General features: G+C 43.4%; 46 protein-coding genes and 2 pseudogenes (2 of these 48 only partly in view). 24 read left to right on the forward strand and 24 right to left on the reverse strand.

Going from position 1 to position 57,671, the window contains the following annotated elements; translation table 11 throughout:
• From EYR97_RS06225 to EYR97_RS06235, 3 genes and pseudogenes are all read left to right on the forward strand, one after another.
• Positions 1 to 355: the 3' portion of a response regulator gene (locus EYR97_RS06225; RefSeq protein ID WP_131092947.1), read on the forward strand. 98 nt of this gene lie to the left of the window's left edge; the window shows 355 of its 453 coding nt (coding positions 99–453); its start codon lies beyond the left edge, outside the window; the stop codon is at positions 353 to 355.
• Positions 356 to 366: 11 nt separating this feature from the next.
• Positions 367 to 2,414: pseudogene (locus tag EYR97_RS06230) on the forward strand (response regulator).
• Positions 2,415 to 2,455: 41 nt separating this feature from the next.
• Positions 2,456 to 3,037: a CC0125/CC1285 family lipoprotein gene (locus EYR97_RS06235; protein WP_131092948.1), complete on the forward strand. Its 582-nt coding sequence runs from the start codon at positions 2,456 to 2,458 to the stop codon at positions 3,035 to 3,037.
• Positions 3,038 to 3,108: 71 nt separating this feature from the next.
• Here EYR97_RS06235 and EYR97_RS22235 read toward each other — a convergent pair whose 3' ends face one another.
• Both EYR97_RS22235 and EYR97_RS22240 read right to left on the reverse strand, forming a co-directional pair.
• Positions 3,109 to 3,447 (reverse strand): YfbR-like 5'-deoxynucleotidase, encoded by a 339-nt coding sequence (locus tag EYR97_RS22235; protein WP_242634923.1) that lies wholly within the window; start codon positions 3,445 to 3,447, stop codon positions 3,109 to 3,111.
• Complete coding sequence (locus EYR97_RS22240) at positions 3,425 to 3,763, reverse strand: YfbR-like 5'-deoxynucleotidase (RefSeq protein WP_242634924.1); 339 nt, start codon at positions 3,761 to 3,763, stop codon at positions 3,425 to 3,427. Before EYR97_RS22240 ends, EYR97_RS22235 begins: the two co-directional genes overlap by 23 nt.
• 286 nt (positions 3,764 to 4,049) lie before the next feature.
• Between EYR97_RS22240 and EYR97_RS06245 the strand changes: the two genes are divergently transcribed.
• Together EYR97_RS06245 and EYR97_RS06250 are read left to right on the forward strand one after the other, a co-directional pair.
• Entirely contained in the window at positions 4,050 to 4,226 is a 177-nt protein-coding gene (locus EYR97_RS06245) for a DUF1328 domain-containing protein (RefSeq protein WP_131092949.1), read from the forward strand.
• A gap of 37 nt (positions 4,227 to 4,263) precedes the next feature.
• Complete coding sequence (locus EYR97_RS06250) at positions 4,264 to 4,458, forward strand: hypothetical protein (protein WP_131092950.1); 195 nt, start codon at positions 4,264 to 4,266, stop codon at positions 4,456 to 4,458.
• An 86-nt stretch (positions 4,459 to 4,544) separates the two neighbouring features.
• Here the strand turns inward: EYR97_RS06250 and EYR97_RS06255 are convergent, their stop codons facing one another.
• The 7 genes from EYR97_RS06255 to EYR97_RS06285 form a co-directional block, all read right to left on the reverse strand.
• Positions 4,545 to 4,760: a hypothetical protein gene (locus EYR97_RS06255; RefSeq protein WP_131092951.1), complete on the reverse strand. Its 216-nt coding sequence runs from the start codon at positions 4,758 to 4,760 to the stop codon at positions 4,545 to 4,547.
• The gene (locus tag EYR97_RS06260; RefSeq protein WP_131092952.1) at positions 4,761 to 7,583 is read right to left on the reverse strand and encodes a DUF349 domain-containing protein; all 2,823 of its coding nucleotides are present in this window, start codon (positions 7,581 to 7,583) and stop codon (positions 4,761 to 4,763) included. It abuts the gene before it with no gap.
• The gene (locus EYR97_RS06265; RefSeq protein WP_131092953.1) at positions 7,573 to 7,866 is read right to left on the reverse strand and encodes a YeaC family protein; all 294 of its coding nucleotides are present in this window, start codon (positions 7,864 to 7,866) and stop codon (positions 7,573 to 7,575) included. Before EYR97_RS06265 ends, EYR97_RS06260 begins: the two co-directional genes overlap by 11 nt.
• Positions 7,867 to 8,193 (reverse strand): hypothetical protein, encoded by a 327-nt coding sequence (locus EYR97_RS06270; protein ID WP_131092954.1) that lies wholly within the window; start codon positions 8,191 to 8,193, stop codon positions 7,867 to 7,869.
• 239 nt (positions 8,194 to 8,432) lie between these two features.
• Complete coding sequence (locus EYR97_RS06275; protein ID WP_131092955.1) at positions 8,433 to 10,097, reverse strand: sodium:alanine symporter family protein; 1,665 nt, start codon at positions 10,095 to 10,097, stop codon at positions 8,433 to 8,435.
• A gap of 114 nt (positions 10,098 to 10,211) precedes the next feature.
• A complete protein-coding gene (locus EYR97_RS06280; RefSeq protein WP_131092956.1) occupies positions 10,212 to 11,342 on the reverse strand; it encodes a M14-type cytosolic carboxypeptidase in 1,131 nt (376 codons plus the stop codon).
• 284 nt (positions 11,343 to 11,626) lie between these two features.
• On the reverse strand, positions 11,627 to 13,072 hold the full coding sequence (locus EYR97_RS06285; protein ID WP_131093169.1) for a glyceraldehyde-3-phosphate dehydrogenase: 1,446 nt from the start codon (positions 13,070 to 13,072) through the stop codon (positions 11,627 to 11,629).
• A gap of 293 nt (positions 13,073 to 13,365) precedes the next feature.
• Between EYR97_RS06285 and EYR97_RS06290 the strand changes: the two genes are divergently transcribed.
• Entirely contained in the window at positions 13,366 to 14,163 is a 798-nt protein-coding gene (locus EYR97_RS06290; protein ID WP_242634925.1) for a DUF2989 domain-containing protein, read from the forward strand.
• A gap of 149 nt (positions 14,164 to 14,312) precedes the next feature.
• On the opposite strand, the gene msrB is transcribed toward EYR97_RS06290, so the two are convergent.
• The 5 genes from msrB to malQ all read right to left on the reverse strand — a co-directional run bounded on the left by msrB (position 14,313) and on the right by malQ (position 23,223).
• Positions 14,313 to 14,726, reverse strand: coding sequence for a peptide-methionine (R)-S-oxide reductase MsrB (msrB, locus tag EYR97_RS06295; protein ID WP_131092957.1), 414 nt, complete (start codon positions 14,724 to 14,726; stop codon positions 14,313 to 14,315).
• Positions 14,727 to 14,861: 135 nt separating this feature from the next.
• Positions 14,862 to 16,415, reverse strand: a complete 1,554-nt coding sequence (gene gndA / locus EYR97_RS06300; protein WP_131092958.1) for an NADP-dependent phosphogluconate dehydrogenase — start codon at positions 16,413 to 16,415, stop codon at positions 14,862 to 14,864.
• 124 nt (positions 16,416 to 16,539) lie between these two features.
• The gene (gene glgX, locus EYR97_RS06305) at positions 16,540 to 18,648 is read right to left on the reverse strand and encodes a glycogen debranching protein GlgX (protein ID WP_131092959.1); all 2,109 of its coding nucleotides are present in this window, start codon (positions 18,646 to 18,648) and stop codon (positions 16,540 to 16,542) included.
• Positions 18,649 to 18,712: 64 nt separating this feature from the next.
• On the reverse strand, positions 18,713 to 20,902 hold the full coding sequence (glgB, locus tag EYR97_RS06310; RefSeq protein WP_131092960.1) for a 1,4-alpha-glucan branching protein GlgB: 2,190 nt from the start codon (positions 20,900 to 20,902) through the stop codon (positions 18,713 to 18,715).
• 122 nt (positions 20,903 to 21,024) lie between these two features.
• Positions 21,025 to 23,223: a 4-alpha-glucanotransferase gene (gene malQ, locus EYR97_RS06315; RefSeq protein ID WP_131092961.1), complete on the reverse strand. Its 2,199-nt coding sequence runs from the start codon at positions 23,221 to 23,223 to the stop codon at positions 21,025 to 21,027.
• A 235-nt stretch (positions 23,224 to 23,458) separates the two neighbouring features.
• On the opposite strand from malQ, the gene gap reads away from it, so the two are divergent.
• Positions 23,459 to 24,454, forward strand: coding sequence for a type I glyceraldehyde-3-phosphate dehydrogenase (gene gap, locus EYR97_RS06320; RefSeq protein WP_131092962.1), 996 nt, complete (start codon positions 23,459 to 23,461; stop codon positions 24,452 to 24,454).
• A gap of 235 nt (positions 24,455 to 24,689) precedes the next feature.
• Complete coding sequence (locus EYR97_RS06325; RefSeq protein WP_131092963.1) at positions 24,690 to 25,541, forward strand: D-hexose-6-phosphate mutarotase; 852 nt, start codon at positions 24,690 to 24,692, stop codon at positions 25,539 to 25,541.
• Between the two features lie 190 nt (positions 25,542 to 25,731).
• On the opposite strand, the gene EYR97_RS06330 is transcribed toward EYR97_RS06325, so the two are convergent.
• From EYR97_RS06330 to zwf, 5 genes are read right to left on the reverse strand one after another with little or no spacing between them, the layout of a single operon-like run.
• Positions 25,732 to 26,376: a bifunctional 4-hydroxy-2-oxoglutarate aldolase/2-dehydro-3-deoxy-phosphogluconate aldolase gene (locus EYR97_RS06330; protein ID WP_015067462.1), complete on the reverse strand. Its 645-nt coding sequence runs from the start codon at positions 26,374 to 26,376 to the stop codon at positions 25,732 to 25,734.
• Positions 26,377 to 26,379: 3 nt separating this feature from the next.
• A complete protein-coding gene (gene glk, locus EYR97_RS06335; protein ID WP_131092964.1) occupies positions 26,380 to 27,333 on the reverse strand; it encodes a glucokinase in 954 nt (317 codons plus the stop codon).
• Positions 27,333 to 29,159, reverse strand: coding sequence for a phosphogluconate dehydratase (gene edd, locus EYR97_RS06340; RefSeq protein WP_015067464.1), 1,827 nt, complete (start codon positions 29,157 to 29,159; stop codon positions 27,333 to 27,335). The genes glk and edd overlap by 1 nt, the downstream gene beginning before the upstream one ends.
• 9 nt (positions 29,160 to 29,168) lie before the next feature.
• On the reverse strand, positions 29,169 to 29,861 hold the full coding sequence (gene pgl, locus EYR97_RS06345) for a 6-phosphogluconolactonase (RefSeq protein WP_131092965.1): 693 nt from the start codon (positions 29,859 to 29,861) through the stop codon (positions 29,169 to 29,171).
• 1 nt (position 29,862) lies between these two features.
• Positions 29,863 to 31,356: a glucose-6-phosphate dehydrogenase gene (gene zwf, locus EYR97_RS06350; protein ID WP_131092966.1), complete on the reverse strand. Its 1,494-nt coding sequence runs from the start codon at positions 31,354 to 31,356 to the stop codon at positions 29,863 to 29,865.
• 283 nt (positions 31,357 to 31,639) lie between these two features.
• Between zwf and EYR97_RS06355 the strand changes: the two genes are divergently transcribed.
• Both EYR97_RS06355 and pyk read left to right on the forward strand, forming a co-directional pair.
• On the forward strand, positions 31,640 to 32,491 hold the full coding sequence (locus EYR97_RS06355; RefSeq protein WP_015067458.1) for a MurR/RpiR family transcriptional regulator: 852 nt from the start codon (positions 31,640 to 31,642) through the stop codon (positions 32,489 to 32,491).
• 452 nt (positions 32,492 to 32,943) lie between these two features.
• Positions 32,944 to 34,380, forward strand: a complete 1,437-nt coding sequence (gene pyk, locus EYR97_RS06360; protein WP_131092967.1) for a pyruvate kinase — start codon at positions 32,944 to 32,946, stop codon at positions 34,378 to 34,380.
• 159 nt (positions 34,381 to 34,539) lie between these two features.
• Here the strand turns inward: pyk and EYR97_RS06365 are convergent, their stop codons facing one another.
• Together EYR97_RS06365 and EYR97_RS06370 are read right to left on the reverse strand one after the other, a co-directional pair.
• Positions 34,540 to 35,145 carry a BON domain-containing protein gene (locus tag EYR97_RS06365; protein ID WP_131092968.1) on the reverse strand — a complete coding sequence of 202 codons (606 nt, stop codon included), beginning with the start codon at positions 35,143 to 35,145 and terminating at the stop codon, positions 34,540 to 34,542.
• Positions 35,146 to 35,322: 177 nt separating this feature from the next.
• Complete coding sequence (locus tag EYR97_RS06370; protein ID WP_242634926.1) at positions 35,323 to 35,886, reverse strand: hypothetical protein; 564 nt, start codon at positions 35,884 to 35,886, stop codon at positions 35,323 to 35,325.
• A gap of 485 nt (positions 35,887 to 36,371) precedes the next feature.
• Between EYR97_RS06370 and EYR97_RS06375 the strand changes: the two genes are divergently transcribed.
• A complete protein-coding gene (locus EYR97_RS06375) occupies positions 36,372 to 37,352 on the forward strand; it encodes a hypothetical protein (protein WP_131092970.1) in 981 nt (326 codons plus the stop codon).
• 20 nt (positions 37,353 to 37,372) lie between these two features.
• Here EYR97_RS06375 and EYR97_RS06380 read toward each other — a convergent pair whose 3' ends face one another.
• Positions 37,373 to 38,578, reverse strand: a complete 1,206-nt coding sequence (locus tag EYR97_RS06380; RefSeq protein WP_131092971.1) for a DUF4861 family protein — start codon at positions 38,576 to 38,578, stop codon at positions 37,373 to 37,375.
• A 183-nt stretch (positions 38,579 to 38,761) separates the two neighbouring features.
• On the opposite strand from EYR97_RS06380, the gene kduD reads away from it, so the two are divergent.
• From kduD to EYR97_RS06440, 12 genes are all read left to right on the forward strand, one after another.
• Positions 38,762 to 39,520: a 2-dehydro-3-deoxy-D-gluconate 5-dehydrogenase KduD gene (kduD, locus tag EYR97_RS06385; protein WP_131092972.1), complete on the forward strand. Its 759-nt coding sequence runs from the start codon at positions 38,762 to 38,764 to the stop codon at positions 39,518 to 39,520.
• A 22-nt stretch (positions 39,521 to 39,542) separates the two neighbouring features.
• Positions 39,543 to 40,388 carry a 5-dehydro-4-deoxy-D-glucuronate isomerase gene (gene kduI / locus EYR97_RS06390; RefSeq protein ID WP_131092973.1) on the forward strand — a complete coding sequence of 282 codons (846 nt, stop codon included), beginning with the start codon at positions 39,543 to 39,545 and terminating at the stop codon, positions 40,386 to 40,388.
• An 18-nt stretch (positions 40,389 to 40,406) separates the two neighbouring features.
• Positions 40,407 to 41,390 carry a TRAP transporter substrate-binding protein gene (locus tag EYR97_RS06395; protein ID WP_131092974.1) on the forward strand — a complete coding sequence of 328 codons (984 nt, stop codon included), beginning with the start codon at positions 40,407 to 40,409 and terminating at the stop codon, positions 41,388 to 41,390.
• A gap of 2 nt (positions 41,391 to 41,392) precedes the next feature.
• Positions 41,393 to 41,878, forward strand: a complete 486-nt coding sequence (locus tag EYR97_RS06400; RefSeq protein ID WP_131092975.1) for a TRAP transporter small permease — start codon at positions 41,393 to 41,395, stop codon at positions 41,876 to 41,878.
• Complete coding sequence (locus tag EYR97_RS06405; protein WP_131092976.1) at positions 41,878 to 43,173, forward strand: TRAP transporter large permease; 1,296 nt, start codon at positions 41,878 to 41,880, stop codon at positions 43,171 to 43,173. The genes EYR97_RS06400 and EYR97_RS06405 overlap by 1 nt, the downstream gene beginning before the upstream one ends.
• Before the next feature lie 204 nt (positions 43,174 to 43,377).
• Complete coding sequence (locus EYR97_RS06410) at positions 43,378 to 44,394, forward strand: LacI family DNA-binding transcriptional regulator (protein ID WP_131092977.1); 1,017 nt, start codon at positions 43,378 to 43,380, stop codon at positions 44,392 to 44,394.
• Positions 44,395 to 44,565: 171 nt separating this feature from the next.
• On the forward strand, positions 44,566 to 46,050 hold the full coding sequence (locus EYR97_RS06415) for a UxaA family hydrolase (protein ID WP_131092978.1): 1,485 nt from the start codon (positions 44,566 to 44,568) through the stop codon (positions 46,048 to 46,050).
• Between the two features lie 11 nt (positions 46,051 to 46,061).
• Positions 46,062 to 47,477, forward strand: a complete 1,416-nt coding sequence (uxaC, locus tag EYR97_RS06420) for a glucuronate isomerase (protein ID WP_131092979.1) — start codon at positions 46,062 to 46,064, stop codon at positions 47,475 to 47,477.
• Positions 47,478 to 47,479: 2 nt separating this feature from the next.
• Positions 47,480 to 48,979 carry a mannitol dehydrogenase family protein gene (locus tag EYR97_RS06425; protein ID WP_131092980.1) on the forward strand — a complete coding sequence of 500 codons (1,500 nt, stop codon included), beginning with the start codon at positions 47,480 to 47,482 and terminating at the stop codon, positions 48,977 to 48,979.
• On the forward strand, positions 48,979 to 49,617 hold the full coding sequence (eda, locus tag EYR97_RS06430) for a bifunctional 4-hydroxy-2-oxoglutarate aldolase/2-dehydro-3-deoxy-phosphogluconate aldolase (RefSeq protein WP_131092981.1): 639 nt from the start codon (positions 48,979 to 48,981) through the stop codon (positions 49,615 to 49,617). Before EYR97_RS06425 ends, eda begins: the two co-directional genes overlap by 1 nt.
• On the forward strand, positions 49,614 to 50,528 hold the full coding sequence (locus tag EYR97_RS06435; RefSeq protein WP_131092982.1) for a sugar kinase: 915 nt from the start codon (positions 49,614 to 49,616) through the stop codon (positions 50,526 to 50,528). Before eda ends, EYR97_RS06435 begins: the two co-directional genes overlap by 4 nt.
• 286 nt (positions 50,529 to 50,814) lie before the next feature.
• The gene (locus EYR97_RS06440; RefSeq protein ID WP_131092983.1) at positions 50,815 to 51,456 is read left to right on the forward strand and encodes a DUF2799 domain-containing protein; all 642 of its coding nucleotides are present in this window, start codon (positions 50,815 to 50,817) and stop codon (positions 51,454 to 51,456) included.
• Between the two features lie 140 nt (positions 51,457 to 51,596).
• Here the strand turns inward: EYR97_RS06440 and EYR97_RS06445 are convergent, their stop codons facing one another.
• Both EYR97_RS06445 and EYR97_RS06450 read right to left on the reverse strand, forming a co-directional pair.
• On the reverse strand, positions 51,597 to 53,681 hold the full coding sequence (locus EYR97_RS06445) for a serine hydrolase (RefSeq protein WP_131092984.1): 2,085 nt from the start codon (positions 53,679 to 53,681) through the stop codon (positions 51,597 to 51,599).
• 341 nt (positions 53,682 to 54,022) lie between these two features.
• A pseudogene (locus EYR97_RS06450) lies at positions 54,023 to 56,723 on the reverse strand (TonB-dependent receptor).
• A gap of 640 nt (positions 56,724 to 57,363) precedes the next feature.
• On the opposite strand from EYR97_RS06450, the gene EYR97_RS06455 reads away from it, so the two are divergent.
• Positions 57,364 to 57,671: the start of a glycoside hydrolase family 105 protein gene (locus EYR97_RS06455; protein ID WP_131092985.1), read on the forward strand. It continues 889 nt past the right edge of the window; 308 of the gene's 1,197 nt are visible here — the first part of the coding sequence; the start codon lies at positions 57,364 to 57,366; the stop codon falls past the right edge of the window.

The raw sequence follows: 57,671 nt of genomic DNA on the forward strand, positions 1-57,671 counted from the left end.
ACTAAATAATTTATTTTGCGTTGAAGATGGGGTTGAGCTTTTAGAGTATCTTCGCCATGAAGGTAAGTATACCGATCCTGAGAGTGCACCCCGTCCTAGCTTGATTTTGTTAGATTTAAATATGCCAAGAAAGGACGGCCGTGAAGCCCTACAAGAGCTAAAAGCCGACCCTAAATTACGCAGTATTCCCGTTGTTATTCTAACCACGTCGAAAGAAGAAGAAGACATGTTGCGAGGATACGATTTAGGCTGCGCTTCCTATATTACCAAGCCGGTTAACTTTGAGGGGTTAGTTGAGCTAATGCGGGCATTGGGACGTTACTGGATTGAGTTTGTCGAATTGCCTCAGGAATAGCGGAGTATTGGATGACAGAAGTTATTAAAATATTATTGGTTGAAGATGATGAAGATGATTACTTCTTAACTTCTGATTATCTAGCTCAATGTGAGTCACCGACATTTGAACTGACGTGGGTTACTAACAGTGGGAGCGCTGTAGAAGCGTTAAAAGCAAACCGTTTCGATTTGTGCCTGCTCGACTACCTGCTAGGTTCAGAGAACGCTATCGATGTCTTAGGCGTACTCAAAGCAAATCAAATTAACTTACCCGTTGTTATATTAACGGGTCAATCCGATGCTAGGGTTGATGAGTTGGTCATGCGTGCCGGTGCGGCAGATTACTTGCAAAAATCTGAAATTGAAACGCCTCGTTTCATGCGTACCATCCGTTACGCTATGGTTAGGCGTGACATAGAGAACGAAAAGCTAGAACGCAGCAAGGTCGAACAAAAAATAAGGCGAAAGACAAATTCTTAGCCCATCTTGGTCATGAGCTTAGAACGCCGTTAACCTCTATTCTTGGTTATACCGAACTTCTGCTAGATGATGTGCAAAGTAACCCTTACCAGCAAGAGCTTTCAATTATCCATTCCAATGGAAAACACTTATTGAGCTTACTGAATGATTTGCTGGATATGTCGCGGATAATGGCTGAAAAACTTGAGCTTAATATAAAAGAAGTCAACCTATCAGCTTTCTTAATAGATATTAATTCGTTAATGCGCCTGGATGTAAAGGACAAAGGTCTTAGCCTTCACCTTGTCGCTCGAACGCCCATTCCTGAATTTATTCAAACCGACCCAACACGCTTACGACAGGTTCTACTCAACTTAATCTCAAATGCAATAAAATTTACTGACACCGGCAGCATTACGCTGTTCGTTGAGCAATTTGAACGTAAAAACCATTCTCCTGCCTTGCGCTTTACCGTAGAAGACACAGGTATAGGCATGCCCGCAGACAAGTTGAAAAATATCTTTAAACCTTTCGAACAAATTGAAGATGTAATGCGCGCTAATCACGGCGGCGCAGGCCTTGGCTTGGCTATTTGTAAGGAGTTAGTGGGAAAATTAGGTGGTGACATTAACGTAACATCAACCCTTGGCGCTGGTAGTACTTTTACTTTTGATATCAACCCTGGAGACATTACCAAACAGCACTACGTTGAGCTATCGCTAAACCAAACGATGTCTATTGAATCTAGAAGCACAAAAATTGATGTAGGTGGAAAAGTACTGGTTGTAGATGATTTACGGGAAATTCGACGATTAACTGGTCATTTAGTTAGTCAGTCCGGTGCTGAAGTAAGCTATGCAGAGAACGGTGTAAAGGCACTTGAGGCAGCACTTGAATCTGAAGAGCGTCACCAACCATTCGACTTGATTTTAATGGATATTCACATGCCCGTAATGAATGGGTTAGAAGCGTTACAAGGTATACGCCGACATGGCAGTAAAATACCGGTCGTCGCAGTTACTGCCGCAAGCAGGAAGGGACTGAAAGCATCGCTATTGCGTGATGGCTTTAACGATGTCATTGAAAAACCCATCGACCGCCTTGCCCTCGCAAAAGTGTTAACGCGCTTTCTAGCAAGCCACTCCTCTTCATCAGAGAAGCTTCCCCAAGGTATCACCACCCGAGTAAGTCACTCAGGCAGTGAATTAGGCGAGCACTATTCAAAGGTTAACGATAGAAAAAGCGATAGCCATAAAGAATCGAATAACACGACGAAAAAACATATTTTAGTCGTTGAAGACGATGAGGATTCAGCACAGTTATTACAGCTTTTTTTATGTCACTTTGGACATACGGTTCATATTGAACATTGTGGTGAAGATGCAATAAAGGCTACCGAACTCGATGAATTCAATCATATTTTGATGGATCTCACCTTACCTGATTACAAGGGATATGATTTAGCGAAAGCGTTAAAAGCAAGACAACCACGTGCAGAAATCACTATTGTAAGCGGGCATGAAGCAAACCCTGACTTAATGCGAACAATTGGCATTGACCATGCGCTTCTAAAACCTGTCAGCAAAGAAGATCTCGCTGCTGTATTAGATGCTAACTAGCGCGTTTTTCACAAGCACGGCTATGAATCAAGGAAACTACTATGACTAAAAACCCATGTGCAAAATTGTTAACCAAGTGGATAAAGGCGACGTGTTTAGTGTTTGTAACAAGTTTAATACTGAGTGCGTGTTCATCGACCCCTGTTGCGGCGCCAACAAACTATAAAGCTGCAGTAAAAGACGGCTATGGGTATTCAAGTAAAAAACTGGATACAAACCGCTATCAGGTGCTTTTTAAGGCGACCGATAAGACACCGGCCGATACTATCCAGCAATACGCTGTGTACCATGCGGCCGAAATTGCCAGTAATAACAATTTCACTTTTCTTGAGATAGAAAAAACTGATGTGGAAAGAAAAGCAGTAATGGCCCGTGAGGTTGTTGTCAGTAACGATAAACCGCCAACGTTCAAAACAGACCAGCAGTGCACAATGTCAGGTTGTGAGGAAGTGGCGCAGCCTATGGCGGTCCCCGCAAGCAATGATATTGTTAAAACTCAAATTAATGACATTTATCTCACTATTACGGTAAAAATGGCGAAAGAGAAAGTTGCACTGGGTAAAAACGCACTTTCAGTGACAGAAATATTATCCCAGTCTCCAACATCTGAGAAAGCGAACTAAACGTCTAACTTTATACCAATCCGCATAGGAGTCTCCCCTCTCACAGTGAGCCAAACTCCTACGTGGATTGTTTATTGGTCGCTACTCTCTAAGTGCAGTGTATTGGCGCGCTCAATCCACTCCAAATCCTTAGTTTGCTCATCGAGGGTTCCTTTCGCATCCTCTAAAAATACCAAGCAAAAATAATCTACAGCAGGGATTTTTTCTCGATAGCGCTTGAGTTGTATTTCCATTTCCTGCATAGCATTTGAAAATTCAGAATTTGATTTAGACAGCTCGTAGTCGCACTTCAAATAGGCACACAGCACATCGGCGGCTTTTGCTAGCGTAACATGGTCGTCATCTTTATTTTGCTCAATTAGAGGGGTATACCTTGCCTGTAATGCTTCAGGCAGGGTTTTTATAAGCATGGTTTCGAAGCGCCGTTCCAAGTTTTTTTATGGCAGCAGTGGTTTCGGGATCATGATATTTAACCGGGCTAGGGATATCACTCATACCGGCGATTTCACTGCCTTCGTGAAAGATGGCCATGGCGGCTACGCGGTCGGGATCAATAGCCTCGCCATACACATCACAGGCAATCGCACCAAGCATATGGGCAACAAAAGACGCTTCATAAATATGTGTCGATAACATTTCTTCTTGGAATTGTGCCATCAAAGGCCAGCGTTTTACGTTTCTTGCTCTTTGCATTAAACCTATAAATGCAGAATGAGTGTTTGCCATAAGACATACTCCTTATACTTCTTATATGTCGTCTCATCAAAACACTATTTAGTGGTAATTGCCAGCCTCTAGCGCTTTACAATTGAAGGTATTGAGCCACTTCGATAACGCGGTGTGTAAAAAATGCAAAAACGCGTGTAACACTGCTAGTGATTAACGCTCATCCCCTACCTTAAAAAACTAACAAAAACATAAATTAACCATTATTAACAATAACTTAAAAAATTAGGCATAGTGCTCGCATAAGTATATGTGAAAGTAACGGAAGCAATATGAGGAGTTAGTTATGTTAGGTTGGGCAGTAACATTTTTCATTATAGCCATTATTGCTGCAGTTTTTGGTTTTGGTGGCATTGCCGGTGCAGCGACAGGAATTGCGCAGTTTTTGTTTTTTGTATTTATAGCACTACTGGTTATTTCTCTCATTGCTAACGCGCTGAGAGGTCGAGCGCCAAGAGCATAAGCAATAGTTTAATTTATTAGAGAAAAGGAGTAAGGATATGTTTTCATTTAAAAATTTAGCAAAGGTAGTATTAGCGTCAGCATTTGCCCTATCACTTGCCGCGTGTGGTGACGGTGAAGCGGAAGATGCAGGTGAAGAGCTTGACGAAATCATTACAGATGCAGGTAATGCAGTTGAAGATGCCTGTGAGGATGTTAAAGAAGGCGTTGATGCTAAAGATCAAGATTGCTAGTCAATCGACAAACAAAAGCCAGTCAAATTTGACTGGCTTTTGTGTTTTAGCCAATTCAGCTTCAGTTGATCATGCACTAATGAGCATTACACCTCTTCGCCACCTAAATCGCGGGCAAGGTCGTCAAGCGTAGCCAAAGTGGAATCAAAAGCCCCTAATATGTAACGATATTTCACACTTACGTGGTGATCGCTTCGGCCAAACTTTACTTTTAATGCTTCCGCATCTAAGTGCTTAACTGTGTTTAAAAAGCGATATGCAGCCATCTCTGACTCGAACCGAAATTCTACGCTATTTTCCATTTACGCCAGTACCTCTGGATGGGTATCCAGCACACTAACTACACGTTGCATCAAGCCTTTTTCTGCTTCATCCACTTCACCAAGTGCTAGCCAATCAGACAATATTTCTGCAGCAGAAGTAGACTCACCTTGTTCTAGTTTTGCTGTCATCATTTGAAGTTGAACACTTGAACGTATTGAAGCATCGGCGTCAGGACTTGGCATGTCCAAACTTACTTCTAACGCTACGGTTAACCATTGTCTGTCACGGGTTTGTGCACCATTATCCTTTTGCGCTTCCAGCACACTCACCCAGCGTCTGCCTAATGCCTCTTTCAGCTCTGCATTATCTTCACTAGACGCACTGTTTTGTGACTGGAGTAATGTTATGAGTGCTTGCGCACGACTACGCATATTTTGTACTCTCACATCTCGCTGTTTGGCGTGACGTTTATTTTCCAAAGCAGTCAATTGACGTTCTACTTTACCTTTCAAACTCTTAGGTAAGCTTTGCAAGCGTTCTGTAACCTCTCCAGTTAACGATGCAAGTTCACTGTCACTCGCATTCTCGTCAAGCTTTGCTATCTTGGCGAGCAGCGTATCGACCTCTTGATTTAGTGCATTATTCTGGGCTTTGCGATCAGCTTTTAGTTTCTCAAACACCGTATCATTCGCAGCCTTAAACTCAGCCCACAACTTACTTTCTTCTCGCTTTCCGGCGTGTCCTATGAGCTTCCACTTTGCTTGTAACGCCTGCGCACTATCTGCAGCACCTGTGGTATCGTCTAATTCAGCAAGTGCTTTGGCACTTTGTACAAGAGCACGTTTTTGCACTTGGTTTTCATTTTGCCAATGCGTCACTTTTTGTTGAAGTGGTGTTAATGCCTGTTTCCACTCATCTCTCAGCGCTTCGTAGATTTCTCGTTCTACTTGACCTGCACCGTGCCATTGCTTAGACAACTTATCACAGGCCTTCGCAAGTTCAGCTTCAGGCATTGCATCATCAAGCGCTTTAACTGATTCGATAAGCGCTTCACGTACTTTACGCGCTTCCAAACGTTTAGTATCTAGCTCGGCATAATATGCACGACAAGGCTCGAACGCCCGCTCTAAAGCTTCGTCAAACGCAGATTGTAACGCAGTATCTTCACCTGCTTCAGAAGTTACAGATGAAAGGGATATCCACTGCTTACGTAAATACTTAATCGCTTCACTGCGTGCTTTGATATTGTCCACGTCACTGTCAGCTAGTTTCTGCGCTTCCTCAATAAGAGCAGGTTTACGCGGCGCAGCTAAATAGCTTTGCCAACCTTCAAGCCTAGAAACATCCTCTTTCGTCTTCTGATAGCGTCTCTCAACACCACGCTGCGCGTCTTCACTTAGCGATTCATAGTTTTCTTGTAGCTTCTGGAATTTACTCATTGCCGCGCGAAATTTACCTTGAGCAATTAAGTTATCCACTACAGTCATCTGCTTTCTAAATTGCTTCAGTTCTTCGTTGCGCTGAGCGCTAATATTGCGCTCAAAAGCACTGACCTTTTTTACCGCAGATTTTTGTCTGGCGGCAAAATCTTTAGGCAAGCGTACAAGTTCAGAACTCAAGCCAAAATAAGTGTGCTTGGCTTGTTCAAATTGTTCGCGTACATCAGACATATCTTCAGGTGTACATTGAACATACTTGTCAGCAAGCTCTTCTAAGCTTTGTAGATGTATAGAAAGTTTTTGACCATATTGCTGCTGCAGTGAAAATCGTTCCAATTTATCATTGAGCGTTGAAACAAGATGCTTGATTTCACCTAACCGTTTGTCGCCTTTACTGTCAACGCCTAAGCGTTCAATTTGCTCAATGGTGGCTTCTACACCTCTAACACTTTCATTGACTGTTGCTACATCCGCTAACGTTGCATCGCAAAGCTTGTTATTAAATAGCCAATCAACCTGCCCAGACGCATGGGAAAGTTGTTGCTCACACAAGGCTTTGGTATTGGTCAACTCAGCTTCTTTTTGCTTCGCTTCCCACGCGGGTTTTATACGGGATACATATCGAGCAACTTGCTCTGATATACGGTTATATTTTTCTTCGAATGCCAGCTTCTCGTCACCGCCTAGACATGCAGACTCAGCAAACAGTGCTGACAGCTCGTTCTCAAGTTTTACCTGACGTTCTACAACCTCTTCAACATCCCCTTTTTCCAGCAAGGCTTGGTATTTAGAAAGGCTTAACGTAAGTTGTTTCTTCAGTTCAAGTGGCTTTTGTGCGGCAAGGTTAAGTGCGTCAATACGTGTCTCAATTGCGCTTTTCAACGCTACATCGTCAACTTTTTTCGCCAATTTCTGCAATGCATTGATGTCTGACTCGTCAGCTATCAGCTTTTGTTTCAACGCGTTGCTCTCACTGTTGTTAAAAACAAATTGAGTGAAAGAAGGCTTATCGACTTTGCCAATTAGTGTTTGCGCTAACCCGTCGTCATTGAGCAAACTTGTATCTTGCTCTACAATTTGCGTAATCAACTCTGCATTAGCCGTTTCTGTCAAGAATGCGGCTTTTTCACTATTACTTAGCACAACCCCATTTCGAGAAAGTAGAGCGTCGTTAACTTTTTTGTCAGCAATTTTCTTAATTTTAGGTGACTTAGCAATTTGTGACATTTTGAGCCACAGTGCAAAAATATTGAGCTTTTCAAGCGCTGCAATACTCACATTCACGTCATCATCATTAAATGCAAGTTCGTGAAGAATAGATTTCTCTTGTGCCTTTTCGGGTGACAAGCTTTCAATTGCCTGTAAACGTTTTTCTGGCTTTTGACTCGTGTGTGAAGGCGAAAATAATCGACTAAATATCATCCTGTTTAAACCGCGCTATAGTATTTTTATCATCGGGGGTATCTTGTAAAGCGCGTTTGAAGTCAGCTTTACTCTTGTGAACAATTTCACCACTCTCGCCTACTGTCATATGTTCTGATGACTTGGCAACTTTGGCTTGATAAAGCATCACAGCCTGCATACAGCTAGCTTTTTGCTCTTCATTTAATGGCGTCCCGTCAGGCCATTTTCCCGTTTCTACGGCATCGCTAAGACGCGCATAAATCTCTGGCGTCATGCTGGATAGAAGTGCTTCTATATTCATTTAGGAAAAACGCTTTATATAAACAATTCGCGCACGGTTGACTAAGTACCAAACAAAACCAGCCACTGCGCCTAATATTGCTAAATTGTGTTGTAGATCACCTGGGCGTGTTCCGCCCCAGTACATAAACCCAAAACTCGCTACAAAGATCAACATGGCCACCAACGACTGATTTTGGATACTTTGTAATTTTTGGAAACGTTGCAAACTTTGCTTGCGCTCAATGTCTTCTGATGTTGCATCACCAATTCTAAATTCACAATGAGGACACGTTTTCGCCTTGTCAGACGTTTTCTTATTACACGAAGGACAGTCAACTAATGCCATACGTTGCTCCTGTTTTTTTGGGTGCGAATGATTAACGACAAACACGCAATGTGTTCGACGCTTTTACGCGGAGAGGTATCATACTGAAGTTCATTACAACAATGAAGTCGAACTCGATAATTGCAATAAAAAATGCGTGAAAGGTATGTTCTCTCGATACACCTTCACACGCATCCTTGACGGTAAATACATTTAACTAAAATAGAAAGTTGCATTTACCTATTTATCAATATAAACGCTTATTTACCGTTTTTCTGACGAGACCAGTAATCGTTAACCGTCTCTTTCATTTCTTTACTAAGCATCATAATACCGAACAAGTTAGGTAGGGTCATAACGACAATAGCTACCGCAGACAATGCCCATACTAGCGTGGTATCTGAAAACGCAGCCCATACAAAACCAGCGACATAAATAACGCGATATGGCATTACCGAACGGGGACCAAGCAGATATGTCATGGCGCGATCACCATAATACGACCAGGCGATGGCCGTTGAGAATGCGAACAACATAAGACCAATGGACACTATATACTGACCAAAATCGCCAAAGAAGCCGCGTGTAAACGCAATAGTTGTCAACGCTGCTGAGTGAACCAATGACTTTCCGCTCACCTCTAGATTGTCTTTAATTGGCTTACCATTTTCAATTTTTAGGGTACCCGTAAATAAATCTTCACTACCCACAGAGTACTTAACATCTTCAGCAACAGAGCGAGCGTTTAGTAGCGTGAACCCGTCGCTTACCGCAGTACCATTTACCACTGTAATAGAACCGGTATAAGGTTCAACCTCATTACCTTCTATGTCATTTAAATAACCGTATAGTTTATTTACATCGTCTTGTTTAGCATCATCATACTGTCCTGCAACGAAAAACATATCCGAACGGTCGAAGACATTTTGATGCTTTTCTTTCCACACACCAGATGACAAGATCACCAAACCAGTCACGGTACAAATCAAAATGGTGTCGATGAACGGTTCAAGTAAAGACACCATACCTTCTGAAGCAGGCTCTTTGGTTTTCGCTGCTGCGTGAGCAATAGGCGCTGAACCCTGCCCCGCTTCATTTGAGAACAAACCGCGGTTTACGCCTCGGTTAAAGGCATAAGCTAATGATGCACCCAAGAAGCCTCCAGCCGCAGCAGAGCCAGTAAATGCATCGCCAATAACAGCGGTAAATGACGGACCTATGTTTTCTAAATTGGCAAAAATTACCGCCAATGCACCAATTAAGTATATTACCGCCATAACGGGAACAACACGCGCAGTAAACGCAGCGATACGTTGAATTCCGCCCAATATTACCAAGGCAAGTAAAATACCTAGCACACTGCCTACCATCCAAGGTTCAAAACCAAACGTGGCCTCGATGCTTTGTGCAATACCGTTACTTTGTGGCAGGTTACCCGTACCGAACGAACTCACAACAGTTGCAATAGCAAAGGCTACTGCTAACCATTTCATGTTTAGTCGACGATCCATGTAATACATAGGTCCACCGGCCATGGTGCCGTCTTCCGTTTTAACACGGTATTTATGCGATAAGGTCACTTCAACAAATTTTGTTGTCATACCTAAGAATGCTGTAACCCACATCCAGAAAAGCGCCGCAGGACCACCTAAGAATATTGCGAATGCAACACCTGATATGTTACCTGTACCTACCGTGCCCGACAGTGCCGTTGTTAACGCGCGAAAATGAGTGGTATCACCAGGGTCGCTTTCTTTGTCAAACTTACCGGTTACTACTTGCCACGCATGCTTGAAAAAGCGAATTTGTGGAAACTTGAGATAAATAGTGAAAAACAAGCCTACGCCCAACAGCACATAAGGAAACCAAAACGCGCCTCCTAGAAAGCTGTCTAACATCGTTAGAAAACCGTATAACCCTTCCAAGGTACTTCCCCTTTTTTATTATGATTAATTATTTATTGTGATTGTATTGTTTACAAAAAGGCCTCAATACTTCGAGGCCTTTTTTCGGAAGTTAAACACTTCCTATTTCTGTTGTTAGCCGTGTAGCTTCTTCACTACAGCGTTGACGGCAATCAATAAATCTTCACCTAATTGACGACTGCGCTGCACTGACCAACCATAAATATCATCAGGCACGTCAGCATTGTCTTTGAACGGCATTTCTACCGTGTAAGCCATACATTTGAATTTCTCACCAACGGCGTTTGACGCAACAGTAAGGTTTGCTTTGCCTGGCTCGTCTTTATCGTAGCCATAGGTATCTTGAAATTCAGGTGTAGCATTTAACAGTGCATTTTTAAACGTATCTTCAAGTGCTTTCATGTTGGCATCGTAACTAGGAATACCTTCACTTCCTGCAACAAAGTTGTACGGCAATGCCTCATCACCGTGCAAATCCAAGTACATATCTACACCAATCTCAGTCATTGCGTTTAATACATAGAGCACTTCTGGGCTCTTTTCTGCACTAGGTGTTGCCCATTCACGGTTTAAGTTAGTGCCTACAGCGTTTGTTCTCAGGTGACCACGTGCACTGCCATCTGGGTTCATGTTTGGTACAACATAGAACACCGCGTTATCAAGCAACTGTCGCGCCAAGCCATCTTGTTCATCTAACAAGCGATAAATTAGGCCTTCTGCACACCACTCAGCCATGGTTTCACCAGGATGCTGGCGAGCTGTAATCCATACCTTTTTCTTTTCCGGTGTTTCTTCACCAATTACAAGCAAAGACATATCGCGACCATCTAACGTCAAACCTAAGAAGCGATGTTCGCAAAGCAATGACATTTGCGCGTCGTGAACAAGGTCAAGATGACGCTCGTAGCTATAAGGAATGAAATAAGCAAAAAACACACTTGGCTGTTCTAAGGTTAGTGAGAACGTCAGGTTGTCACCGTCAAATTCACTGGGGATCCTAAACCATGTTTGGCGGTCGTATGACGCTAACACGTTATAGCCTTTCCACCCTTCTGGGTATGCTGATTTCGCAAGATTTTCAATTGTCATGCTGTGTGTGACAAATGCCTCGCCCACTAGGCGGAAATGAAACCACTGAGCAAATTCAGATTGATTGTCTTTTGGGATAACTAGACGTATATCGTCTGGTGATTCTGCGCTAACAACTTCAATGTTGCCGCTGTCAAATTGACTGGAAATATGCATAGACTGTCGTTTTCCTCATTATTTGTGCGCTAATTTAGCATAGACACTATTATAAATACCATGCGCGGTAAGCGGTTTATTAAGGATATTAGTGTCTATTGGCACTTAGTGAACAAATTTTACCCGCACTAAGTTAGAGCGTGCTGACCTTTCTCACTAACTTACTCAGTGCGGTTGGGTTAAAATAACCCCCGTAGGGCACTCAAGTAGAAGCAAAAAACCGACCTCACGGGTCGGTTTTTAAACAAGTAGATGATGGTTTACATCGACCTTATTTCGCTTTTCTACAACGGAAGTGTAGGAAAACTTAGACCAGCCATATCTCTTACTACGCGAAGTACCTGACAGCTGTAACCAAACTCATTGTCGTACCATACGTAAAGAGTAAGGCGATTATCTGCAGCAATAGTCGCTTGTGAGTCAACCACTGACGCAGCGCGAGAGCCTACTAGATCTGTTGACACAATCTCTTTACTTGCTGTGTAATCAATTTGGTGTTGTAACTTTGAGAACAGCGCCGTATCACGCAAAAACTCATTAACAGCAAGGCGATCAACTGAGGTTTTCAAGTTCAAGTTTAAAATAGCTAAAGACACGTTCGGTGTAGGTACACGAATGGCATTACCGGTTAACTTACCGGCTAATTTAGGATACGCTTTGGCTACCGCTTTAGCTGCACCAGTTTCGGTAATAACCATGTTCAATGGCGCACTGCGACCGCGGCGATCGCCTTTGTGATAGTTATCGATTAGGTTTTGATCGTTGGTGTAAGAATGCACGGTCTCTACGTGACCGTTTTCAATGCCATACTCTTCGTCTAGTGCTTTAAGTACAGGTGTAATAGCATTGGTTGTACAACTCGCCGCCGACACTATGGTATCTTCTGGCGTTACCTCATCATCGTTTACACCGTGTACAATGTTTTTGATATCACCTTTACCAGGGGCCGTAAGAATCGCTTTTGCCGCCCCCTTAGCTTTAAGGTGTAAACCTAGTCCATCGCGATCACGCCAAATACCTGTATTGTCGATAATAATTGCGTTATCAATACCATAGTGAGTGTAATCAACTTCGTCAGGGCTGTTTGCATAAATCACTTGAATGTACGAACCATTCGCTTTAAGCGCGTTGCGCTCGTGGTCAATAGTGATGCTACCGTTAAATGGGCCGTGAACAGAGTCGCGACGTAACAAGCTTGCGCGCTTCTCTAAGTCACCGTCGCGCCCACCGCGCACAACAATTGCGCGTAAACGTAGTTTGTTGTTTTTTCCTTGGCGTTCAATTAGCAAACGCGCAAGAAGTCGACCTATGCGGCCAAAACCATAGAGTACAACGTCCTGAGGTTTCTGATCGTCCTCTTTGTTGGCAACGTCATTTAGTTTTTCGTTGAGGTAGGCCGCAAGGTCTGTGTTGTCAACCGCAGAGCCGTAGTGAAAATCGAACGCGAGTTTACCAATATCAATTTGCGCTGGAGCAAGCTGCATGTTGCTCAAGACCTCTAAAATTGGGTAACTCTCACGTAAACGCAATTTAATCCCTTCGTGCAGGCGCACTTTGCGATGCGCTTTAATCACATCGATAGCACTGGCATTAAGTAGTGAGCGGCCATAGACTGAAATTTCAACTGCCTTATTGCGGTATAGTTTACCAATAAGGGGCAACATCATTTCTGCATATTCTTGACGCTCTTGCCAGCTACTTTGTAATTCCTGCTCAAACTGTTGATTCATGCTTCTGCCTTCATCGATATAGGTTAACTGCTGGGTTAATGACGCTTTGACTAGTCGCCACAAATAAAACGCCCAACAAAATTAATTACGCTTTAGTTTCACGTCAGCTTTTTATTATTTTTAGGGTACACTAGGTGAGGTTTCGCCTGACGGTGACGTGCAATATCTTAAATAAATGCGAGAGGATGACCAAATTGTTGATAAGTTTCATAATGCCCGTAAAAAACGCAGTCAGCGGCGTATTATTTAGTAAGTTTCCAACAAATTGGAGGTACGTCTGGCGTGGAACTTCATTGGGTTTTGTATCCCTTTTCGCCATAGTGGGATGCGGTGATTTATTCGAACCCACGATCAGCGAAATCTGCGAAGCTCATAGTGCAATGTGTTCGGATTTGAATTTGGATGCTCGCTGCCGCTTTCAACGCGCCGAAATTATACGCCTTCGTTACTACAACCAAGACAACCAAGACGATGCATATAAATATCCCCTGCTATTGGAATTTGAAGAGTATTTAACGTGCATTGAAGAGGCGCAGCACATTGAACACATCAAGCGCAAAGGTAAAGAAGCCACTCGCTTGAAAGGCGTTATTACCGCCCAACGAGAAATACAGCGCCTAAGTCGCGAAACCAAACAATCATCAGACCCCTATCTTACCTATTATCACTGGACGCGATTCAACGACGAGGCAGCATTTAAACGTTTTGAACAATACGCTCAGAGCAATCAGGTAAAAGATCCTGAACTGTTGGTATCACTTGCTTCTGTGCAAATCAAAACTGATCAACGGCGCACTGTCGACACACTATATCGAGCGCTAAGCCTTTATACTGATAGCGATGATATTGACATTGGCATATACCATTCCTTGGCGTCTATTGGCCTTGATATTGACAACTATCGCATGGCCTATGTGTGGTACGGTGTCGCTGAAGCATTTGATGACACGTTACCGCAAACGCAGCGCCAGCAATTAGGTGAGAAATACAGTTTGCCGGTAGATATTCTCGATAGCATCATCGATGAAATTGTCAGTGCATTAAACAGTAATACCTTTGATGCTAAGGCACTGAAACTGCAAAAGCTGTAGCTTTTTGAAATTTACTTTCAAATTTTACGATAAAAAACCGAAAAAACCGCCTTTTGTAGGCGGTTTTTTGTTTAATTCTGAAAGCGGGAACACAAAGCGGCTATTATTTAATCAGATGTTTACCTTATTCTTCTAACACCAAATTCCTACTAGCCCCTAATTTTCTCACTATTATCACTCTCAAACGTCATCGATACAGAGTTTACACAATAACGCTGACCCGTAGGTGCCGGACCATCGGGGAATACATGGCCTAAGTGCGAGCCACACTGTTTACAGAATATTTCTACTCTGCGCATACCGTGTGTTAAATCTTCACGATAATCCACGTTGCCATCATCTAACTGTTTGTAAAATGAAGGCCATCCACAACCGGCATCAAACTTAGTATCGGAGGGAAACAAAGGGGCTTCACAACATTTACACAAATATCGCCCACTTCGGGTTTCATCTAATAATACACCGGTAAATGGGCGCTCTGTTCCCGCCTCACGACACACACGGTACTCTTCATCGCTGAGCTTATTTACCCACTGTGCATCTTGATGTCTATCATCCGTCATGGCTTACCTCTTCATCATTAAAAAACGGTGCATTTGTTGCCAAATGCACCTTCTCGATATTACTCAATTTACTAAAGCGTGTTAACTGCTACTGAGTTTTATCTGCAATTGCTTTCACGCACTTGAAAAATACGATTACTTTTTAATAGCCGTTTGAGGTCTGGCAGGATCACTCCACTCAATGTGATACTTCTTACCTGCTGGCTTATCGACACGCTGATAGGTATGCGCGCCAAAATAGTCACGTTGACCTTGCAGCAAATTAGCCGGTAATACAGCGGTACGGTATGAGTCGTAATAACTCAATGCCGACATCATTGCCGGGCATGGCACACCTGCCAACGTAGCTTGAGCAATAGACTCACGCCAATCTGCTTGGTACTGAGTAATTTGCTCTGCAAAATAGGGGTCCATCAATAAGTTGGCCAGGTCTTCGTTATTCTCATAAGCTTGCGAAATTGATTGCAGGAATACTGCGCGAATAATACAACCGGCACGCCATATCTTAGCAATTTCACCAAACTCTAGCGACCAGCCGTGTTCTTTGCCTGCCATGGCCATTAATTGGAAGCCTTGAGCATAGGCACAGATTTTAGAACAATATAGGGCTTGCTCTAGCTTGTTTATAATTGAAACTTTTTCTTCATCGCTCAGGACAGGTGCTTCTGGGCCTGCAAGCACTTTACTAGCAGCTACACGCTCTTCTTTGAGGCTAGAAATACTACGTGCAAACACCGCTGATGTAATTGTTTGTGCTGGGCTTCCTACTTGCAATGCACTAACTGCTGTCCACAAGCCGGTACCTTTTTGCCCTGCTCTATCCAAAATAACATCCACAAGAGGCTGTTGTGTTTCTGGATCAAGCTGCTCCAAAACTTCCGCACTAATTTCCATAAGATAGCTATTAAGCTTACCTTCATTCCAACGACGGAATACTTCAGCAATCTCAGCTGGCGCCATATGTAAGGCTTGGCGCATTACATGGTAGGTTTCGCAAATTAGCTGCATATCGGCATACTCGATGCCATTGTGTACCATTTTAACGTAGTGACCCGCGCCCACAGGACCAATATAGGTGGCACATGGCTCACCTTCTTTAACAGGTTGTCCAGGAGTGTGGCTCTCTAGTGGTTTACCGGTTTGAGGGTCTACTTTTGCCGCTATCGACTTAAGTACAGGCTCAATACGTGTCCATGCATAAGGGTTGCCAGATGGCATAAGCGATGGACCAAAACGCGCGCCAACTTCTCCGCCTGATACCGCAGTAGAGAAAAAGATGAATTTACCTTTGTACTGTTCTTCACGTGCGACAGAGTCAGTCCATAAACTGTTGCCAGTATCAACGACTATATCGTCTGCGTGAATGCCTGCGTCGATTAAATGATTGCATACATGATCGACAGGATCGCCCGCTGGCACTGAAATGATGATAAGATGTGGGGCTTTTAATTTGCTCAAAAGTTCAGTGTAAGAACTGCACCCTTCAACACGAGGCTCTGCGTTTTCGCCTCTTTCACTCGCGTCTTTAGCGAGGATAGACTCGACTTTATTTTGATCTAAGTCGAAGCAAGCAACACGGTAACCGTGATCAACTAGGTTCATGGTAAGGTTACTACCCATTACCCCTAAACCGATAAAACCAATGTCACACGCGTTGTCGTCGTGCGAATTACCACCTTTATTTTGCATAGGAACACCCTCACATTTCAGATGGGAGCGCATGATACCACCTGTACTCATAAAGAACAGCCAAACTTCGACAATTTAGTACGGTATGCCGTATTTGTCACCAATGGTAAACGTTTATTCGCTGTTAACCTTCCATTTCTGCATAACTGAACAGTGTGAGTGACTTACCAGCTTGTAAAAATACCTTCTGTATACATATAGACGGCTGTTCTTCTAACGACGCATAACGCGTATCTAATTCCATCGTCCAGCCTGCACGGGGAACAGTACTTGGCAGGTGAAAACGCATGTCGTTGTCGCTGGCATTTATGCACAAGAACCAATGTTCAGGTTTGTTCCCCTGTGTTGCACACCCCTTTATTTCCACACCAAAGGTTTTATTGTGCAAGGCATTCCAATCTTCAGAGGCTTTGTCTGTACCATCGGGTTTGTACCAATTAATTTCTTTTACGTTGCGCGACAAAGTGTAAGGGTCATCGTGTAGTTTTAGCTCTTGAAGCAAAGCAGACGATTTTCTAAGTGAGATAACATAGCGACAAAAATCGAGAAAATCCTGTTTGCGTTTGTTCATTGACCAATCGAACCAGCTGATCGGGTTATCTTGGCAATATGCGTTATTGTTGCCATTTTGAGTGCGGCTTAACTCATCACCACCTAAAATATGCGGCGTACCTTGGGAAAACAATAAAGTGGCGAATAAGTTGCGTTTCTGGCGCTCCCGCATGGCAATAATGCGTTGCTTGTTGGTTTCGCCCTCTACACCATAATTAGCCGAAAGGTTATGGCCATGGCCATCTCGATTGTCTTCTAAGTTATCTAAATTATGGCGCTCGGCGTAAGTCACCATATCGTGAAGCGTAAAACCATCGTGATACGTCACGTTATTCACTGACGTGTTAATGTGACGGTGACCTTTGTGAAAAATATCCCTAGAGCCCATCAGTCTGGTGGCAAAATCTGCGGTTACGCCTGCATCTCCACGCCAAAAAGCGCGCACGGTATCGCGGTATTTATCATTTACCTCTAACCAAGGTGAAGGAAAGTTACCCACTTGGTATCCACCTGGGCCAATATCCCAAGGCTCTGCCAATAATACTTTGTCTTTTAATACTGGGTCGCTGCTTATTGCTCTTAGTAGCCCAGATTTTTTGTTGTATTGCTGTGGCTCGCGGCCTAAACAAACCGCCAAATCGAAGCGAAAACCATCAATACCAATTACACTTACCCAATAACGCATTGCATCTAAAATAAGCCCCATCATGTATGACTGTGATGTGTTGACCGTATTGCCACACCCTGAGTGGTTTGAGAACACCAACTCACCACTTTTAGACTGTTCAAATAAATAGGTTTGGTAAGGGCTGAAACCTTTAAATGACAATATAGGGCCACCGTGTCCCGCTTCAGCGGTATGGTTGAACACCACATCAACAATTACTTCAATACCGGCTTGGTGATAAGCTTCAACCATCTGTTTTAGCTCGCTCAACGCATCTGACACACCGTAACGCGGCTCAGGAGCAAAAAAGTTCACAGGGTTATACCCCCAATAATTGGTCAAGCCTTTGTCGGTAATAAATGGTTCGGGCATAAAAGAGCATAGCGGCATAAACTGAATGGTGGTTATACCCAAAGACTTTACATGCTCAATTACACTGGGGTGCGCAGCACCTAAAAATTTGCCCTGATGTGCTTTGGGTACATCAGGGTGCAGCTTGGTGAGCCCTTTCACATGAGCTTCGTAAACAATGCGTTGGTGGTTCTGTATATCCAATACAGTAACAGTCGACTCAGCATGTTTAGCGGATGACGGAGCGTACGCTTGCTCATCAATCACAATACACTTTGGCATCATGAATTGAGAGTCTCCTTCATATTGCCGTGCATCCCATTTTAGTGGGCGACTGAGCTTTTTGGCGTAAGGGTCAATTAACAACTTTTGCGTGGGATCGCTATGCAGTCGACTTTCACCCCGCTCAACCCGATAACCGTAATACTGACCAGCTTGAATACCTACAAAGAACCCATGCCACACATCACCGGTTTTCTCAGGCAACGGGATTTCTGTAGTAGCTTCTTCGGTGTCCTTATTGAAAAAACACAAGATAACCGCTTTTGCATCGGGGGCGTAGACAGCAAAGTTGCACCCGTCATCGTGCAAGCTTGCACCTAATGGAAGCGCTTTACCTGCACGATGTTCAACGTCTGTCTGATTATCGCTATATTCAATCACTTGTCTTTCTTACCTATCCGTTGTCGAAATCAACTACATCTAATTTACGCTCATCGACTTCACGTTACGCATCACATGTTACATAAAATACTGTGGATAGCGGAGGCAAATTTATCACTATGGAGTGCTTTCTGTCATTCCATGCAACAGGGCTACTTTTAACTTTGCTAAGTGTGCTGTATCCACTTCCCCAAAACGCCGCATCATCAGTATTCAATGCCAGAGTTAATTCACATGCATCATCCACACCGATCCTGAAGTTATCGCGAGGAATAGGCGTAAAATTAGAAATGACATACACCTTTTGCTTAGTCGTTTTTGCATTTCTAACAAACGACACCACACTTTGCTCTGCGTTATTGTGATCAATCCAAGTAAAACCTTGTGGTTGGTGATCTTGTTCATGTAATGCTGAAGTAGTGCGATACAAATGGTTTAGCGCTTTATAGAGCGCCTGAATGCCAGCGTGCTTCTCGAAGTTGAGCAGGTCCCAATCAAGGCCGCTGTCGTGGTTCCATTCGCGCGATTGGCCTAATTCATTGCCCATAAAATTAAGCTTTTTGCCTGGGTGGCCATACATAAAACCAGCGTAACAACGCAAATTCGCGGCCTGCTGCCATTCATCACCAGGCATTTTGTGAAGCATACTGCCTTTGCCGTGAACCACCTCATCGTGGGATATAGGTAACACAAAGTTCTCATCAAATGCGTATACCATGCTGAAAGTTATGTCGCCATGATGGTAGTTGCGATAGGCAGGATCCCTAGCAATGTAGTGCAAGGAGTCGTGCATCCAACCCATATTCCATTTAAAACCAAACCCAAGACCACCGTCAAAAACAGGGCGTGAGACTTTTGGGAAAGAAGTAGACTCTTCTGCAATGGTCATGGCATCCGGAAAGTGCTTGTACACCTCTTCGTTCATCCATCTAAGTAAACTAATAGCCTCGTAGTTTTCGTTACCGCCATCTACATTGGGGATCCATTCACCGTCATTACGTGAATAATCCAAATACAACATTGAAGCCACAGCATCAACGCGTAGCCCATCTACATGGAATTTATCAAGCCAAAACAGCGCATTGGCTACAAGGAATTGGCGCACAGTGTCTTTGCCAAAGTCATAAATGCAGGAATTCCAGTCAGGGTGCCACCCTTTTCGAGGATCTTCATATTCATACACACATGAGCCGTCAAAACGCGCAAGCCCATGCCCATCCTCTGGAAAGTGAGCAGGAACCCAATCGATGATCACACCAATGCCGGCTTGGTGACACTTATCAACAAAGTATTTAAAATCATCAGGGTTACCAAATCGGCTGGTAGGCGCAAACATCCCCACAGGCTGATATCCCCATGAACCGTCAAATGGAAACTCTGATACTGGTAATAATTCTAAATGGGTGTACCCCATGTCACTCACATAACCAATAAGATCATCAGCAAGTTCGCGATACGATAAATAACGTACGTCACTGTTTGCATCAGGGCGCTTCCACGACCCAAGATGTACTTCATAAATACTCATTGGGCGGCTGTATTTGTCGGCGTCGCGTGACGCCATCCAAGCACTGTCATTCCACTCATATGAACTGTGGTTATAAATCTTAGAGGCGTGTGAAGGGTATTGTTCAGCACTAAAGCCTAGCGGATCGGCTTTGTGAGGTAAGTCGTGCCCGTGAGCATCTTTCACTTGATATTTATAACGCTCGCCTTCAGCTACCCCAGGGACAAACAATACCCAATATCCCATAGAGGTTTTTTGCATTGGGTGAACACGACCATCCCATTGATTAAAATCACCAATTACAGAGACTGCGCTTGCGTTAGGTGCAAACACACAAAAACGTACACCATCAATACCCAGGCCATGTTGCGTCTCTATTCGGTGTAACTGAGCGCCAGCTTGCTTATATAAATTTTCTGGCGCAGTATCAATAAAGTGTACCGCATGATACGCCGCGTCTTTAAACTGATAGGGGTCGATGTAATCGAATTGATGCGCGCCGTCAGAGGCTATCACTTGATATATTTCATCGCGGCATTCTTCTGCCACAACAATTTCAAAAAGCCCACCGTTTGACACGGAGTTAAGAGAGATATCTGCAAGTGCAGGGTTTTGCCATTTTACAGTGACTGATGTCGCACCTGGTCGCCAAACGCGCACCAATAAAGCCTGATTATCGTCAACCATACCTAACTGCGTAAATGGCTGTGAACATGTTGCGTGTTCTAACTGCTGCACTAATTGCATTCGCTACTCCTATTAAAAACCCGCATAGACGCGGGTTTAATTTAGTAAAGCCTCACCTTTGACACTTTATCTTACTCGATTAAGAAGCGTTAAGTCACTCCTTTATTTTTCTAAGAGAAATCTTAGCTATTGCTCGCATTTTTTCTAGCTTGGGTAAGCTTAGACGCCAATTCATTGATGTCCTGTCTTTCAAACATTGACTCAATATTTTGCGTTAACTTTCTGCGCCAATTCGGATATTCATCGAAGGTACCAGGGATATTTACTGGCTTGTCCATTTCCAACCAATCTTCTAATTGGAGACTCAATAGCGCACTTGAACCACCTGCCATATGCACTTGCATACCGCAGTTCAAATCCCGATTCATTCCCGTGTGATTTACATCTCGACCAACGTGTTCACCAATAGAGCCGTGGCCGTGTAATGTATCTAATATCGCTTGTTTATTTTCATGACGGTCTGCATAAAGCGTTTGCAGAATTTCTTCTGTTGGATACAAACCAATATCTTTACCCAGTTCTAAGTCAAGGCAGTGCCAATAACCAATTAGCGTTGGCATGTCATGCGTGGTCAACGTTGACATTGACTGCACAGGGTAATGACTTGGCGAGAAGAAACCACCGTCTTCGGCCTGTTCAAAAAAGAAAACGCGATACGAATAAACGCCATTATCTGCCAGCTTACTACGAATTTCTTCAGGTACTGTTCCGAGGTCTTCGCCAATAACAAGGCTCTGATTTCGATGGCTTTCTAGTGCCAATATGCCAAGTAAATCATCAACAGGATAGTAAATATAACCACCATCTTTGGCATTGTCGCCCTTCACAACCCACCACAAGCGCAATAATGCCATTACGTGGTCGATACGCAGCGAGCCAGATGACGCCATATTGGATGCAAACAAATCGATGATTGGCTGATATCCCTGCTTATATAATTTGCGAGGATCCATTGGTGGCAATCCCCAATTCTGTCCAAGTGGCCCTAAAATATCAGGTGGAGCGCCAACACTGGCGTCCGTACAGTACAAGTCTTTGTTACCCCAAATTTCTGCACTGCCCTCACTCACACCTACTGCCAGGTCGCGATACAAACCTATCGTCATACCTGCTTCGGTCGCTTTGTTACTCGCCGTTTCTAATTGCTCTGCAGCAATCCATTGTAGGAATAAATAGAATTTAACTTCTTGGCTATTTGCCTTTTTAAACTTAGCAACAGCAGGGTTGTGATAATCTTTGAACTCTTTTGGAAATACAGGCCATCCCCAGCTGTCTTTACCTTGGGCTTTAAGGTGTGATTGCAGCGCATCATACACCGCGAGCATATCAAGGCTTTCACCACCCGCTTCGACAAACGCTTTAAATGCTTTATTCTGTTTAGTATTTTTACGTAGATACTTGGCATCATAGACTTCAAAAACGGCTTTTAATGCGGCCAATTTAATGTGTGCGACCGCTTCATAATCTACGTGTTCAACCTGTCTTGCATGCTCAAGGGTATTGATAAACTCATCACTGCCAACAACCGCTTTCACCGAATCATCTTCATAGCCTTCAACTGCCGTTACATCGATATACAAATAGTTTAACCAACGGCGCGAGCTTGGGCCGTAAGGCGAACAAGCATTTGGGTTGGCAGGATAAAGCGCATGAATTGGATTTAAGCCGATAAAGTCAGCGCCAACACTGGCCGATTTTTCAATTAACAACGCCAAATCAGAGAAATCGCCAATACCCCAGTTCTTTTCACTGCGCAGGCAATAAAGCTGAACACTAAGACCCCATATTTTTTTACCCGCTTTAATCGGATCTGGTGTGTAGCAAGCTTGAGGAGCAACGATAATACGAGATACGCCAAGTTGGTCATCATCCGCAGTTAACACAACATTGTGATATCCCAACGGCAATGTAAATGGTAAAGACACAATATATTCGTGAAACTCAACTTCATCAATGTGCGCCATGGTTGTCATCTCTTGATCAACAGGCGTGAAGGTATGCGTGAGTGTTTCACCACTTTCACAGGTTACCGTTAACACATGGTCATCATTGACTAACTCAATAGGTAAACGCACGGCGAGATTAATTGACTCAGCGCTTCTAACAACTTGTACAGGGTTTAACGGTGACAACCACACAGACTGAATATCTTGTGCAATTTGCGATTGAATTATTTCATCGTTGCTGGTGTCATAGCCGAGGACGTTAAGTAGTTTAGCTTTACTTGATTCTGCGATGGTTGCTGGTTTACCCCACGCGTCAACATAACGGGTTTCAATTCCTCGCATTTCAACCAGTTGTTGCAGAAGTTGTTGTGTCATGATGTGTCATTCCTGTTAATTGGTGAAAAGCGCTTTGTTGTCATCGCACCGCGCAGTCACAAACATTTTTTTAACATTATTCTAGAAACACGCGCTTTGCGATATCTGAATACGATTGCAATAGCAGTTATTCGTAATTTTGCAACAAATTTGCTTTTTATTTTGCTAATTATGACATTTTGATCCATACTTTACGTAATTTATTTTCATTTTATTTAAATAATCGGGGTACGTTATGACAATTCGCATCGGTATCAATGGTTTTGGCCGTATTGGACGTCTAGTAATGCGCGCAGCGGCTGAGCGTGAAGACATTGAAGTCGTCGCTATTAACGACTTGCTTGACACAGATTACATCGCTTACCTATTAAAATACGACTCAACACATGGTTTGTTTAACGGTGAAGTAAAAGTAGACAACAATAACCTTATTGTAAACGGCAAAGCTATTCGCATAACGTCAGAAAGAAACCCTGCTGACCTTAAATGGGGTGACGTAAACGTTGATGTTGTTGTTGAATCCACAGGTCTTTTCTTAACTCAAGAGACTGCTGCGAAACACATTGAAGCGGGTGCGAAGAAAGTTGTTATGTCTGCACCGTCTAAAGACGCTACGCCAATGTTCGTTATGGGCGTAAACCACGCTAGCTATAACGGCGAAACAATCGTTTCTAACGCATCGTGCACCACTAACTGTCTTGCTCCACTTGCAAAAGTGCTTAATGATAAGTTCGGTATTGTTGACGGCCTAATGACTACCGTTCACGCTACCACAGCAACCCAGAAAACCGTTGATGGCCCATCAATGAAAGATTGGCGCGGTGGCCGTGGTGCAGGCCAAAACATCATTCCTTCATCTACCGGTGCAGCGAAAGCGGTAGGTAAGGTAATCCCTGAACTTAACGGCAAGCTAACGGGTATGGCGTTCCGCGTACCTACGCCAAACGTTTCAGTAGTAGACCTTACTGTTAACCTTGCTAAGCCTGCTAGCTACGACGAAATCTGTGCGGCAATGAAAGAAGCATCTGAAGGTGAACTTAAAGGCATTATGGGTTACACAGAAGACGCCGTTGTCTCTAACGACTTCATTGGCGATGCTCGTACATCGGTATTCGATGCAACAGCAGGTATTGCGCTAACAGACACTTTCGTTAAGTTGGTATCGTGGTACGACAATGAGTGGGGCTATTCAAACAAGGTACTTGACCTTGTTGCACATATCTCAAAATAATTAATTTTATTTACGAAATAGGTTAACTATTTCCGTAACAATTGAGTTAATCTAAAAAGGTGTAAACGTGCTGTTTGCACCTTTTTTGTTTTACTAATCCAAATTTTAGTCAACGTTAGAGCGAGAGCAACTCTTCTTTAACGGTATACCTTTTGACGTGGTTTATATTAACGTTCAATTTGAAGTAACTTATTGTACTTGAGAGCTATGTCGGCAATTAAAACATGGAGCACTTATGCCCTCGGTGAATTCTGTTACTGTTAGCGAAAATAACGGACTTACTTTCTTAGAAATCAACAACAAGAGTGCATCAGCTCGAGTGAGTTTATTTGGTGGTCATGTTTTGTCCTATATACCCAAAGCTGACAACCAGGAAAGATTATGGGTAAGCCCACACGCTTATTTAAACGGCGAGCGCCCTATTCGCGGTGGAATTCCAGTTTGCTGGCCGTGGTTCAGCGAAAGTCACGGGCATGAAAAAGGCGCATTACCTGCACACGGTTTTTTGCGTACACAGGTATGGAAACTTATTCACTCGCAAGAAACTGACGAAGGTACCACCGTTGAATTAGCGCCAAACTTTACCCGTGCAGAGGGCTTTGAGTATGACTGTAATGTTCGGCTTGTTATTTATGTTGGACTCACACTGGAAGTGTCATTAATTACAGAAAATACTGGGGTTGTGCCTTTTACCTACAATTGTGCGTTACATACGTACTTTCATGTAAACCACATCAATACCACTCTATTAAAGGGCATAGAAGGTGATTACGAAGACAAAGTAGATAGCATGTCTATCAAATCAACCCCTTCCCCATATAACATCAGCGGTGAAACTGATCGCATTCACTTAAAAGCCATTGAAAGTGTAATTATTGAAGTTGACGGAGTAGATACAACTGAAGTTAATTCACGGGGAAATGACTCTCTTGTTGTTTGGAACCCATGGCAAGGTGCAGCTTCAATCTCTGACATGGATGCCTTTGGCTACAAACACATGATATGTGTAGAGTCGACAATCACCCAAGGTAAAAGCCTAAAGCCCGGTGAGCAACATGCGTTAACACAGACCGTGGTCCCGATTTAGATGGTCCTATGTATAAGGTCTTGTGTATAAGGTCATGTTTAAAGGACCGAATGTAGAAGGCCCTATATAGAAGCTTCTATATAAGAGGCTTACATAGAAACCAATTCACGGGCCAAACATACGAAATATGAACATAAAAAAACCTGCATAAAGCAGGTTTTTTCACTTTAAGCTAGTAACTAAAGCGTACTTATTGATTTGCACCAGCAACGGCTTCTTTAGCCAATTGTGTAATACGTGCCCAATCACCCGCTTCAATAGCATCATCTGGTGCCAACCAAGAACCACCAACACACTTCACGTTATTTAGTGCAAGATAGTCATTGTAATTGTTAGGACCAATGCCACCCGTTGGGCAGAATGTTACATCAGGGAATGGGCCACTAATTGACTTAATTGCTTTAACACCACCTGACGCTTCCGCTGGGAAGAATTTCATATGGGTGTAACCTGCATCTTTCCCTTTCATAAGGTCAGAGGTTGACGAAATACCGGGAATAAGTGGAATTTCAGCGTCCATACCTGCTTTAAGCAAATCTGCTGTCATACCAGGGCTGATAGCAAATTTTGCGCCTGCTTCTACAACCGCCTTTAGTTGTTGTGCGTTTGTTACCGTACCTGCGCCAATAAGCGAATCAGGCACTTCCTCGGCAATGCGTTTAATAACGTCAATTGCTGCTGGAGTACGCAGAGTCACTTCTAATACTTTAATTCCACCTTCCATGAGCGCTTTAGCCAGAGGCACAGCCTTTTCCACATCATTGATCACCAATACTGGGACCACTGGACCGGCCGCAAAAATTTCCTCTGGTGAGTATTTCCATTTCGTTGTCATAATTTAGCTCGCTGTATTTTGATTTAGATAAGCAGCTGCCCCAAGAAGGCCATGGTCAGGTTCTGCTATCAAATAGGTGGGAATGTCTTTTACGTAGTGCTTCATTTGGCCTTTAGCTTCAAAACGGGCTCTGAAGTCACTATTTTGGATAAAATCAGGGAAACGATTAGCGATACCACCGCCAATGAAAATGCCGCCAGTTGTAGCCATGTTCAGGGCCAAGTTTCCGGCAAAACTACCCATAATACGGCAAAACTGGGTCAATGTAGCCTCGGCGATTTTGCACGTGCCCGCGATGGCTGCTTCGGTAATCTGAGCAGGATCAGCAAATGTAACTGGCTCTCCTGCGTTATTTGCCAGCGCAGTATAAATATTGTGTATACCACGACCTGACATCACTTCTTCAGCTGATGCGCGTCCAAAAGTTGCCTGAAGATGACGCCATACAATCACATCGGTTTCATCTACAGGGGCAAAGTCCACGTGACCGCCTTCACCATCAAGGGTTTGCCAACCAGAAGATGTCATGGTGATATGCTCGACACCAAGACCGGTACCAGGTCCAAATACCGCAATGTTTCCATTGGTTTTAGCGGCTCCCTCACCTATCTGAACTACTTGCTCTTCACCTAATACAGGTAGTGAATGTGCAACTGCGGTGAAATCATTAATCACGTACAAGGCATCAAGCTTTAATTGCGAACGCAACGCATTTTGTGAAAACGCCCAACTGTGGTTAGTCATTTCCACTTGGTCGCCTAGTACCGGACAGGCAATGGCTATACAGCCTTCTTTGAACGCATATTGCGGTAAATCAGCAAAATATTGAGCAATAGCAAGGTCAATACTGGCGAAGTCATTACACATATATTTGATAATATCAACGACACCCGTTTCGGTTACCCGTGCTAAACGGATATTAGTGCCCCCAACATCAGCGACAAACTTATGACTCATTACGCTTGCTCCTGGGTGTAAAACAATGAACATGCACCTTCTTCTGCGCCCGTTAATATAGCGCGGATCCCTGCAAACATTTCACGCCCCATACCGGTGTGATGATGTGCAAGATTAGCAGGCTTCGCTTCGCGTGCCGCTAGTGTTTCATCGTCTACATGTAAGGTTAATGCGCCCGTTTCTGTGTTTAGCTCGATAACGTCACCGTCTTGCACTTTAGCTAACAAACCGCCTTTATATGCTTCTGGAGTGACGTGGATAGCAGCAGGAACTTTACCCGATGCACCTGACATTCGCCCGTCAGTTACTAGCGCCACTTTGAAGCCGCGATCTTGTAGCACACCTAATGGTGGTGTAAGACGGTGTAGTTCAGGCATACCGATAGCTGAAGGACCTTGGAAACGAACAACAACGATACAATCTTTATCTAGCGCACCTGACTTAAATGCTTCATCTAACTCAAACTGATCTTCAAATACGACTGCCGGCGCTTTTAGCACACAATGGGGTGTACGCAGTGCTGATGTTTTAATTACACCTCGACCAAGGTTGCCGTCTAGTACACTTAAACCACCATCAGGTTTAAATGGCTGCTCAACACTTGCAAGTACTTCTTTATCCAACGATTCAGTAGGACCATCGCGCCATTCTAACTCGCCATCTTTTAACATTGGTTCTTTGGTGTAGAAGTCTAAGCCTTCACCGCAAATCGTCTTCACATCATTGTGTAGAAGACCAGCATCAAGCAATTGCTTTATAAGCAATGACATGCCACCAGCAGCAACAAAATGGTTAATGTCAGCGGAGCCATTTGGATAGATACGAGTCAGCAAAGGTACTGCATTTGAAATATCTGAAAAATCGTCCCAATTAACGATATAACCCGCGGCACGCGCCACAGCGATAAGGTGCATGGTGTGGTTGGTTGAACCACCTGTTGCTAGAAGACCAACAAGACCATTCACGATAGCTTTAGCATCAACAATGTGACCAATTGGCGTGTAGTTATCACCCAAATCAGTCAAGCGGGTTGCTTGCACTGCAGCTGCTTTTGTCAACGCGTCACGCAGTGGCGTACCTGGGTTAACAAATGACGAGCCAGGTAAATGCAAGCCCATCATTTCAACCACTAATTGATTAGAGTTTGCCGTGCCATAAAAAGTACACGTACCGGCAGAATGATAAGACTGAGATTCTGCTTCAAGCAGTGCATCACGACCCACCTTCCCTTCAGCGAATTGTTGACGAACACGGGCCTTCTCTTTGTTTGGCAACCCTGATGGCATTGGACCTGCTGGCACAAATACCGTTGGCAAATGACCAAAGGTTAGTGCCCCCATAAGTAATCCGGGCACAATCTTGTCACAAATGCCAAGCATAAGCGCACTATCAAACATATTGTGTGATAAAGCGATAGCAGCACCTTGTGCAATGTTGTCGCGGCTCATCAGGCTCAAGTCCATACCAGACTGACCTTGGGTAACACCGTCACACATTGCAGGAACACCACCGGCGAATTGGGCTACGCTGCCCACTTCCTTTATCGCGTCTTTGATAATAGCTGGATACGTTTCATACGGCTGGTGAGCTGAAAGCATATCGTTATATGACGAAATAATCGCCACATTGGCTTTTGTCATTGAACGGAGATCGGCTTTATCACTCGTCCCACATGCAGCAAAACCATGCGCGAGGTTTCCACACGACAATACCCCGCGATGTGGACCTTGACGACGGGCATGTTCAATTTTGTCAAGATAGGCTTTACGGGTTTCTTTACTACGCTCAATAATTCGTTGAGTGACTTCAGCAATTTTCGGGTTCATACTTGTCTCCTATGGCGCCCACATCAAAGTGACCGGAGCTCTGTTAACAACGGCAGTGATGGGCTTTTGCGCTTCGGTAGCATTTTCAATAGCGTCCAGCAATACTTGCTTTTTCTTCTCACCGGTTAGGTGCAAAAAGATATGACGACTATTGAGTAACGCAGGCAGCGTTAGTGAAATACGTTGATGAGGTGCTGTTGTAGGTTGAACAGCAATGCACGTTTTGCCGCTGTTCATATCTAAGCCTTCAAGAACCTGTTCTGAACAAGGGAAAAGTGACGCCGTGTGGCCGTCTTCACCCATGCCAAGAATAAGCGCGTCAAACGGTTGAGCCATTTCCGCAATGTTGTTTTGCGCTGTCACTATACCGTCATTTGCATCATCAGCATCGCTTTTCAATTCTACAAAACGTGCTGCTGTGGCTTTATTTTGAATAAGGTTTTGTTTTACCAAGCTGGTATTGCTTGCTTCATCGCTTTCATCAACCCAGCGCTCATCGGCTAAGGTTATATCAACCTTATCCCATTCTAATTCAGTTTCGCTAAGTTGCTTGAACAATGCTAACGGTGTGCGCCCGCCACTTACGACCAACGACGCACGACCACGTGTTTTAATACCTGTTTTAAGAATGCTAACCAAGTCTTGTGCAAACGCATCGGTCAGCGCATCAGGTGTTTCGAATGAAAGAGTTGTTAACGCCATTTTATTTCTTCTTCGCAGTTTTACTTTCATACCAGCTGCGATTTTCACGCGCTAGCAAACCGATAGAGTCAACGGGACCCCACGTGCCCGCCTGATATGGCTCAGGTGGCTCACTAGACTGTTTCCACGCTTCAAGAATTGAGTCTACCCATGTCCACGCCTGCTCTATTTCATCACGGCGAACAAACAGCGCTTGGTTGCCCAACATTACTTCAAGCAATAACTTCTCGTACGCATCTGGAATACGTTCGTCAGCAAACGCTTCTGAGAAACTCAAATTGAGCTTTGATTTTTGAAGATCCATTGAGCCTGAACTTGTCAAACCTGGAACCTTGTTCATTACTGTGATTTCTACGCCTTCATCTGGCTGTAGACGAATAACCAGTTTATTAGGCGGTAAGTTCTTAAAACTATCGCCAAATAAATTGTGCGGCTGGCGCTTAAAGTAAATAACAACTTCACTCACCTTGGTTGGCATACGTTTGCCGGTGCGTAGATAAAATGGCACGCCCGCCCAACGCCAGTTGTCAATCTCTGCTTTAATCGCAATAAAGGTTTCCGTTTTACTTTGCGTATTCGCCCCTTCTTCTTCAAGGTAACCAGGGACTTCTTCACCTTTAACAAAGCCTGAAGTGTACTGTCCGCGAACTGTACTTTCGTTAATGTTAAACGAATTAATTGGACGCAATGCCTTAAGTACTTTGAGCTTTTCATCACGGATGCTGTCGGCATCAAGGGTTGTAGGCGGCTCCATCGCTACCAAACTTAAAATTTGTAGCAAGTGGTTTTGCACCATGTCTCGCATTTGGCCTGCGTCGTCAAAGTAACCCCAACGCCCTTCGATACCTACTGACTCGGCAACGGATATTTGTACGTGGTCGATACAGTTGTGATCCCAGTTGGTCGCAAATATTGAGTTTGCAAATCGCAATGCAACAAGGTTAAGTACGGTTTCTTTACCTAAATAATGGTCTATGCGATAGATTTGCTTTTCATCGAAATATTCAGCTACCTGTTCATTGATAACTTTCGATGACGCCAAATCGTGACCAATTGGCTTTTCTAAAACAACGCGAACGCTAGAGTCGATAATTTTACAGCTGTGCAAACCACGACAAATATCGCCATAGATTGAAGGAGGTGTAGCTAAATAGCACACCATTGTACGAGATGGGTCTACGTGATCGTCAAGAACGCAGTAGCTTTCAACGTCTTTCATGTCTACACACGCATAGTGCAAACGCGCCTTTAGCTTTTCCCATGTAGCTTCGCATAGGTTCTTATCACCAAACTTAACTAAGTTGGCATGAACTTCGTCGATGTACGCTTCTAACGACATTTCTTGACGCGCCACACCCACAATAGTGGTATCTGGGTGGATCAGATTGGCTTTTTCTAATTGATATAGCGAAGGCAAAAGCTTGCGTCGTGAAAGATCACCCAGTGTACCAAAAAGTACAAAATCACAGGGTTCGTAGGAATTATCCAATACCATATTCGTCGACCTTTTAAATGAGTGTGTGCGATGTATTGCATGGTTGTTTACAATACTATCGACATTAATTACCGCATAGTTAACACCAAATGTAGTAAAATTACAACTTCAACCAACTACCGGATCTGAAACTTTGCTGTTTCCCTCAGTTTACCCTGATTTAACCCGATTTAATCAATAAAAAATGTCAAAAAATTACATTTTTCTTGTCACTGACGTCACAATGGGTACTATTACGCTTGTACTTTACAAATCCATGCACCATTAAATTGCTATAGTCTGTATGAACATTTTAGAAAAAATCACTCAAAATAAAGCTGCATTCAGTAAATCCGAGAAAAAGGTAGCCGAGGTTATACTTGCTAACCCGCAAACAGCTATTCATTCGAGTATAGCAACCCTTGCTAAAATGTCGGATGTGAGCGAACCAACGGTTAACCGCTTCTGCCGGCGTCTTGATACAAAGGGTTTCCCTGATTTCAAATTACATTTGGCTCAAAGCCTTGCTAACGGTACGCCATATGTAAATCGTCATGTGGATGAGAACGATAGCCCTGACGAATACACCAACAAAATTTTTGAATCGACCATGGCGTCTTTAGAAGTAGCAAGACAATCTGTTGACGTGAATGTGGTAAATCGCGTTGTAGACCTGCTTACACAAGCACAAAAGATTTCTTTCTTCGGCCTTGGCGCTTCGGCATCTGTTGCTCATGACGCGCTTAACAAATTTTTTCGCTTTAATGTGCCGGTTGTCTATTTTGAAGACATCCTCATGCAACGCATGAGTTGTATGAACTGTTCAGACGGCGATGTTGTTGTTTTGATAAGTCATACCGGACGAACAAAAAGCTTAGTTGAAATTGCCCAAATTGCACGTATGAACGATGCAACCGTGGTAGGCATTACTTCTGCAGATAGTCCACTGGCTCAAGAATGTAGCTATGTATTATCACTTGAAGTACCAGAAGATACCGACATGTACATGCCGATGGCATCTCGTATTGCGCAGTTAACCTTGATTGATGTACTTGCAACAGGCTTTACGCTGCGCCGAGGCAATAAGTTTAGAGAGAATTTAAAGCGGGTTAAAGACACATTGCGCGGCTCGCGCTTTGAGAAGCGAAACGACTAATAATTTAATCAAGCGGTAAATTAGTCCTCAATACGCCCCAAAATGTGCCATTCGCAAAGTGTACTTTGGCACTGCTCAAAAAGCCATTGACGATGTGCAGTAACACACCGGTTTATTCGGTCAATTTGCTATATCGTTAATGGCGTCCTACCCTACTTAACAGCGTCTTTTTATTTCTACACTACGTGAATTAAATACGTGAATTAAAAATGTGAGTGAAGAATAAGAATAAGATTTGCTCTTTGCTTTTGCGTTGTAAATTTTGTTCAGAATTCAAAAAAACACCGCAACTGGTCGAGCCAGTTGGCAGTTTTTCTTTCTTTCATTCACATTTTTGTCAAATTAAACTACTATTCTGTAATAAAATTACGTAAAGCGATTACAGGTAGCGGGGATCACTCGATACCAATCACTCTTTGTCATTTCTAACTTAGAAACAGCGACGGAATCTCATGACTAGAAGAACAAAAATTCTTGCCACACTTGGTCCTTCAACAGACACCCTAGAAAAAATTCAAGCGTTAATCGCGGCAGGTGCAAACACTGTGCGAATGAATTTCTCTCACGGTCAGGCTGAGGATCATATTGAACGAGCGAAGCGCGTTCGCCAGGCAGCGCAAAATCTTGGAAAATATGTCGCCATTTTGGGCGATCTTCAAGGCCCTAAAATTCGCGTAGCCCGTTTTGCAGAAGGTGCTGTTCAACTAGCAGTGGGTGCAACCTTTGTTCTTGACGCAGAGCTAGGTAGAGATGAAGGCAACGCCGAGCAAGTGGGGATTGATTATAAAGCCTTACCTGACGATGTATCTGCTGGCGACATTTTGCTTCTAGACGATGGCCGTATTCAGCTTAAAGTGACCGGTGTTGAAGGGCGTAAAGTTATTACCGAAGTAACCGTTGGTGGCAAACTTTCCAACAACAAAGGAATTAACCGCCAAGGTGGTGGCCTGTCTGCTGATGCCTTAACTGAGAAAGATAAAGAAGACATTAAGACGGCGGCTAAAATTGGCGTTGACTACCTTGCGGTATCTTTCCCGCGCAGTGGCGCAGACCTGAACTACGCACGAGAGCTTGCTGAAGCAGCTGGATGCTATGCAAAAATTTGTGCCAAAGTTGAACGCGCAGAGACTGTAGCAAGTGATGAAGCGATGGACGACATCATCAAAGCGTCAGATGCGGTAATGGTTGCCCGTGGCGACCTTGGTGTTGAAATTGGTGATGCAGAGCTTGTGGGTGTGCAGAAAAAGTTAATTTCTCGCTCTCGTCAGTTAAACAAAGTGGTGATCACAGCAACGCAAATGATGGAGTCGATGATTGACAGCCCGATGCCTACTCGTGCAGAGGTTATGGACGTAGCCAATGCGGTACTAGACGGTACTGACGCGGTAATGTTGTCGGCTGAAACTGCTGCAGGTAACTACCCTATTGAAACCGTTGCAGCAATGGCTCGGGTTTGTGAAGGTGCGGAAACCCATCCAAGTGTTAAGCTTTCAAAGCACCGCATGGACGAACAATTCTCTTCAACAAGTGAATCTATTGCCCTATCAGCTGTTTATGCCGCTAACCACTTACCAAGTGTAAAGGCCATTGTCGGTTTGACAGAAAGCGGCAGCACGCCAACGCTTATGTCTCGCATTACAACATCATTGCCAATAATTGCCATGTCACGTCACGAGTCTACGCTAAATACGATGGCGCTTTGTCGTGGTGTTAAGCCAGTTTTCTTCGACTCATCTAACAGTGAACCAGGCCGCTTGAAATACGACGTTATTGCATCGTTAAAAGAAAAAGGGCTAGTCAAAAGTGGTGACAGCATCATCTTAACTTACGGTGATGAAATGGAAAAAGTGGGTGCAACCAATACGTTGAAAATTGTTGACGTAGAGTAAGCGCCAAACAAGAAAACTAAGCTATCCTAATAGACAAAAGCCCCAGTAAACCGAGTTTACTGGGGCTTTTTTAGTACGTAGTCATATCATTTGAATAGTTAGTCTTTGCATTCTCAGCGAGTAAACTATCTAAAATGACCAATCATACTAATCGTGAAATTACTCTGTCATAGCCGTTTCGACAACGACTTTAAGGTTCTCTTCGACGTCTTTTACATCTGAAGCATTCTTAGCAATCTCAACTGCTAGGTCGCGCTCAGCATCTGAATCTACTTCACCGGTTAGCGTAACATTGCCATCAACTACGTCTACGTCAATGTCAAAGCCAGAAATGTCGCTATCTAAAAGTAAGCGTGTCTTGATCACGGTTGCTATTTTAGCATCGGTCAATTCGCTTTTACCTTTATCAATGGTCGAGGCAACTTTATCGTTCGATTCCTCTTTTTCGATAACCGTCAATTGGTTATCAACCGAATTCACACCATCAATATTTGCAACAAGCTCCTCAGCTAATTTCTTATCAACTGTACTATCTACTTTACCCGTTAATAGTACATTACCGTTCTTAACGTCGGTGTTGATATCAAAAGAATCAAGGTTACCATTGAACAATAAGGTCGCTTCAGCTTTGCCATCAATCCAGGCATCTTTCGCTCCTTCTTGCCATTGATTGTCGTTTTTGGTTTCACCTGCGACAGCCAGTGAAGTCAATGATGTAGCAGTTAGTGTTGTAGCAATAATCATAGAAAGTATTGAACGTTTCATAACAGTTCTCCTTTGTTGAAACTCAAATAACTTCAACAAGTACCAAGCTACAACCTTGCCAATTTTATAACCTATTGAAAAATAAATAATTTTACACTTAAGCAGAGAAAGTAACGCGAGATACATTTGAAATAATTGCGTACAATGAGCAGATTTTACCGAGTTTTAGCGAAGGCTTTAGCGAGCGTTGGTGACTGCGATGCGTTTAACATACTGCATAATATCGTCGCAAATTTTTTCACGAGACTTAAAGTGCGATAATCCAATCAGTTTATCTTCTCTGGGCCATACTGCTTGTTTAAGCTGTTCAATATCAACAGCTGAAAGAGCGCCTTGATCAATCTGAATTTCCACCGCTTGTTTATTCGGTTTAATAATAGAAGGTATGGCATTGGTAACCAACGTAGCCTTAACACAAACAAATTCCCGCTTAACAGGATCATTCACTACCCCGATGTATCCGTCGTCTATGATAATGGATGGCCAACCTTCCGTAATACGGCTTTGTCCAAACATAACAAAAGTAAAAGCAACAAGAACCAAAAGTGTTATTCCGATGAATTCTGTGCTCAAATCAGGCGCAACGCTGACGATAACACCCACAATAGCCGCAAACAAAATCCATCCCCCGAAAACTCGACGCATGGCGTCGGGAGATATCCCAGATATAACATCTAGGTGTTTTATTGTTGCCTTATCATATTGACGAAGAACAACTACTTGTTCGTTCATTGCGCGCATACCACCTCTAGTTTGTGCACTACACTAATTACAATTCATTGCTTAAGTGCGATTAAATCCCACTTGGAAAACAGGTTTATAGCGCGTCATTTCTTTGTGTAAGAAGAAGTCAGAAACACACTGAAAATTACAACGTATCAGCGATATCGACATGGTCGAGAATAACAAAATAACCATACACATAAAAGCAAATACATAATGTAAGTCTGTGAATGGACAGTGAAATTGAATAACCACAAGCGTCTACTAATCTTTTGTGACTGCACGTTAAAGCGTATCTACTATCCTATGTTCACATTTCCCATGTAAATTTTTCGCATCGCTGTCTTGTTTCTTCACACTCGCTCGCGTACGAGCGCCATTAAAATGAGAAAAACCTATTTAATACATAACGTTAAATAACGGAACACTCATTGCTTAATAGGTTTCACTAACTATTGAACACTTTTAAACATAGGTAAACGCGTAAGCAATGGAGACAGCGTATGCGCAAAGCAATTAGCACCGTTACACTAATACGAAGTGATAAAGACAAGTTGTCTCAATTGGTTAAACAACTAGAGCAATGCTCAGTATTGCCTGAAGAACTTGTTGTTGTTTGGCTAATTTCTCCCAATGCTCTGTCACTGCTGAAAAGTAAGCATTTTAATATTGTCCATAAATTTATCGCCAATGACGAGCTTGCTGTAGCAAAAGCGTTAAACAGAGGCATCAATGCCACTACACACACTGATATTGCTTATATTGACGTCAATAGCGTGTTCCCCACTGATTTGTTCCAATACGGTCAAGACGCACTTCTAAACCACAATGTTGCTTATACTCACGACATTAATTCTCACATCAATGTAGGCGACGAAGCAGCGACATTACGCACTCATCTATCGCTGATAACCACAGGTGTAAGCACAGCACACGCACCTAAGTTAAAGGTTGGTGCAGAACCAGTTTTCAATGAAATTAAGGATATTTACTATGGAAAGCCTAATGACCATCGCCATCGTTTTGCAGTGTTTTTTATTTCTAAAGCAGACTTTGAAAAAACAAGAGGATTCGATGAAGCGTTCACCGGTGTCGAATTAATTATTGAGGACTTCATTGCAAAGTGCTACCAGTCTGGCCTTAGCTTCGTCTCTCTGCCTATTTTCACGATAACCGCCATTTCGCCAGTTGCTGGTAACAAGCAAGTTCATTTTTTCAATATGGTTATGAACACAAAACGCTTTTATCACAAGTGGGGACATTACCCTAACAAAGCGCTGTTAAAGCGCTATGCGGAAGCCGGAATAATTAACAAGTGTTTCGAAGATGAGGGTATTATCTTCATCTGCCAGCCCGATATTACCATGAATAAAAGCGTGCCGAACCAAAGGGAAAAACACTCCCTCAACAAGGGTTCAACACGCCCACACGAAAAGTTTGCTTCAGTAATGAGCAACGCTCGTTTCCATGAAAATATCAGTTAACAGCGTTATTAATTTGCGTTTTACTCAACACTCACTGGGTGACTGAATGTTTTAAGCTTATTGACTAAATAGTTTTCAAAGTCAGCGGCAGATGTAATATGCTCATCGCGACGAGGCCATAGGGCCAATATTTTGTAGTTAATATTGGTTGCAGGTTTAAAGGTTACTAGGTGATCGTGCGCTGCTTTAGCGACTTCAGAAACTTGATCAACGCGATAAAACACAGCCAAACCTAACTTATCGCCTTCAGCCAGAATACTTTGCTCACCCCATGTAGCAATAACTCCCCAATCACCTTGCGTGGTATTAATTACTGACATACCTTCATGCGCAACAAGGCCTGTTACTAAATCATCCGTTGGTTTAGAGAGTGAAACACTAATGTGTGTTGTGGGGTCAAACGCATCAATACGATATCGAGTAGAAACGTCTATCGCGCCAGCTCCGTTTTCATCAAGTGCCCAACCGGTATACTCAACGTCAAACTCAGCACGTAAATCTGTATTTGAAACCAATTTATATTGTGTGCTCGCAACATGTTGAAAGTGTAGAACGCCATTATCTGTATTCCTTCCAAGTGCACCGACACCCAATGACTTACCAACTTTCAACGCATCACCGCCCCACTCTGACAACGTGTGATAACTGTCATAGCCGTCTTGACCTGCCTGCGGCAACACCACATCGTCACCGTTTTTTACAAATACATCAATTGCATTGCGCCAATCGAGGTATAATCTATACCCCATTCTATCTGATTCCCAACCTGGCCCCTCGTAACGCAGGTAATAAGAATGGTCGGTAAGTTGCTCTGGAGAAATGAATGACGCCACTTCTTCGAAAGAAAATCCATCGGCTTTATAAGCCTTCCCTTCCCACTCTCCACCGATTCTAACAGAAAGTTCAGCATGAGCGCGGTCGCCACTTTCACTAACTACCGACTCAGATGGCGGAACCAGTGTTAATTGCGCAGTAGTACCAGGAGAAATAGCAACGGCACCCAGAAGTACTTTTTCCCCTGTATCTTTAGTTATCCATTCAGACACATTGTTCTTCAATTTCCAGCCTGAATATTTTTCTGGTACCTGAATTTCAATGACCTGTTTACCTTCACCGCCAACTGATGAATTTTCAACCTCCAGCGACAAACTCTCGTTTACAGTAGCTTGACCACAACTGGCCAGCAAAGGCACCAAAAACACACCTATCCTGTTAATTTTAAACATATTAATCTTCCTCCGCTGCGATTTACCTATTAAACTAATTAACGATATTTTTAAACAATATATTGACAAATGCCACCGGTGGCAATTATTTTAAATTTTGTTAACGTAATTTTTCAATTTAGGATGTCGATAAAACTCGACAGGCTTTCTTCAAATTAAGGTCTTCAGATAAAGGTAACGCACATGGTGAATTTCAGCCTTAAAGGTAAAACAGCACTCGTTACAGGTGCCAGCCGTGGGATTGGTCAAGCACTTGCAGTCGCTCTTGCACAATCAGGTGCATTCGTAATTTGCGCTAGTTCAAAGGCTGGCGGTTGCGACGAAACGCTTAACAAAATTAACACCTCAGGTGGCGAAGGCGCTGCATTACATGCAGATTTGTCAGACCCAAATGCCGTTACAGCACTTGCTACTGAAGCTTTAGGGGTTAATGGCGGCATAGACATTTTGCTAAATAATGGCGGTACTATTTTTAGAGCGCCCGCTACCGATTACCCATTTGAAGAATGGAAAAATGTACTGAGTGTTAACATCGACTCTGCTTTCTTGCTAAGCCAAATTATCGGTAAGCAGATGATTGAAAAGGGACACGGAAAAATCATAAATATTGCGTCGATGTTAAGTTACTCAGGAGGCATTACGGTGCCGGCTTACACCGCAAGTAAACACGCAATTGCGGGGCTTACTAAAGCACTGGCCAATGAGTGGGGACAACACAACGTACAGGTAAACGCGATTGCACCTGGTTATATTCGCACTGACAACACACAAGCACTTCAAAGCGATGAAAAGCGAAGTGCTGAGATTTGTGCTCGTATTCCTGCTAATCGCTGGGGCGAGAGTGATGACTTAAGTGGTGCAGCAGTATTCTTGGCCAGTGAAGCAAGTAACTATGTGAACGGCCACATTCTCGCCGTTGATGGCGGCTTTTTAGCACGATAACGCACAAAGCAGGAATTTTATTATGAGTGACAAAATTGATACGCGTTATGCCATAGGCCGCAAAGAAGCAAATGCCTATAACACACAAGAATTAAGGGATGCCTTCTTAGTTGAAACATTGATGGCACCGGGAAAAGTGGTATGGATATACACCCACTATGAACGATTTATGTTAGGCAGTGCAGTACCTACTGACTCGCCTTTGACATTAGAAACCATAGAAGATCAGTTAAAAATGCCCTATTTCACCGCTCGCAGAGAAGTCGGTGTTATTAACGTTGGCGGCTCAGGAACCATTACTGTTTCTGGTACGCAATACGCATTGGCCAATGAAGAAGCGCTGTATATCGGTAAAGGCAATGAAGAAGTGATTTTCGCTTCTGACGACCCCGCCAACCCAGCGAAATATTACCTTAATTCAGCGCCAGCACATCACGCATATCCCTGCAAAAAAGTAGGTAGTGCGGACGCCAACGTCCTTCATTTGGGCAGTCAGGAAACGTCTAATCAACGGGATATCAAGCAATTACTTATCAATACCGTGGTTGATACATGTCAACTTCAAATGGGCTTAACCCGTCTACACACAGGATCGGTATGGAATACCATGCCCGCGCATCAACACGATAGACGCAACGAAGTTTATTTTTACTTCGACATGAATGAAGAAAGCCGTGTATGTCACTTCATGGGTGAACCCCACGAGACACGTCATCTATTCGTTGCCAATGAACAAGCCGTGGTTTCACCACCTTGGTCAATTCACTGTGGTGTCGGCACTGGCAGTTATGCGTTCATTTGGGGAATGGCAGGTGAAAACCTCGACTATGACGACATGGATAAATTCCCCCCTTCTCAGCTACGTTAATATAGGGCATCTTTGATAATGTTAAGGCTATTAACGCTTACTTTAACCATCTCCATACTCTTCGTTTTATCTGCGTGTTCTGGGCATGATAAACAGGCTGACGTGACGGTATTGAGATTGGGACATACCTTAGATACTCAGCATTCTGTTCATAAAGCAATGGAGTACTTGGGTGAGCGCCTAGCGCATTACTCTAACGGCACCATGAAAGTGGTGATTTACCCAAGTAGCCAACTTGGTACCGAACGGGAAATGGTCGAATTGCTTCAAATTGGATCTTTGGCGATGACCAAAGTGTCGGCAAGTCCGCTGGAAGGCTTCGCACCTGAAATGAAGGTTTTCAGTATTCCCTACATCTTCCGTGATAATGAGCATTTTTGGCGTGTTTTAAATAGTGAGCTTGGCAGTAAGTTACTTTCGGGGGTTGAAGACTTTCGCTTGAAAGGGCTTGGCTATTACGATGCAGGTAGTCGCAGTTTTTACACGAATGACAAACCCATCAATCACCCTGATGACTTAAAAGGGCTTAAAATTCGTGTACTCAATAGCCCAACGGCAGTTGCTACGGTAAGAGCGCTTGGTGGAGCGGCAACACCAGTCTCTTGGGGCGAGTTGTACACAGCACTGCAACAAGGTGTGGTAGATGGCGCAGAGAATAACCCACCTAGCTATTATTTATCTCGCCACTATGAAATTGCTCGCTACTACAGCTTAGATGAACACACAAGTGTTCCAGATGTCATGCTGGCCTCTTTGCCCGTTTGGAACAGTTTAACGGCGCAACAGCAAGAATGGCTTACTCGAGCGATGGCAGATTCTGTTACCTATCAAAGAGCGTTGTGGCAAACGTCCACTGAAGAGTCGCTTGCCAAAGTGAAAGCAGAAGGTGTAACAGTAATTACCCCTGATAAGAGCGCTTTTGTCGAGGCTGTTAAACCCTTTCACAAAAGTTTTGAAAACTCGCCAATTGGCGATTTGATCACTCAAATAAAAGCGATGTAACAATGACTATAATTCGCACAATTGATAAGGCCTTAGCCGGTACGCTAATTTTCGCTATGGTCAGTATTCTGCTTACCGTTATTTGGCAAGTCGTTTCACGGTATGTACTAAAAGATCCTGCATCTGTTACCGAAGAACTTTCGCGCTTCATCCTGATTTGGATTGGTATATTAGGCGCAGCCTATGCCTATCGTCAAAACGCACACTTGGGTTTTAACTTAGTGGTCGAGCGCCAGTCTGCTGCTGTTAAACGGGTACTGCTAACACTGGTAGAAGTTATCGTTATTGTTTTTTGCGTGCTCGTAATGCTATTTGGCGGGTCAGAACTGGTGCTTTTAACCTTAGAGCTAGAACAGATTTCGGCTGCATTGGGTATAAAAATGGGCTTTATTTACAGTGTATTGCCCATATCTGGCACCCTAATTATTGCCTACGCATTGGTTAATATTGTCACCCTTTGGCGCCACAGTGATGAGGAGGCAGCATAATGGAATTAACAGGTATTATTCTGGTTGTTGCGTTCTTCGTACTTCTACTTATCAATGTGCCAATCTCAATTAGCATTGGTGTTGCCACACTGATTGCTATGGTAATGAGCATGGACATTGTGCCTGCCACCGTCACCATTGCACAACGTATGGCGGGTGGACTGAATAGCTTTGCATTACTTGCTATCCCTTTTTTCGTGCTATCTGGCTTAATTATGGGCAGAGGCGGTATAGCCAAACGGCTGATTGAGTGTGCCATGGCGTTAATTGGGGCCCTACCCGGCGGCCTAGCATTAGTAAACGTGGTGTCATGTATGTTATTTGGCGCCATTTCCGGTTCAGCTGTTGCAACCACGTCGGCCATTGGTAGTTTTATGCTACCTGAAATGAAAAAAGCAGGTTACGAGCCAAACTTCAGTGCTGCTGTAACCGCGGCTGCTTCAACCACAGGTATGTTGATACCGCCAAGTAATATTCTGATTGTTTATGCCATTGCCAGTGGTGGTGTTTCTATTGCCGCGCTGTTTATGGCCGGTTACATTCCAGGGATAATGGTTGGTCTAGCGCTGATGCTGGTGTGTTTTGTGTATGCAAAAATAAAAGGCTACCCTTTATCTGCTCGCCTTCCATTGAAAGTCGTTGTGCAAAAAACCATTGCGGCGGTGCCCTCGTTATTCCTGATATTTCTGGTCATTGGCGGTATTGTGGGTGGCGTTTTCACTGCCACAGAAGCGGGTGCAATTGCTGTTGTTTACGCGCTACTACTTGCCGTAGTGTTTTACAAAGAAGTTAACGTTAAAGAGTTACCGGACATTTTGCTCAAGTCAGCGGAAACAACGGCCATTGTAATGCTGCTTATTGCGGCGTCCACTGCAATGTCTTGGTTGTTGTCTTTCGAACACATTCCACAAACACTTAGTAACGCATTACTGACAGTAAGCGACAATCCTTTGTTGATACTGCTTCTTATTAACCTGTTACTTATTGTGGTAGGTGCATTCCTTGACATGACGCCTGCGGTACTTATTTTCACCCCTATATTTTTACCTGTGGCGTTAGAACTTGGCATGAGCGAATTGCAATTCGGTATTATGCTGGTATTGAATTTGTCTATTGGCCTTTGTTCTCCGCCGGTAGGTGCAGTACTGTTTATCACATGTGCCATCGCGAAGACGAAATTGGAAAATATCATCAGACCGTTGATCCCACTTTACATTGCCATGTTTGTGGTATTGATGTTGGTCACTTATGTATCATGGTTTAGTGAAGCGCTACCACGAGCATTAGGTTTCTAGTAGGTCGTTTTTTTGAGAGTTCTTGTTTGTTTGAAGTCTTGGTTAAGGACTTCATTTATGAAAACGCTTTATAAGAACTTTTGGTATAGAACTTTGGCGTGTTTATTGTTTATCCATCGTAATTACAGTCGATAAACACGCTCTAGGCTCAAATAGTGTGGTAGTATCAAAAAATAATAAAATAGCGCAGAAAAACAGAAGATTATGAACAAGCGCCCGACGATAAATGATGTTGCAGCCCTTGCTGGCGTATCAAAACGAACCGTATCACGCGTAATAAACGGAGCGACCAATGTAGGTAAAGCAACCCGTGAACGCATTGAAGCCGTTATTCAAGAAACGGGGTTTGCGCCTGACAAACAAGCAAGAGGTCTTAGTACTAGCCGCTCTTACTTAATCGGGCTAATTTATGACAACCCGGATGCATTGTATATCGATCAAGTTCAGCGAGGTGTGCTAAGTATATGCTCGCAAAAGGGCTACGAGCTTGTTGTTCACCCTTGTCGCTACCAAGCAGAAGAATTTGTCGAAGATTGTATTAACTTCGTTCGACGTTCAAACATTGATGGTGTCATCATTCTTCCTCCTGTGTCTGAATCGAAACACCTTGCCGATGCACTTCAAGAAAAAGAAATAAACTATGTTCGCATGGCATCATTAGATTTAGATGATCACCAAAACATTGTGGTTAGTGACGACCGGGCAGCCCTTAGCGATTTAGCCCGTTACATGGTCTCACTCGGTCACAAAGACATCGGTATTATTTGCGGACCACAACAGTATTATTCATCACAAGAACGTCTTGAGGGCTTTATTGAAACCTTAAACGGGCTGAACGTAGATGTGCCCAACAATCGTATTATTGAAGGTAAGAATACCTTCGAAAGCGGTATTGAGTGCGCCAGACAATTGCTTATTCAATCACCAAGAGTAAGAGCTATTTTTGCCAACAACGATGAAATGGCGGCGGGAGTGTTAAAAGTGGCGCACGAAATGGGTATTACAGTACCAGATGACTTGTCAGTTGCAGGTTTTGATGACAACTTGTTAGCAGCACGTGTTATCCCTGCCCTAACCACGGTGCAGCGCCCTGTGGGCGACATGGCTGCTATCGCAGCACGTAAGATCATTGCACATATTGAAGGCAGTGAAGTGAGTGAAACCGAAACCTACTTGGTTAAACCTCATTTAATCATTAGAGATTCCATTAAAAAATTATAGTTTTTTCTATACAAGTATTGATTAAGACTGTATTTGGCCCTATTATGCCACCGGTGGCATAAATAATGTCAAAATTAAACATTTTGTAAAATTCGCGTAAATAAAGATAAAAACCACATAGACCAGTCTTTAAATGTACGGTGAATTATTCAGACAACAGTGAGAACGGTAATGGATGTTAAAACACAACTAGTTAAGGTACATGGTAATGACAACGTTGCTGTTGCTACGTGTGCTATTGAGCCAAATACCTTCTCTTCATTGTTTAACATTACTGTCAATCACGCGATACCTGCTGGTCACAAAGTCGCATTGTCGTCAGTTAAAGTCGGCGAGCCTATTACCAAATATGGTTTTCCTATTGGCGTTGCCACCGCCGATATTAATGTAGGTGATCATGTACACAGCCATAATGTGAAAACGGCGCTAAAAGGCGGTGAGCAATACCATTACTCACCGCAGTCTTCTTCAACGACGGTAGCGCCCCGCCCCCTTGAATTTATGGGTTACCGCAGAGAAAACGGTAAAGTGGGTATTAGAAATGAAGTGTGGATAATCAATACCGTAGGATGTGTGAATCGCACTGCTGAGCGTATCGCCAATGAATGTAGCCGACGTTTTGCCAATGAGTGTGATGGCTTTCACGCCTTTACCCACCCGTTTGGTTGTTCACAACTTGGTGACGATTTAGATGACACTCGCACGATTTTAGCGTCTCTCGCATCGCACCCCAATGCAGGTGCCGTTTTAATAGTAGGGTTAGGCTGTGAAAACAACCAACTCGCCTCTCTGCTACCTCAAGTTGACAAACCAGAAGCCCGTGTTCGCTACTACAACGCACAGGAAGTCACAGACGAGTTAGAAGAAGGTGTTAGTGCTGTCTACGAATTGTTAAAAGAAATGGCAGAGGACAAGCGTGAACCGATTAATGCCAACGAACTTGTATTGGGCATGAAATGCGGCGGCAGTGATGCTTTTAGCGGTATTACTGCAAACCCCACTGTAGGTCGTGTAACCGACCTTATGTGTAGTTTAGGGGGTTCCGTTATTCTTACTGAGACCCCAGAAATGTTTGGTGCCGAACAACTTCTAATGAATCGCGCTAAAAACAAAGATGTATTCAACAGTTTTGAGTCATTGATAAACGAGTTTAAAGACTATTTCATTGCGCACAACCAGCCAATTTACGAGAACCCTTCGCCTGGTAACAAGGCAGGAGGACTTACCACCCTTGAAGAGAAGTCACTTGGCGCAGTCCAAAAAGGCGGTACTTCTATTATTCAGTCTATCTTGCAATATGGCGAGCCTAAGGCTGAAAAAGGGTTGAGCTTATTACAAGCACCTGGCAATGACGCGGTAAGTTCAACCGCCCTTGCAGCATCAGGCGCACATATTGTTTTATTCACCACAGGCCGGGGCACGCCCCTCGGTTTTCCTGTACCCACAGTAAAGATATCGTCTAATTCAGATATCGCTAATAAGAAGCCACATTGGATAGACTTCAACGCCGGTCAAATACTGGAAGGCATGTCTATCGATAAGTGTGCCGAAGCGCTACTACAGCTGTGTATTGCAGTAGCATCTGGTCAACAAACCTGCAACGAGAAAAATGGCAGCCATGAGATTGCTATTTGGAAACGTGGCGTCACCCTCTAAAAGAGAGCCTTATGGAATCGATTTTATTACACGAAGATAGACTTTTTCCTGCTGATGAGGCAACCCGAAGTGTTGCTCGCGCGCTGTACAAGGAAATTCGCCATCTCCCAATTATTAGTCCGCATGGCCACACTGACCCTCGTTGGTTTGCTGAGAACAATAACTTTACCAATGCAACAGAGCTGTTTATCACACCTGATCACTACGTTTTCAGAATGCTATACAGCCAAGGCATCAAATTAACCGATATCGGCGTACCGCGCTGGGATGGCGGCGAAACAGAAAAAGATCCAAGAAAAATATGGCAACTACTTGCTGATAATTATCACCTTTTTGCAGCTACGCCGTCACGTTTGTGGTTAGACACCGTATTCCATGATGTATTTGGTTTACGCGATATGTTGTGTTCTTCAAACGCTACAGAGTATTACGACCACATCACAGCACAACTTCAAGGCGAAGACTTTAAGCCTCGCGCACTGATGGACAGGTTTAATATTGAGCTTATCGCTACCACTGAAGGTGCTCTTGATGCCCTTCCCCATCATTCAGCAATTAAAGATACACAGTGGAGCAAGCGCGTTATTACTACGTTCCGTCCAGACGATGTAGTAGATGCCTCGCGCGAAGATATCGTGCGCAACATTGCCAAACTCGGTGAAATCACCGGTGAAGATACCGCTACATGGCAAGGCTATTTGAACGCTATTCGCGCACGTCGCGCCGTATTTAGAGAGCACGGCGCAACAGCAACCGATCACGGTCACCCAACAGCAAACACAGCTGATTTAAGTGAAAGTGAATGTATTGCGTTATTTGACAAAGTACGCAGTGGAAACAGCACTGCAGAAGAGCAAGAGCTGTTTCGTGCACAAATGCTAACCGAACTTGCCGGCATGAGTGTAGAAGATGGCATGGTGATGCAAATACATCCTGGCTCTTTTAGAAATCACAATAGCCAATTGTTCACGCAGTTTGGCCGTGATAAAGGCCACGATATTCCAATGCAAACTGATTATGTTAGAGCATTGCGCCCGTTACTTGGCAAATACGGCAATGAAGCTAACTTGAATATCATTTTGTTTACCCTTGATGAGACTACGTATAGCCGAGAGCTTGCACCGCTTGCTGGTCACTACCCTTGCTTGAAGCTTGGTCCCGCTTGGTGGTTCCACGACAGCCCAGAAGGCATGTTGCGTTTCAGACATCAAGTGACGGAAACCGCAGGCTTCTTCAATACTGTTGGTTTTAACGATGATACTCGCGCGTTCTTGTCTATTCCGGCTCGTCACGACGTAGCACGGCGAATCGACTGTCGTTTCCTCGCACAATTGGTGGTAGAGCATCGCATAAGCGAAACAGAAGCCGCCAGTATTGCAAGAAAACTAACGTACGATTTTGCGAAGCAAGCTTATAAGTTGGGTTAATCATGAATAAGCAGTTATCAATTTCAACGCTGTCATCACTTGATAGTTCTGTCAGTACGCCACAGTACGACTTAGAAAACACTGAATGTGGTATTGTTCACATTGGGCCAGGCGCGTTTCATCGTGCTCATCAAGCGTTCTACACTGAAAAAGCCCTAGCCTTTGGCGGCGATTGGCGCATACACGGTGTCTCTATGCGCAGTGCTTCGTTAAAAGAAGCATTGCAAGCACAGGATAACCTCTATGCCCTTTGTATTGTTGACAATGAACCTGAAAACCACATTATTGGGGCCATTAAGTCGCTATCTACCCTTGCCCATGACCGAGACGAGATTGTAGCTGCGTTAGTTAACCGCCAAACCAAAATTGTGACGTTAACCGTGACAGAAAAGGGTTATTGTCTAAATGCCCAAGGTCATTTAGACACTGACCATCCAGATATTCAGGCAGATCTTGTAAACCAAGACACACCGGTAAGTGCTGTAGGTTTACTGGTACAGGCACTAAAGCTGCGCAAACAAGCAGGTTATGCCGATATCACTATCATTAGCTGTGATAACGTCTCAGACAACGGTAAAAAGCTTCAAAAAGCCGTTACTGAATTTGCCACCAAAACTGATACGTCACTTGGACAGTGGATCACCGACAATATCGCTTTTCCCTGTACTATGGTCGACAGTATAACCCCAGCAACTGAAGACAACTTTAAAGCCGATGTTGCCCAGTCACTAGGTCTTGTTGATAACTGGCCTATTCAGCGTGAATCTTTTACCCAATGGGTAATTGAAGATAACTTTTCAAGTGACAGGCCACAATGGGAAAAAGTAGGTGTAACCTTTACCAATGACGTAAGCTTTTTTGAAAAAGCCAAATTGCGCATACTTAATGGTACACACACTACCCTTGCCTATGTGGGACTTCTATTAGGTAAAGAGACTGTATTTGAAGGTATCAGTACACCTTCAATAAAACACTTAATTGAAACCTTGTTAGCTGATGAAATTGTACCTTCGCTAGGTGATTCTACGTCTTTTGATTTAACCCAATATGCACAAGACATCGTTACACGCTACGAAAACAAGCACATTCGACACCTGCTGTCGCAAATTGCCTGGGACGGCTCGCAAAAGATCCCGTTCAGGCTACTTGATACCATTCGCGACAATATCAAAGACAAGCGCAGTATCGACTTGCTTTGCGCCGCTGTTGCTGCGTGGTGCTTATTTGTAAACAACAAAGCGAAATTAAACGAGAGTATTGTCGACCCGCTCGACCAGTCGTTACGCAGTGCCGCGGCACTCGTCAATTTCAACCCCTTAGAATTAACTAAAAAGCTACTGTCCCTCGATACTATTTTTGCCGAGCTCTCTGTTACAGAAAGTTTTAAAGCCAAAGTGTTGGACAAAGTAGCAAAACTCATCGTAATTCAAGACCAAGTTCGCCACGACCCACAGGTACAAAACCAGCTTAACCTGTTTGATTTGTTGCAAGGAGCAGAATAATGCAAAGCACATTCTCTATGTTAAAAGGTGCCCCACTTCTCCCTATCATTCAACCGAAGTCTGTTAATGAAGGGCTTCATCTTGCAGAAGCAATTGCCAACAGTGGTTTGTGCAATATTGAAGTAGTTAAACGTAGCGATGCCGCTTTCGATGCATTAAAAGCCATTAGACAGCAGTTTCCTGAACTGGTGGTTGGTATGGGCACATTGCTCAATAGAAACCACGTTTTCGAGGCGCTCGATGCCGATGCGCAATTTCTTATAACACCTACAAGTTCGAACGAATTATTAGACTCGCTCATCGCCTCTGGCGCACCTTTTTTACCCGGTGTAGCTAGCCCCTCAGATATATTGATGGCGTATCAAAAAGGCATTCGAGAAATGAAGTTCTTTCCCGCACATTTAAGCGGTGGCACACCATTTCTTAAAGCTATTTCTAGCGTTTTTAGCGATGTAACGTTTTGCCCTACTGGTGGCATCAATGGTGATAATGCCAACGACTATCTCGCACTGGCAAATGTCAATGCCGTAGGTGGTACTTGGATGGTCCCTGCTAAGGCTATTGCGCAAAAAGATTGGACAGCGGTAACGCGTGCTTGCAAACAATCACTCAGTCTGTTTGATGAGGTTGCCGCATGAAGCGAATAGTAATATTTGGTGAGTGCATGGTAGAGCTTCGTGCACAAGATGACGATTCCATGGCAAAGAGCTTCGCCGGAGATACCTATAATACAGCAGTGTATTTCAAACGTTGTTTGCCTGAGTCTTCGGTAAGCTACCTCACTGCCATTGGTGCCGATTTCCTAAGTGATGAACTACTGTTTAAAATGGGCGAGCACGAAATAAATACTGACTTTGTATTTCGTTCTACTACGCAGAACCTTGGATTGTACATGATACGCAATGACAATCAGGGTGAGCGTACTTTTGCTTACTGGCGCGCTCAATCTGCCGCCACACAAACATTAAACCTGATGAGCAGCACGGATTTTCAATGTGATTGGTTTTACTTTAGTGGGATTTCCGTTGCCATCTTAGACGATGAACAACGAGAGAAACTCTTTTTACTTATTGAAGATTTAAAGGCCAAAGGGTGCCAAATCGCTTTCGATCCAAACTATCGTCCTCGCCTTTGGAAGAACAAAGAAGAAGCCCAATATTGGACAAGCAAAGGTTATGCGGTTTCTGATCTGGCCTTTCCTGGTGCAGACGATCACCTTACATTATTTAGCCATACCAATGCAGACGAAATTTTTGACTATTTAGCCGATAAACACATTGGCGAAATCGTGATGAAAAATGGTGCTATTGGCGTGCATATTTTGCGAGAAAATGAGCAGTGCATTGTGCCTGTTGAACGCGTCACCAATGTTGTAGACACCACAGCGGCAGGTGATGCATTTAACGGTGGCTACCTTGCGGCAAGATTAGCCGACAAAAAACCTGTTGAAAGTGCCAGCTATGGCGCGAAAGTGGCAGCCACAGTAATTACCTACCCCGGCGCAATTATTTCATCTGACGCATTTGAAAGCCACATACCGTCACTTTAAGTCGGTATGCGGCTTTGGGCGTGTACATTGCCCCACATCCGCTCTAGCGTGCTCTCGTGAGCTTCTACACCTTTTTATCAATGAGGTGGTTATTAGAACAACCAATCACCTACTGATATAGCAATACAGTAGAAAACAATCCAAACCGCCTTTCAAATTTATTGAATGAGTTCCTCTTACAATACTCGAAAGCTTTACCGCAAAGGCAAACACATTCAGTAACATATTGCGTTGTACAAACAAAACCAGTGAAGTAATCTGTGCACAAAATAAATGGAGATTGTTTATGAGAATTACGACTACAGTGTTGGTTTTGACGCTTTGTATGATGGTGCTATCGTCTTGCGCCACCCTCGACAAGGAAGAGTGTTTAACTGCTGATTGGTACACCATAGGGTTTGAAGACGGTTCAAAAGGCTATGCCTTAAATTACCTCGCCAATCATCGAAAAGCATGCGCCGAACACGGTGTCACCCCCAATTTCGACCAATACAATTTAGGGCACAACAAAGGGACAGATAGCTTTTGTGTACCAGACAGAGCTTTGCGTATGGCCGCTGATGGACATCAATTTCCCCTAGGTTGCACCACAGAATCCTATCCACAGTTTGCTAATGCCTTCAAACAAGGGGAACAGGTATTTATGGCTAAGCAAGCCGTCTATGACATCGAGCAAGCACTTCATGACATTGAAAACGCTATCGAGGAATTGAAGCAACAAATTGAGGACAACGAAGCAGCTATTATTTCAGATACCACGAGCCGAAAAGAGCGCCGACAATTGTTAAACGACAACAAAATTTTGCAGGAAGATGTTGAAGCCCTATTGATTGAGCTTGTTGTGCTGTCTGAGCGCTTAAATGAAAAAGATTATGAGCTAAGACAATTGCTAGAGCACTATGGGCTTACTGGGCTGCATTTCGGATAACAGCAAGGTAATAAAAATCATCAATAAATATAAAACTATTAACTAACCTATCGACGAAAGCCCAGTGTCGCCTCTAAGCATGTAAGCGTGGCACGGGCCGAAGACGCAACAGGAATCGGTTTGTTGCTTTTTTACTGCATCTACATCTGACCGTCTACACCATAACAATGACCAGAAATGAAATCTGACAAAATAGTAGCCATAGACGCTTTAAGCCAGTCAGGACCAAAGTCTGTCATATCATTGTGCTTAGCGTCTGGGACCTGCACAATGCACGCATCAAACACAGATTTTTCTTTTTCGGTGTATAACACGCCAACATCAGCTGGATAGTCACTCCCACGAATAGACAGAGTCAAAGGAGGATTTGATCGCGGCAAAGGAACTCTTCTGTGATCTAAGGTTATCAATATTTCGATAAAACCATCTTCTTCACTTGCTAACCAACTTGAAATATCTCCGCCGTTTGAATGGCCAACTAAGGCCAACTTATTGAAGTCGTAGCTTGAAAATTCAGACTGTAACGTTTCTCGAATGAACTTTAAGGTTTCAGCGCCTCGCTTCCAGTTTTCACTTCGCTGTGTAAAAAGATTACCCGTGCGTGCGAGTGAAGGATCACCCTCTAATTCATGCTGAATAGCGACAACAAGATACCCTGCATCATTCAAAGAATCTGAGATAAAAGAATACTTATCGTAAGCAACACCATAGCCCGAACTCAAAAATGCAACAGGACATTTATTTTTAAGAGAACACACCGAAGTATCCACAGGAAAGCTTATTTTCACCGGAATATCTCTTAGCCTTTTAGCATCGTGAACAACACGGTATTCATCAGCTTCAGGCTTGTTTAAGTAACTTGAATACGCAATGCTATCAATAAACTCGATAGGAAGACCGCCCAATAAATTAGTTAATACAATAATGGTTAGATCTTCTTCTGGATAAGTTACCAGTGAAACAGCATTGCCCCCACTTGCACTCACCGCTGCAAAGGAGTCTCTTGCAATCACTTGCCAGCCCGCTGCATAGCCATTTTCATAATCATTAAACCCCTTTGTACTTCCATCATTTAGTAAATAAGGCTGCCATAAAGAGTGTAAATATGAGGACTCAAAAAACGCTTCGCTTTGCAGTGCAATAACATAGTGCGCAAGCTCTTGTGCAGATGACGCCATACCGGCCGCTGGCCACAAAATAGGAGGAAAATCTAAATGTAACGGCTGATGTGTGTTTTTGGTGTATACGTACTGCTTGGCAAAGTTTAACCCAGTAGCTGCATCAACATTTTGTTTCGCAAAACTTTGATTAGCTGTGCCTTGTAACCCATTGTCTGCCAGCATACGTCGCATAACCGAAGAAAAGCTTTGTGCAAAGTATTTTTCAATTATTTTGCCCAGTATTACATATCCTGTCTGGTTATACCTGAACTCACTGCCTGCTGAAAATTGCAACGGTAACGCTTGTACAGTTTTCCACGCGTCAGTATCGGAACCATTACCCACTAGTTCTAGAAGATTGCCTGTCAAAATACTGGGTAAACCCGAAGTATGAGATAAAACTTGTTGAATAGTCAGTGGTTGCCAGTGCACTGGAAGGTTATCCAGATGCATTCCAATGGGGTCAGTCAACTTCAGCTTTTCCATAGAAGCTAATTGAACAATTAACGTCCCCGTAAACGCTTTGGTCATCGAGTTTATGGGAAAGAATGTATTGTTGTTCACTAATTTGCTTTCTTCAACATCGGAGTAACCGTAACTTGAAAGCTTCACAAGTTTATTATTTTTAACAATGGCGAGTTGTAGCCCGGGAATATTCCTTTCCTGCATTTCACGCTTAATTAAAGCATCAACTCTCACCGCTTTTTCTACGTCGCCTCCAAAAGCGACCATATTCGAATCAATACGTTCAGCCAGCTTAGACACATAAGGCTCAAACCAATGCATTTTGTCATCATCAAACTGCTGTAACTTTCCATTTAAATAGTAATCGTAAATGAGCGACGTTCCGTTACTGTTAATGGTAACGTCGTGTTTCCCTTTTTCGTCCTGAATAACAAACTCAACACTGGTCTCTCGGGGCAGATAAACAAACGCGCTTTTTTCAGCGTTAACTAAAATTTTTGTTTTTCTGTATTTGATGGGGCATTGATGCGCGCAAAAAATCCCTCTTCCTCTATCACTTGTTCGTGCTTTGGTAAGTTTATACAGCCCACTAATAAACAACTTATTAGTGCTAGTGAAAAACGTTTGAGGTAATTGTGAAACGGCATTTTATCTCTGTATAGTGGATGTAAATAAACCCTAGATCTAACCACAGTAACCAGAAAAAGTCATAACCCAAAAGCCAATTTTTAGAACCGAGCGTTCATTTTACAAATGGAAGTGCAACGTTAAAAGTGACAGTGCAACGTATTTGGGATTAAAAGAACATAAAAAAGGCCATCAAAAATGATGGCCAAACACACCCGTTTTCACGGAACACAAGTTTTTACATGAGCGCGCATCATTAAAGCGTAGGTCTAACATTAACGAATACGCACTCTGTGCAAGGGAAACCTTGCTGATTACATGTTGTAACGCGCACCTAGGAAGAATTGTCTACCTGTGTGGTTATATTCGCGCATTAAATTCAATGTACCGTCACCCGTAGTAAACAAACGCTCGTACTCGTCCGTTAAGTTAATCACTTCAAAGGTCAATGTTAGTTCGTCGTTAACATTGTAGAATGAAGAGAAGTCAACTTGCGTAGGACCGGTAGTACCGTGTTCTAGGTTTCCGTTACTGCCTGTAAAGTCAGTTAGATAATCGTCACGCTTGTTTACAGAAACACGGGCACCGTACACGTCTGTCTCGTAATAAACAGTGAAGTTATATGACGTTTCACTCATACCTTCAATATCGTCTGCATTTACATGTGTGTAGTTCGATACAATACCCATGTTTTCAAACAAGCCAGGCAAGAAGCTTAGCGGTTGTTGATAGATAAGCTCGTAACCGCTGATGCTGCGTTCTTCAGCGTTTATCGGGCTGCTATGCTCATAAGGAATTGTGCGTGGATCTAATGCGATTACTGGGTCGAACTGAGAATCATTGTCGATAAAAGAGTAATACGCACTGTCTACCAATCGCTCTTCAGATGCGCGAACAATCCAGTTATCAATATCTTTGTAAAAAACCGGTAGCCGCAAGTAGTGCTTCTTCATCAAAGTACCATTCAACACCAAAGTCGACGTTGTTTGATGTAAACGGGTCTAAGAATGGGTTACCTACACTTACTGAACCATTGATGTAGTCAAAGCTTGGGTTACCTGGGTTCAACGAGTTTAAGCTTGGACGTGTCATAGACTGTGTAACACCCAAACGCACAACTACGTCATCTGTCGCTTCAAGCGCCAAGTTAACGGCAGGCAAGAAATTGCTGTAGTCGTTTTCTATCTGTACAGTTTCACCTTGAATGAAGCCTTCTGAAGTGGTAGTTGTTTTGACATAACGAACACCATAGTTTGCACGCAGTAACATGTCAGCTAGCTCATAACTGGTATCCATTTCAAAATACACCGCTGAAGTTTCTTCGCCTACTTGCCAGCTTTGTGCTGAGCGCGGTGTCCAGTTAACATCAAGTAATTGGTCATTAATTGCTTGGAAGTCAGCCACTAAAAATGGCGCAAGTGGGCCATCAAAACCACTGCCGAAATCATCAACTGGCATCAACTCAGCGAAACCCACAGCAGAGTCTTGATCAGGGAAACCGCTAATTTGCTCTTCGCTATAGGTTACTACGCGATCGTTATACGCAAAACCTGCTTTAATTGTAACTTCGTCACCTAAGAAAGTCGCGTCCACCTTAACAGTATCGTTTTCACGTAAAACATCTGTTGCGCGCAAACGACCATCGCTCAAATTGTAGTTGCTTGCGTCATTAACATCGTAACCATAGCTTACCGCTGGCGCATTTTCGTTTTCGCTGAAATCGAAGCTATATGATGTCGCTTCCAGTAAGGTCATGTTGTAACGATACTGCTCAGAACGGGCATCTGACTCTGCTGTACCTGCCATCATATCTAGTTTTAGGTTATCTCGTAGGAACCACTCACCAGAAAGGACAAACTGACTAAAGTCTGTAGATGATTCTTGAAGACGACTTTCAATACGCGATTTAATGCCATCAAAAGAGCCTGCCAAAACTTGCTTGCCATTTGGATGCACGGTAATAGCCGTTGGTGTAATTTCGTCGAACGTACTTCTAAACATATGGAAGAAGTTGTACATTGTACGAGTGTTGTCCAACGTAGATACAAGACCATCTAGCGTCAGCGTAAAGTTATCCGTTGCAGCCCACTGAATTGATCCAGTAAAACCAACGCGCTCTTGATCATTGCCAAAGTAATCTGGACGAGGCAAACGGGGTGTCCACAAACAGTTAATTGGGTCAACATCTTGCCCATCGCTTTGGCATGAACCTACATCCGGTGTGCCCGTTACAACAGTATTTGATGTGTCAGAATAAATGCCGCCACCATCGCGAACAGGTGTTGTCCATCGAACCGTACCAAAACCTTCTTGTCTTACAGTGCGCTCAGAGAAAGCCGCTGAAAATAATACGCCAACTTTGTCATCTGCGAAGCGGTTACTTACCATGAAAGCTGCACGAGGGTCGGTTTCTTCGGTAATGCTGTTATAACCACCTTGTAGCGACGATACAAATTTAAAACCGTCATAGTCAAATGGCTTTGCAGAGTACAAATCAACCGTACCTGCTATCCCACCTTCTTCCATTGACGCAGTTGGAGACTTTTGAATATCTACACGATTGAACAATTCAGAAGCAAAAATATTAAAATCGAATCCGCGGCCGCCATTTACACCACCACCAGAATCAGTACCATCTGTACTTGCAGGTACTTCCATACCATTAAGTGTAGTACGTGTGAATGAAGGGCTTAGGCCGCGAAGGGTAATCTGACGCCCCTCACCACCTTCTCGAGAAATCGCTACTCCAGGTACACGCTGAATAGACTCTGCAATGTTAAGATCCGGAAACTTACCTATATCCTGCGCGACAATTGATTCTTTACTGTTCACTGATGTACGTTTTTCCATCAATGATTTATTCAATGAGCCTCTAAAGCCAGATACTTCGATTACTTCTAGCAACTGGTCATCAGGAACAGCGCTTTGTTCGCTTGTTGTTTCTTGCGCATGCAATTGTGCGCCTGACAACGCTAGCGTAATAAGAGCAGCGAGGTGCTTTTTCTTTGGTAACATTGTTGTTTCTCCGGTTTTTATATTTGTGACAGGCGCAAAAAATTGAAATTGTAATAACTTTTACATGGTTTCAACATTTTATTACGTCGCTCCCCTCTATGCCACCGGATAACATTTATGATTGGAAACAAGTTAACTATCATATAACAATCTGGCGGACATAAGGCTGTTACAGAAGCAATGTAACGCCATTCTCAGTCAATCTCTCAGGCAACTTACTGTGCCGTCAAAGGCCTTTAAAAAGAGGCTTGCAGGGTACATTAGTGATATTCAAAAAATGCAATCCTTCTTTTCGGCACGAATGTAAAACCTATAAAACAACACCTAGGCTTTACATTTGGTTTACATCCTAAACATTAATGCTACCGGTGGCAACAATTTTGTAGAAATAATTTACAAAATGATTGAAATAAATGTTCACGAAACGAAAAAACAGGATAAAAAATGCAATTCAAACAAAAGCATAAACATCAATATTTTTCATATAAATCATGAAGATAACATATAAAAGGAGGAGCAATCTTAGGTAAATGAAAAGTTAAGAAAACTCAATTATTTCGTTGACATTCACGCAAATAAAAACCATCATGCTACCGGTAGCACAGAGTGTTTTAACAATGTTATAAATTAAGGTCACGTTATGCTGAAAGCTTTTTTACGTACGGTATCCATAGCAGCTTGTATTGCGTTCGCTTCACATGTAAACGCACAAACGCAAACTACATTAGACAACACACAACCATGGTCAATCAGAATGATTGAATCGGAAATGGTTCGCTTTCCAGAAGCATGGCAAATCGACTGGGATGAAACCCCACAATGGGATTATGTTCACGGCTTAAACTTACTTGCTTTTACTGAAGTGTACAAGAAAACGAAAGACGAACGCTTACTGTCTTATGTAAAAGGGTATTACGACATGCTGGTCAACGATGACGGCAGCATCAA

Source organism: Alteromonas sp. KUL42 (assembly GCF_006538325.1).
Lineage (GTDB): Bacteria > Pseudomonadota > Gammaproteobacteria > Enterobacterales > Alteromonadaceae > Alteromonas.

Excerpts from the sequence above, each read along its gene's own strand:
- EYR97_RS06355 (WP_015067458.1), top strand. The coding sequence starts at position 31,640 with ATGAACATTTTAGAAAAAATCACTCAAAATAAAGCTGCATTCAGTAAA.
- EYR97_RS06365 (WP_131092968.1), bottom strand. The coding sequence starts at position 35,145 with ATGAAACGTTCAATACTTTCTATGATTATTGCTACAACACTAACTGCT.
- EYR97_RS22235 (WP_242634923.1), bottom strand. The coding sequence starts at position 3,447 with ATGCTTATAAAAACCCTGCCTGAAGCATTACAGGCAAGGTATACCCCT.
- EYR97_RS06410 (WP_131092977.1), top strand. The coding sequence starts at position 43,378 with ATGAACAAGCGCCCGACGATAAATGATGTTGCAGCCCTTGCTGGCGTA.
- EYR97_RS06325 (WP_131092963.1), top strand. The coding sequence starts at position 24,690 with ATGCCCTCGGTGAATTCTGTTACTGTTAGCGAAAATAACGGACTTACT.
- EYR97_RS06435 (WP_131092982.1), top strand. The coding sequence starts at position 49,614 with ATGAAGCGAATAGTAATATTTGGTGAGTGCATGGTAGAGCTTCGTGCA.
- EYR97_RS06425 (WP_131092980.1), top strand. The coding sequence starts at position 47,480 with ATGAATAAGCAGTTATCAATTTCAACGCTGTCATCACTTGATAGTTCT.
- eda (WP_131092981.1), top strand. The coding sequence starts at position 48,979 with ATGCAAAGCACATTCTCTATGTTAAAAGGTGCCCCACTTCTCCCTATC.
- EYR97_RS06255 (WP_131092951.1), bottom strand. The coding sequence starts at position 4,760 with ATGGAAAATAGCGTAGAATTTCGGTTCGAGTCAGAGATGGCTGCATAT.
- edd (WP_015067464.1), bottom strand. The coding sequence starts at position 29,159 with ATGAACCCGAAAATTGCTGAAGTCACTCAACGAATTATTGAGCGTAGT.
- EYR97_RS06395 (WP_131092974.1), top strand. The coding sequence starts at position 40,407 with ATGTTAAGGCTATTAACGCTTACTTTAACCATCTCCATACTCTTCGTT.
- gndA (WP_131092958.1), bottom strand. The coding sequence starts at position 16,415 with ATGCAAAATAAAGGTGGTAATTCGCACGACGACAACGCGTGTGACATT.
- EYR97_RS06260 (WP_131092952.1), bottom strand. The coding sequence starts at position 7,583 with ATGATATTTAGTCGATTATTTTCGCCTTCACACACGAGTCAAAAGCCA.
- EYR97_RS06370 (WP_242634926.1), bottom strand. The coding sequence starts at position 35,886 with ATGCGCGCAATGAACGAACAAGTAGTTGTTCTTCGTCAATATGATAAG.
- EYR97_RS06235 (WP_131092948.1), top strand. The coding sequence starts at position 2,456 with ATGACTAAAAACCCATGTGCAAAATTGTTAACCAAGTGGATAAAGGCG.
- EYR97_RS06285 (WP_131093169.1), bottom strand. The coding sequence starts at position 13,072 with ATGAATCAACAGTTTGAGCAGGAATTACAAAGTAGCTGGCAAGAGCGT.
- malQ (WP_131092961.1), bottom strand. The coding sequence starts at position 23,223 with ATGACACAACAACTTCTGCAACAACTGGTTGAAATGCGAGGAATTGAA.
- EYR97_RS06250 (WP_131092950.1), top strand. The coding sequence starts at position 4,264 with ATGTTTTCATTTAAAAATTTAGCAAAGGTAGTATTAGCGTCAGCATTT.
- EYR97_RS06440 (WP_131092983.1), top strand. The coding sequence starts at position 50,815 with ATGAGAATTACGACTACAGTGTTGGTTTTGACGCTTTGTATGATGGTG.
- pgl (WP_131092965.1), bottom strand. The coding sequence starts at position 29,861 with ATGGCGTTAACAACTCTTTCATTCGAAACACCTGATGCGCTGACCGAT.
- EYR97_RS06270 (WP_131092954.1), bottom strand. The coding sequence starts at position 8,193 with ATGGCATTAGTTGACTGTCCTTCGTGTAATAAGAAAACGTCTGACAAG.
- kduD (WP_131092972.1), top strand. The coding sequence starts at position 38,762 with ATGGTGAATTTCAGCCTTAAAGGTAAAACAGCACTCGTTACAGGTGCC.
- EYR97_RS06330 (WP_015067462.1), bottom strand. The coding sequence starts at position 26,376 with ATGACAACGAAATGGAAATACTCACCAGAGGAAATTTTTGCGGCCGGT.
- glk (WP_131092964.1), bottom strand. The coding sequence starts at position 27,333 with ATGAGTCATAAGTTTGTCGCTGATGTTGGGGGCACTAATATCCGTTTA.
- glgB (WP_131092960.1), bottom strand. The coding sequence starts at position 20,902 with ATGCAATTAGTGCAGCAGTTAGAACACGCAACATGTTCACAGCCATTT.
- EYR97_RS06245 (WP_131092949.1), top strand. The coding sequence starts at position 4,050 with ATGTTAGGTTGGGCAGTAACATTTTTCATTATAGCCATTATTGCTGCA.
- EYR97_RS06405 (WP_131092976.1), top strand. The coding sequence starts at position 41,878 with ATGGAATTAACAGGTATTATTCTGGTTGTTGCGTTCTTCGTACTTCTA.
- EYR97_RS06375 (WP_131092970.1), top strand. The coding sequence starts at position 36,372 with ATGCGCAAAGCAATTAGCACCGTTACACTAATACGAAGTGATAAAGAC.
- gap (WP_131092962.1), top strand. The coding sequence starts at position 23,459 with ATGACAATTCGCATCGGTATCAATGGTTTTGGCCGTATTGGACGTCTA.
- EYR97_RS06400 (WP_131092975.1), top strand. The coding sequence starts at position 41,393 with ATGACTATAATTCGCACAATTGATAAGGCCTTAGCCGGTACGCTAATT.
- zwf (WP_131092966.1), bottom strand. The coding sequence starts at position 31,356 with ATGGTATTGGATAATTCCTACGAACCCTGTGATTTTGTACTTTTTGGT.
- kduI (WP_131092973.1), top strand. The coding sequence starts at position 39,543 with ATGAGTGACAAAATTGATACGCGTTATGCCATAGGCCGCAAAGAAGCA.
- EYR97_RS06415 (WP_131092978.1), top strand. The coding sequence starts at position 44,566 with ATGGATGTTAAAACACAACTAGTTAAGGTACATGGTAATGACAACGTT.
- EYR97_RS06280 (WP_131092956.1), bottom strand. The coding sequence starts at position 11,342 with ATGCATATTTCCAGTCAATTTGACAGCGGCAACATTGAAGTTGTTAGC.
- EYR97_RS06380 (WP_131092971.1), bottom strand. The coding sequence starts at position 38,578 with ATGTTTAAAATTAACAGGATAGGTGTGTTTTTGGTGCCTTTGCTGGCC.
- pyk (WP_131092967.1), top strand. The coding sequence starts at position 32,944 with ATGACTAGAAGAACAAAAATTCTTGCCACACTTGGTCCTTCAACAGAC.
- EYR97_RS22240 (WP_242634924.1), bottom strand. The coding sequence starts at position 3,763 with ATGGCAAACACTCATTCTGCATTTATAGGTTTAATGCAAAGAGCAAGA.
- uxaC (WP_131092979.1), top strand. The coding sequence starts at position 46,062 with ATGGAATCGATTTTATTACACGAAGATAGACTTTTTCCTGCTGATGAG.
- EYR97_RS06265 (WP_131092953.1), bottom strand. The coding sequence starts at position 7,866 with ATGAATATAGAAGCACTTCTATCCAGCATGACGCCAGAGATTTATGCG.
- msrB (WP_131092957.1), bottom strand. The coding sequence starts at position 14,726 with ATGACGGATGATAGACATCAAGATGCACAGTGGGTAAATAAGCTCAGC.